Here is a 57,093-nt window from a genome sequence, read left to right as displayed (position 1 = left end):
GCCAAGTCGGCGCGGCCATTTCGCCTGTTTGTGGATCAACTCGTGCGCGTTGGCATTGCTGACCTGTCCAAAGAACAAGCCAAATGCAAAGAAGCACGCGACGCGCTCGGTCCAGCTCAAACCACTGGGGCCTGCCAGCGCATAAAGAGCAATGCACAGTAAAACCAGATGGGACAGGCCCAGAAAAATGGCGAGCTCCTCGCCGACAGGAAATTCACCCGACGCAGCCCGACGTGCCACGGTCCCGTGCACGATGCGATCCATGAAATAGGTAAACCCGGTTAGATAGATCAACGCCACAGCACACCAGAGGCCCCCAACGGTGCCAGCCATCGCTAGAAAAAGAACAGGTGATATGGTGGCAATGGAAAACCAGAGCATTGTAGCGCCTCGTGACACGTTCCAGTGATCCATAGTTTGCTCACAGGTTGCGCATGGATACAATGAGGGGTGAGGTTCAAAGGAAACAGAATTCCTAACGCATACGGGCGTATGCATGTCGCTTTTGACCACGTCGCCCCCCCGTCCAAAAGGGTAGTGTTTCGGAAATAGCAGATCACGGGAGGCCGCAATGGCACTGGATGAAGCCAAAAAGGGCATCTGGAAATCGGGCAAAGGCAAAGGGCGCAAAACGCCCAAAGGCCGCCAGTTAGACGATGTCGCGCACGCCGAAGTGGTTGAGTTGCTTGAGCACGGTCCTCGCAAACGCGATATGTTGATCGAGTATCTGCATCTTATTCAGGATACCTTTGGTCATCTGTCGACGGCGCATATTCGCGCCCTTGCTGAAGAACTGCGTCTTGGGCAGGCTGAAATTTTCGAAGTCGCCAGCTTTTATGCGCATTTCGACGTGGTCAAAGATGGTGAAACACCCCCGCCCGCTCTGACAATCCGAGTATGCGATTCGTTGTCTTGCGAACTGGCGGGCGCCGAGCAATTGCAGGCCGCACTCGAAGACGGCCTTGATCCGGCTCAGGTGCGGGTCTTGCGCGCACCTTGCATGGGGCGGTGTGATACGGCGCCCGTTCTAGAGATTGGGCACAACCACATCGACCATGCGACACCGGAAAAGGTGCTGGCGGCAATCTCTGCGGATGATACGCACGCGCATATCCCCGACTATGAAACCTTTGCCGACTATGTGGCCCAAGGTGGATACGAGACCCTGAAAGATCTGCGTGCCAATGGCGACTGGGAAGCTGTTCAAGACAAGGTTCTTGAGGCCGGTCTGCGCGGTTTGGGCGGGGCGGGTTTCCCGTCTGGCAAAAAATGGGGCTTTGTTCGCATGAACGAAGGCACCCGATATTTGGCCGTAAACGGTGACGAAGGCGAGCCAGGGACCTTTAAAGACCGCTATTATCTTGAACGCACGCCGCACCTGTTCCTTGAGGGCATGCTGGTGGCGGCTTGGGCTGTCGAAGCCGAAAAAGCGTTTATCTATATGCGAGACGAGTATCCGGCAGTTTTGGCGATCTTGCGTCGCGAAATTGCAGCCTTGGAAGATGCTGGAATTGTTGAGCAAGGGTATATTGATCTGCGGCGCGGGGCAGGAGCCTATATTTGCGGCGAAGAAAGCGCGATGATCGAGTCCATTGAGGGCAAGCGTGGAGAACCGCGCCATCGCCCGCCGTTTGTGGCGCAAGTCGGCATCTTTGGCCGTCCGACCTTGGTGCACAACGTGGAAACCCTGTTGTGGGTGGCCAAGATTTGCCGCGAAGGACCCGAATGCCTGAACTCTGTTGAACTGAACGGACGCAAAGGCCTTCGGTCGTACTCTGTGTCTGGGCGTGTCAAAAATCCGGGCGTGCATTTGCTGCCTGCTGGATCGACCATTACCGATGTGATCGCGGCGTGTGGTGGGATGGCCGAGGGACACAGCTTTAAGGCCTATCAGCCGGGGGGGCCGTCTTCTGGGCTCTTGCCAGCAAGCATGCACGATATCCCGTTGGATTTCGATACGCTGCAACCACATGGCACGTTTATCGGGTCTGCGGCGGTTGTGGTTTTGGGTGACCAAGACAGCGCACGTGACGCCGCGCTAAATATGTTGCGGTTCTTTGAAGACGAAAGCTGTGGCCAATGTACGCCGTGTCGTGTTGGCTGTGAAAAAGCTGTGAAGTTGATGCAATCTGACACATGGGACACAGGGCTTTTGGAAGAGCTGTCGCAGGCGATGGTGGATACGTCCATCTGTGGCTTGGGGCAGGCGGCACCAAACCCCATCCGGTTGACAATGAAGCATTTCGCCAACGAAATCTGATCGCGTTCAAATATTTGAAGACATGTAAACGCCCTGCCAGTTTTGGCGGGGCGTTTTCGTCACGGCACCCAAGACAAGCAGCCCGAATTGAGGCAGGATCACAAGACACGCTCATCTCGGAGGCCCTATGTCCATACTTGAAGAAATTGCGCTACGGCAGTCGTTTAGACTCGGCTTTCTATTGGTCGGGGTGTCGTTTGCTTTGGTCTATGTGGTGGGGTTTTGTTACCGTGGGCCGTCGATGGTCAAAACACTTGTCAAAGCGGTGCCTTTGCTATCATTCGCTGCGGCGGTTGGGGTGACCTTTGGGCATCCTCTGATCATTCTAGCACTGGTGAGTTCTGCGATTGGTGACATTGCGTTGTCGCGATCGAGCGACAAACCTTTTTTGGTCGGCTTGATCAGCTTTGCTATCGCACATGTGTTTTACATTGTGCATTTTTGGGGGCTGTCCGGCGGGCTTGATGGGGCGTTGGCATTGCCAGTGGCGGCGGCTGCGCTGGTTATTTTTGCGCTGTCTACCGAGGTGTGGCTTGGCCCGTTCACGGACGAGATGCGTTGGCCAGTGCGCGTTTATGTGGTCTTGATTACGGTCATGGGACTTACGGCGCTAGGGCTTAACGGTATGCCGCTGGCGATGTTTGGCGCGTTTGCGTTTTTGATGTCCGACACGCTGTTGTCTATTCAGTTGTTTCGCATGTCCGACCATTCAGTCTGGCAGGTGCCGACCTCGGTCGTATTGTGGCTATTATACGCGGGGGGACAATTTGCCATCCTTGCAGGCGCTGGATGGTCAACGCCGCTCTTCCAAATCTGGTAAACTCGCATTAGGTGGGTAGGAAGGTTCTGCCGGAGGCTAATATGGCGTTTTTTTCCAAACTTAAGGATAAACTGTTCAAATCTTCTTCAAAGTTGGAAGAAGGGTTGGATGCCATTGTCGAGGATGGCGGTGACCAAAGTGTCGACGCTGCGGTTGAAATCGACCCTGTGCAGACGTCCGAGCCTGATCTTGTGCAAGATGTGTTGCCCACGGATGCTGGTGAAGGCGCCGCGCCAAGTGATGCCGCCGCTGCCATGCCCGAACCCATTGCTGCGCAGCCGGCGGCCCCAGTGACTCCCCCCCATGCCGAGAGCGAAAAGCCGGGCCTTTTGGCACGACTAACCGGACGCGGTGCGGGACAACCCGTTGTAAAGCGTGTGCTTGATGATGACATGCTCGAGCAGCTCGAAGAGCTGTTGATTGCGTCGGATATGGGTGTCGATACTGCATTGCGCGTGTCCGCCAACATTGCCGAAGGGCGTTTTGGCAAGCGGGTTTCAACACAGGAAATCAAATCGCTTCTGGCCAAAGAAGTCTCGCGGATCATGGAACCAGTGGCCAAACCTCTGCCAATTTACCCCAACAAGCCCCAAGTTGTGCTTGTTGTCGGTGTGAATGGATCAGGGAAAACCACCACAATCGGCAAGCTGGCCAGTCAATTCAAGGCCGCGGGCAAATCGGTTGTTATTGCTGCGGGTGATACGTTTCGCGCCGCAGCTGTGGAACAACTTCAGGTCTGGGGAGATCGCGCAGGCGTACCCGTATTGACCGCGCCCGAGGGGTCCGACCCTGCGAGCCTTGCGTTTGATGCCATGACCCGTGCCGAGGCAGACGGAGCGGACCTGTTGATGATCGACACGGCGGGTCGCTTGCAGAACCGGGCGGATTTGATGGAAGAGCTTGCCAAAATTGTGCGGGTAATCCGCAAAAAGGACGAAACCGCGCCGCATAATACGTTGCTGGTGCTGGATGCCACCACGGGACAAAACGCGGTCAATCAGGTGGATACGTTCCAGAAACTGGCCGATGTGTCCGGGTTGGTCATGACCAAGCTGGACGGCACGGCCAAAGGGGGGGTGCTGGTTGCGCTTGCTGACAAATTCGGCCTGCCGATCCACGCCATCGGTGTCGGCGAACAAATTGATGATCTTGCCCCCTTTGACCCAGAAGAGTTTGCGGCGGCCCTGATCGGGCTGGACAAGGCCTGATCCTGTGGGGCGCCGGCTAAGTCCGCTACACCATCATGATGAGTGACTGGATTGTCTCTTTAGAAGGGACCGAGGCGGGTGAACAGGTCGCGCTGATGCTGGCGCTGACGGCGGCATTTCTTCACGCCGTCTTCGGGGCATTGCAAAAGGGGCGGGTCGATCCGTGGCTGTCACGTGGTGTGATCGATCTGTGGTTGTTGATTTTTTCTTTCCCGATTGCCTTGTTTCTTGTGCCATGGCCACAGGGCAACGTGTGGTGGCTCCTGTTGGGGGCGTTGAGTATCCATTTTGTCTATAAGCTCGGGATGGCGCTGGCCTATTCGCGTGGCGCCTTTACGGTGGTTTATCCGGTGGTGCGTGGCACGGGGCCATTGTTTACGGTTCTTGGGGCTTGGATCATCTTTGACGAGAGCTTTTCCGGCACACAGTGGTTGGGCGTTGCGGTGCTGGTCGCGGGGATTTTTGGGCTTGCGGTCTATAACCTGATCCATGTGAAGACAGGGCGCGATACTCTTATTCCGGCATTGTGGCTGGCTGTTGGAACAGGGGCCATTGTGGCGCTTTATACGACTTATGATGCCTATGGTATTCGCGCGACGCCCAATCCGTTTACATTTTTGGCGTGGTTTTTTCTGATCACCTCTGTCGATTTCCCCATCATTGCCGCCCTGCGGTGGCGCAGCATGACACATCATCCTGAAATCAAACCGTTGATGTGGCGTGGGATGGCCGGGGCACTGGTGGCATTCGGCAGCTTTGGGTCGGTGATGTTGGCGACCCGTTTGGGCAAGGTGGGCGAGGCCGCCGTCTTGCGCGAAACATCCCCTGTGTTTGCCGCAATCATTGGCTGGCTGGTGTTGCGTGAAACCGTCGGACCACGCCGGATTGCATTGATGACCTTGATTGCGGCGGGCGCAGTCATAGTTGAACTGGGCGGCTGATTGCGCCAGATAGAGTTTGAGAAAAAAGGAAAACAGGCCATGGATCGCAAAAAGATCAACCCGACGCTCAAACTTGTGCTTGAAATGGGGCCGATCGTTGTATTCTTCGTGGCGTATCTCAAACTGCGCGAAAAGCTGTTTGTGATTGGTGGTACCGAATACGAAGGTTTCATTTTGGTGACTGCGGGGTTTATCCCGCTGATGATCCTGTCCAGCGCGATCTTGTATAAACTCACCGGTCACCTTTCCAAGATGCAGGTCGCCACCTTGGTGTTGGTGGTTATCTTTGGCGGGCTGTCGGTGTGGCTGAATGATGATCGTTTTTTCAAGATGAAGCCGACCATGATTTATCTGCTGTTTGCAGGGGCCTTGGGTGTCGGGCTTTTGCGAGGGCAATCGTACCTTAAATACGTGATGGAAGAAATGCTGCCCCTGCAGGACGAAGGGTGGCTTGTGTTGACCCGCCGTCTGACGGCGTTCTTTTTTATTCTGGCCGTCCTAAATGAACTGATCTGGCGGACGCAAACCACGGATACTTGGGTGTATTTCAAGACATTTGGTTTGAGCGCTGCAATATTCGTGTTCTTTATGACCCAAGGCAAAGTTTTTCAGACCTATGCCATTCCCGAAGATCATCCCGCCGAAGCGGAAGACCTTTAGCAGGCTGTTTCAGGAGACTTTCCCTTGGCTCAAGATCATGACATCAATCCCGTGCTCAAACAGGTTCTCGAACTGGGGCCTACGTTGGCATTTTTTGCGATTTATCTGAACATTCGCGATGACATGTTCGAATTTCGCGGCGAGCAGTACACAGGGTTCGTTGTGTCGACTGTGGTGTTTATTCCCATTCTGATGGCGGCGATGGCTGTGCTTTGGGGCATGACGCGCGAACTTAGCAAAATACAAATCTTCACGGCTGTTATGGTGGTGTTCTTTGGCGGGTTGACGGCGTGGTTCAATGACGAGCGGTTTTTCAAAATGAAAACAACGCTGGTGTACGCGGTGTTCTCGGCCATTCTTGGGGTCGGTCTGTTGCGCGGCCGTAGCTATTTGGCGCTTGTGCTGTCCGAGGCTATTCCACTGGCGCCTGCCGGATGGATGCAATTGACCAAACGATTGACGTGGTTTTTCGCGGTGTTGGCAATTGGCAACGAAATTGTCTGGCGCACGATGTCCACCGATGCATGGGTCAAAATCGAAACCTTTGGCTTTACGATCGTGATCGTCGCATTCTTGTGGTGGAACATCATGGATTTGCAAAAACCGGATCGCAAGGCGGCCGCCCGCCGCAAGTAATGCCCAAGCGCCTAGCGTTTGAACAGGACGCCATGGGCCTTTTTATCCGTGCTGATATCCCCGCGCAGCTCTGCATGTAGTGCGCGCCCACGTTGCACACCGGGGCGTGCTGCCATCAGATCAAGCCAGCGCGCTAGATGCGGCTTGTCGTCCAGTGTTTGTTGTTGACCTTCCCACAAGGACGCCCAAGGCCAAATCGCAATATCCGCAATAGAGATGAAATCACCGGCGACATATTCGTGATGTGCAAGCTGTCTGTCGAGCACGCCGTACAGACGGGCGACTTCGTTGCGGTATCGATCTTTTGCATAAGGCAGATCATTTGGGGGATCCATGGCAGGCGCGTATTTCAAAAAGTGGTGGGCTTGGCCTGCCATCGGGCCGACGCCCCCCATTTGCCACATCAGCCATTGCGTAACCGCTATTTTCTCGCGTGCAGTGCGCCCCCCGAATTGATCGGTTTTCTGGGCAAGATATTGCAAAATTGCGCCGCTTTCAAAGATGGATATGGCCGCGTTTTCAGGCCCTTGGTGATCGACAATTGCAGGCATGCGGTTGTTCGGAGAAATGGCAAGGAATGCGGGCTTGAACTGGTCGCCGGCGCTGATGTTGACCAGATGGGGTTCATACTTCAGGCCCATTTCTTCGAGCGCAATCGATACTTTCCATCCGTTCGGAGTTGGCCAAAAATACAGATCAATCATGCCACAATCCTTAGTGGTTCTCGGGGTGGGGTGTTGTGACTCCTAGCCTAGTGGACAAACGCATGCCGCGCCAGTTCATTGGCTGCTTGGGCGGCGTTCTGGGTGCAGATGGGGCCGATAGGGCCTGAAGGTATTGTAAAGGTAGCCGCTCAGGTGTTCGGATCAGAGCCCGATAAAACGGAAATGTACCGTCCCTAAGGTAGGTCGACCAATGGCATGGCCAGCGCCGTGACGGGTGAATTTGGAATCCCTCCTGCGCCAAGCTGTCCAAGACGGACGGCATATCGATACGCAGATTGACTGCGTTGTGTGCGTCTATCCCTTGGCCGATGGATTTGTCGTCCCGCGATAGGGCCGGGATCGCCCATTCGAACAGCTTGTCGTATAATCTATTTTCGGCGCTGATCACATTAATGACGTCGCTTGCACGGCCTGCGGGGGTCTGAAGCATGCGCTTGGCGTATTGTTGATAGGTCGCCCCGTTGAGCAAAAGAATCCGCCCCAGATCACCTTGGCGCAGCAGGGGCAGGGCACTCAGCGCAAGATGAGTGCCCATCGAATGTCCCACAAGATGTACAGGCCTGTCGGGCGCAAGGGTGCGCAATATTCCAATCAGCGTGGCCAGCGCGCGCGTGGCCGTCTGGGATGTTTGCAGCGCTTGCCAAACGGTTCCGCGCGACATCCATCCAAACGCAATGGCAATGCCCTCGTCAGGGTCACCGCTGCCATACCCAAGCCCGAGCGGCCAACTTGTTGCTGTGCTCGCTGACGTGGGCGGATCAAGTGAAAAAATGTGCGCATGGGGGCAGTGGCGAGGATCGTAGGGGGCAAAACTATAGCCGTGGATCATCACTGTAATCGGGCCTGTGTGGTCCAAGGCTCTGTGCAATACGGGAGAGAGGGCACGGGATGTGCCATGTAAAACGGGGTTGGGACCATCTGCATTGATCCTGATGATGGACATCGCGGTTCTCCCACTACATCTAGTGTGCGGTATCCTGAATGTTTGCGTATTCTTGATGAAGTTGGGGTTACAGCTGCGTGACGGTGTTGACCGTGGCGCATGCGCCAAGTACAGGGGGGATGTGGCGATTTGTTACCGGATTGCGGGCCACGTTAAATATTTCCGCTAAAAGGTCAGGACGAAGGACCCCCCTTTTGGCTTGGCCGATCGGGGGTTTTTTTATGGGTTGATGACCCAAGGAGGACGCGATGAGCGACTGGAATACGCGCACAAAGTTGGTGCATGGCGGCACAAGACGCAGCCAATACAATGAAGTAAGCGAAGCCATTTTTCTGACGCAGGGCTTTGTCTATGACACCGCAGAGCAAGCCCAAGAGAGGTTTCTTAAGGCGGGCGATGATGAATTCATTTATGCGCGTTATGGCAATCCGACTGTGGCCATGTTCGAGGAGCGTATTGCCCTGCTTGAGGGTGCCGAAGATGCATTTGCGACGGCCTCTGGAATGGCGGCGGTCAATGGCGCGCTGACGTCCATGTTGAAGGCCGGCGATCATGTTGTGGCTGCTCGGGCGTTGTTCGGGTCGTGTTTGTATATTCTCGAGGACATTCTTGCGCGCTTTGGGGTCGAGGTCACCTTGGTGGACGGCACTGATTTACAGGCCTGGCAAGATGCTGTCCGTGCTGACACGCGGGCTGTCTTTTTTGAGTCGATGTCCAATCCCACGCTTGAGGTGATCGACATTGCGGCGGTGGCCGAGATCGCCCACAAAGTTGGCGCGACAGTGGTCGTGGACAATGTGTTTTCAACGCCGGTCTTTTCAAATGCCATCGCTCAAGGTGCTGACGTTGTGATTTATTCCGCGACCAAACACATTGATGGTCAGGGGCGCGCCTTGGGGGGCGTGATTTTGGGCACCAAAGAGTTCATTCGTGGCACTGTCGAGCCGTATATGAAACATACCGGAGGCAGCCTCTCACCATTTAACGCTTGGGTGATGTTGAAGGGACTTGAAACCATCGATCTGCGTGTGCGCGCCCAAGCTGAAACCGCGCTTAAGGTTGCTCAGGCTCTTGATGGGCATTCCAAGCTGTCCCGCACGATTTATCCAGGGTTAAAGGCGCATGCCCAAAATGATCTGGTACAACGGCAATTGGGCGGCAAAGGTGGTACCGTGTTGTCGCTTGACTTGGCGGGGGGGCAGGACGCTGCATTTCGATTCCTGAACGGTCTGAACATCGCCGTCATTTCCAACAATCTGGGGGATGCAAAATCGATCGCGACACATCCGGCAACCACAACACATCAACGGCTGCCCGATGCCCAGAAAGCAGAACTCGGGATCACACCGGGATTGATCCGCTTTTCCGTCGGCCTTGAAGATTCCGATGATCTGATTGCTGATATTACCGCGTCGCTTGATGCCGTGTAGGCGGGCAGGGACGTGACGCCATGTCATCGTACGTGCGAGGTCGGTACAGAAAATTGTGCCGACCCCACGCACACGATTTACGGCCGTGATGTCGCTCGGATGGCACGTTTTGGCGGTTGTTGGGGGTGCAACGGTGTTGGTTTCGGGCAAAAGGGCGTAAAGAGCCGACGAAAGGTCGAAGTTTGCAATCCGGTTCTGAAGTATTAAGTTAATTTGGCGATAGGAACAAAAGGCTGCTCTTTATGAATATCCAAACGAACAAGCCGCAAACCCAACCCAGTAAGGACGATGCTATCGAAGCACTGGCCAAATTACGGGCTTGGGCCGTGCAAGCCACTCCAGAGGAAATTGCTGCTCTGGAACCGGCGGTGGCGCGGTTGCTTCCTGATCAACCACTGGGCAACTATCCGGCCCTCACGCGTACCTATCCTGATGATTTTGTGGCGGATGAGGCATATCGCGCGTCGCTGCCTGATCTTCAGAACGGCCCGGCCAGTCTGATCCGGGGGGAAAAACAGCAGATTCAGCATGTGGGTATTTCCAATTTCCGCCTGCCCATTCGCTTTCATGCGCGGGATGGCGCGGACATGACGCTTGAAACCAGCGTCACCGGGACTGTGAGTTTGGATGCAGAGAAAAAGGGCATCAACATGTCCCGGATCATGCGCTCGTTTTATAAACATGCGGAAAAAACCTTTAGTTTTGAGGTCATGGAGGCCGCCCTTGCGGATTACGTGACGGATTTGGAAAGCCTTGATGCGCGCATTCAGATGCGATTTTCCTATCCCATGCGCATCCCGTCGCTGCGGTCCGGTTTGGCCGGATATCAGTATTATGACATCGCGCTGGAAAAAGTGCAGGTGAACGGCGAACTGCACAAAGTGATGCACTTGGATTATGTGTATTCTTCGACGTGCCCGTGTTCCCTGGAGCTAAGCGAGCACGCCCGACAGTCCCGAGGCCAGCTGGCGACACCGCACTCTCAACGATCTGTTGCGCGTATTTCGGTACAGGTGCGCCAAGATGAACTTTTGTGGTTTGAAGACCTCATAGATATGGCACGCAAGGCGGTTCCGACCGAGACGCAGGTGATGGTTAAGCGCGAGGATGAGCAGGCCTTTGCAGAGCTGAATGCCGCCAACCCAATCTTTGTAGAAGACGCGGCACGCCTGTTTTGCGAGCAACTCAAGGCCAACCCACGCGTTGGCGATTTCCGTGTGATTGCGAGCCACCAAGAAAGCCTGCACAGCCATGATGCCGTGTCGATCCTGACAGATGGCCCATTCTTTGCCGCGTCAAGCCTTGACCCCAAGCTGTTCAACACTCTGTTTCACATCGGCTAAGGTTGATGTGCGGGATGCAAAAACGAATGCTGTTCTGTGACGGCTTGGAATTTTCTCATCCCGACGGGCGCCTTGACAGGCTTTTGAAACGGACTTGAATTTCATTCTGGAAAATGGCGATTTACCTCTCGGTGATCTGGGGGCTTCAGGCCGCAACATGGCTTGACACTGGCACAATCAGACGCCAACGCTTTGCGCATGTTAGATCTTCGCCCTGTTGGATATGTCATCGGCCTTTTGGTTGCGATGTTGGGACTGACCATGATCTTGCCTATGGGGCTGGATTTGGTGGAGGGTCGTGAAAACTGGTCTGCCTTTCTGGAAAGCGCCATTCTGACAGTCTTGGTCGGCGGGCTCGTCGCGTTGTCCTGCCAAACTGGCAAGGGCAAAGGGCTGACCATTCAACAAACCTTTTTGCTGACGACCGGTGTTTGGCTCGCGTTGCCGATTTTTGGGGCGCTGCCGTTTGTGGTCGGCGCGACAGAGGCCCGGTTTGTGGACGCCTTTTTTGAGGCCATGTCGGGTCTGACGACCACGGGATCAACGGTGTTGTCCGGGCTGGATGAATTGCCACGCGGGCTTTTGCTGTGGCGGGGGTTGCTGCAATGGCTTGGCGGGATCGGGATTATCGTGGTGGCCATGGTGTTTCTGCCAGAGTTGCGTGTCGGCGGAATGCAGATTTTTCGCTCCGAAGCATTTGATACCATGGGGAAAATCCTGCCAAGGGCCACCCAGATTTCTGGCCAAATTTCGGTTGTGTATGTGGCACTCACGGTGGCATGTGCCTCGACATATCTAGTGCTGGGGATGCAGCCGTTTGATGCTATCGTGCATGCGCTCACAACAGTGTCGACAGGTGGGTTTTCGAACTATGATGCATCGTTTGGAACCTTTGGTGGCCCTATGGAGTATGCGGCATCGTTGTTCATGATCTTGGCCGCGCTTCCGTTTGTGCGATATGTGCAGATGTTGAATGGACACTCGATGCCGTTGTTGCAAGACACGCAAGTGCGCGCCTTCCTGATGACCATTCTGATCTTGGTCATTGTGTTCACAATCGTGTTGACCGCGATCTTTCCGCATCACTGGGAAAAATCTTTCCGCGAAGCCCTGTTCAATATCACCTCGATCATTTCGGGGACCGGATATGCCAGTGTCGATTACATGACTTGGGGCAGCTTTATCGTGTCTGTGTTCTTTTTCATTGGCCTGATCGGGGGCTGCGCTGGGTCGACAGCGTGTTCAGTTAAGATTTTTCGGTACCAGCTTCTTGTGTCTGCCATCAAAGCGCAAATTCGCCAAATTCAGCAGCCTCGGGGCATTTTCACACCTCGGTACGATGGACGGCGTGTCAGCGATGATGTGTTGAGTTCGGTCATGTCGTTCTTTGTCTTCTTTACGGTGACTTTGGGGGTTTTGGCTGTTCTGCTGAGTATGACAGGTCTGGATTTCACCACGGCGGTTTCTGGAGCAGCGACCGCAGTTGCGAATATTGGTCCGGGTCTTGGAGATATCATCGGTCCGGCTGGTAACTTTGCGCCTTTGAATGACACGGCCAAGTGGCTGTTGATCGCGGGGATGTTGATCGGGCGCCTCGAGCTATTGGCGGTTTACGCCATTCTGACAACGCGGTTCTGGAGAGCATAAATGACACATAGACCTTTGGGTGCACAAATCTCGCATATGCTGAAAGCGCGGGGTGTAGATACGATTTTCGGAATACCCGGCGTGCATAACGTTGAAATGTATCGTGGCATTGAAGAAGCGGGCATTACGCATGTCTTGGCGCGGCATGAACAGGGGGCCGGCTTTATGGCCGATGGGTATGCGCGGGCCACGGGCCGCGTGGGCGTGGCCTATGTTATTACGGGACCGGGTCTTTGCAATATCATGACAGCTCTGGGTCAGGCGTATTCCGATTCTGTATCGGTGTTGACCTTGTCATCCTGTCTGGATGAAACCGCAGCCCGCAAGGGGCAGTTGCACCAGATGTTGGATCAGAGTGGCGCGGCAGATACCGTGTGCGACTGGAGTCAGGAAGCCCGATCGCCAGAAGCGGCGTATGAACTGGTTGACCGCGCATTGACCGAGTTTGCGACCATGCGCCCAAGGCCGAAACACATTCAGGTTGGAATTGACGTCTTGGGCGGGGTGGCACCAGCGCCCAAGCGCGTGCCCGCACATCCGGTGCAACGCACCCGTGCGCAGTTGGATATGTCGCAGGTGGCGGATATCCTGAACGCTGCCACACAGCCGATGGTCGTCGTTGGGGGTGGGGCCATCCAAGCCATGGATGGCTTGCGCCAGCTGACGCGGACCCTCAAAGCGGCCTCGTTTGCGACCTATGCAGGGCGAGGCGTCATTTCCTCCGAGGACCCATTACATTTCGGGACCTACCTTGCGCGGCCAAGTTCGGCCGAGGTCATTGCGCAAGCTGATGTGGTTTTGGCGGTGGGAACAGAGTTGAGCGAGGTCGATCTATGGCGGACCGACCTTGGTCACACTGGTACGATGATCCGGATTGATATCGACCCGTCTGTTCTGTCCAATTGCGTTCAAACAACGTTGGGCGTCCATGCGGATGCACAAAACGCAATCGACTCTCTTGTGCCACTGCTCGCTGCCAAATCCACAAGCGCTTGGCGACCGGAAACCGTGGCACAGACACGGGCGCATTGGAAAGCCGAAGTTGACGCGGAGCGTCCGGGAATCGTGCCCATCGTGGATGCGCTGCGGGCGGTGATGCCTGCTGATACCATGATCTATAGCGACATGACCCAGTTTGCCTATGCCGCAACGGAGGTCTGGGATTTGCCACACCCAGGCCATTGGCATCACCCTTACGGGTTTGGCACACTTGGGTATGGCCTTCCTGCGGCCATTGGAGGAGCGGTTGCGCGTGGCAAGGCTCCTACCGTTTGTATCGCAGGGGACTATGGGTTTCAGTATACCATTCAGGAACTCGGCACAGCGGTGGAGCTGGGTCTCTCCCTGCCAATATTGCTGTGGGATAACGGGAAGCTGAAAGAAATCGAAGACAGCATGGTCAACAGCCAGATCGCACCAAATGCGGTCGTTGCGATGAATCCTGATTTTTGCAAGCTTGCAGAGGCGTATGGGGCGTTGGCATGCGAACCCGAGACACTTGCAGAGTTACAGCAGGCGGTCCTTGATGCACTTCAGGCAGATCGACCAACTCTGATCCGTATGACGCCTGCCTTAACCGCCTAGTGCGGACTGTGACGGCTGGCACCAATAGCAAAGGCCGGGGCTCGATGCCCCGGCCTTTGCTGTATTTGTCAAACTAAGGTTTTAGTTCCAGCAACTTACCAAGACTGTCATGTCGGCCGCAAGCCGTGTGATATTCTCAGCCGCCAGCGTGCCGTTCCCAGTTCCCGAGGTCGCACTTACACCGGACTGATCCAGCAGGGTGCGCAATGTGTCTGCGCCCACCGCAAAGCTGACGTCCGATGGAAGCTGCTGACCGTTGGCTTGGGTTTTGGGCAACAACAAACCCAATACGGTGCCTTCGCTATCAAATACTGGTCCTCCCACATCGCCTGGCAACGCAGTTAGGGCCAAGCGTTTGAATGCGGTGTCTCCTGCAAGGCCTTTTACGTCTGCAAGCGTCCCAAAGGTCAACGTTGGTGCCCCGAGGATACCCTCGTAAGAATATCCTGATACAGCCACATCGGATTGCAGGCGAGCATCGCCATCACGCAAGGTTGCGACTGCCATCGGTGAGAGACCGTCAACCGGACGCAGCACAGCGACGCCAAGCCGATCATCGATCCCGACCACCGTCGCTTCATAGTCATTGTCCAGTGTGACCTTGGTGCAGCTCTGTACGGCTTGCGCGGTTGTCACAACGACGCCGTTGTTATCCACAAAAAATCCGGAACGCGACATCTTGGGTTTGCGCAGGTTCAGACCTGCAAGCAGATCAATGCTTTGGGCGTCATTGCTGCCGGCCGCAGGATCAAGAACGCCGTCAACGCGCGAGAACGTTGCCTGCATTTCACCAAGGATGCGTGTGCGGCGTTCTTCGTCGCCGATCGGCCATACAAGTGTAAACCCTTTGATCTCGCCGTTTTTCAAGGAGACCTCGGTATGGGAAATGATCTTGCCATTGCGCCCGGTAAGCACAAAGCTGTCTTTCTTGCGTGACCGTTCGCCTTCAAGCGGGACGATTTCCAGCGTCTGCATGATGTCGTATAATCCAAAGAGCGTGCTTTGGTCCCCGCCCTGAGAAATCATCAAGACTTTGGCAGGATTGTCACCGGATGCTTCAAATCGGACAAATGGAAACTCGGTTGCTGTTTCGCGGACCACACCCATCGGGATTTGCATTTCAATGCCGGCGTCGGCATTGGTGACAGTGCGCAAATCCATGCCCTTGAGAACCGCGAAATACTGATCGCGCAATTCTTCGCGTTGAAGCGTTGTCATCACGCCCGTGGCGTCCCATCCATTATCGGCTTGCCAACGTGACATTGACGCCCGCGTTCCACGGCCGAATGCACCGTCAATTGCCGAGGTGTAATACCCAGCCCATTTTAACCAGCTTTGCAGCTCTTTGCGTTCTGCTTTGGTTAGGGCTGCTTCGCTGGCGCGGGCTTGGCGTGGCGTCTCGTCAACCTGTTTGATCTCTGGTTCAGGGGCAGGAACGACCGAGGCTGACGCCGTGTCTTGCGGTGTCGCGGTTTCGGTTGTGCCCAGAACATTTGCACCGACGGGCCAGAACTGGCGGCGAAATGCCGATGTTTGCGCGACAAAAGCATCCCGTGGAATCAGACCTTCGTTGCGATACACGTTCAGCACTTCTTCGGCGTCGACGCGCCGGTATGGCCCAAGCGCAATGGCGTACCATCCGCTGCCCAGATCAAAACCATTCACATCCTGAAGGTCTTGTGCATAGAGCTGAGCACGCTGTGTCGCAATTGTCAGGCTTGGCTGCGCCTCGACCTGCACCCACGCAATGTCGGTGTCTGAAGTTTGCGAGAACGCGGCTTGCACAGCCACGAAGAAAGAGAAACAAATTGAAAGAAGTACGCGGAGCATAGCAGAATAGGCCTCAAAAGGTCTGGAATTGGCATTATTGGCCATCTTTAACAAATCCGTCGGCACATGCACCCTTATTTTGCGCTTTGGTGCAATTGACCCCGTGCTGTGTTGCGCATAGGTAAAAAACGCGTTTTCCAAGGGGCAGGACCATGGCAAGTACCGACAGCAAACCACGCAGTTTTCAAGAAATCATCTTGCGACTCCAGAATTACTGGGCCGAGAAGGGCTGTGCAGTGCTTCAGCCGTATGACATGGAAGTCGGTGCAGGCACGTTCCATCCGGCGACCACTTTGCGAAGCCTTGGCACAAACTCGTGGGCCGCGGCCTATGTTCAGCCATCGCGCCGCCCGACTGATGGTCGCTATGGCGAGAACCCCAACCGGTTGCAGCATTATTATCAATATCAGGTGCTGATCAAACCCAGCCCGCCAAACTTGCAGGAATTGTATCTGGGATCGCTCGAGGCCATTGGCATCGATATGGATCTGCATGACATCCGTTTCGTCGAAGACGATTGGGAATCGCCAACTTTGGGCGCATGGGGCTTGGGCTGGGAGGTCTGGTGCGACGGCATGGAAGTCAGCCAGTTTACCTATTTCCAACAGGTCGGCGGCCATGATTGCCATCCAGTTTCGGGCGAGCTGACCTATGGCTTGGAGCGTCTGGCGATGTATGTGCTGGGCGTCGATCACGTGATGGACATGCCCTACAATGATCCACAGACACCTATTGCATTGACGTATGGGGATGTTTTCAAACAGACCGAGCAAGAATATTCGCGCTGGAACTTTGACGTTGCCAACACCGATGTGTTGCTCAAACAATTCGAAGAGGCCGAGGCCGAATGCGGCAAGATACTGGCCCAAGATCACATCGACCCAAAGACGGGCAAGCGCATCATCATGGTGCATCCGGCCTATGATCAATGCATCAAGGCGTCTCATCTGTTCAACCTGTTGGATGCGCGCGGGGTGATTTCTGTCACGGAACGTCAGGCGTATATCGGGCGCGTACGGGCGCTGGCCAAGCAATGCGCGGATGCGTTTGTGCTGACGTCGGCGGGTGGATATGCAGCATGAGTAAGTTGACCGCAGAAGAACAGCTCGAGAAATTCAAGCGTCGCCATGACCGCAATATGCGCGTGAGCGAAGCTTACGGCATGCTGACCGGCATTACCGCCATGCTGCGCCCCGGTGACTTTGTGATCGATTGCGGGGCAAATGTGGGTGTTGTGACGGAGCCGTTGGCTGCGACAGGTGCCACAGTGCATTGTTTTGAGCCTGATCCATATGCGTTTGGTAAGCTCACCAAGAAATTTGCCGATACGCCAAATGTCACGCTGCATAATGCGGCAGTGGGCGTGAAAAAAGGCACGGTTCAACTCATGAGAGCCGACAATTTTGACGATAATCCGAATTTCGGGTCTGTCAAAAGTACGGTGGTTTCCGGTGGCCGTTCGATCAATGAAGACACGACCATTGATGTCGAGCAGATCAACTTTATTTCCTATTTGCAGGACATGATCGACCAACACGGTGAAATCGCGTTTCTCAAGATGGATATCGAAGGCGCCGAGCTAGAGATTTTGGAAGAAATGGAAACCGAAAATCTGTTTGATCCGATCCGTTGTACCGTTGTGGAAACCCACGAGCGTAAGTTCAAAGCGCTGCGTCCGCGCTTCAAGGCGCTCAAAGCTCGGATCGCCAAAGCTTATCCGATGCGCAAGGTAAATTTGAATTGGATTTGATCCAACGCTCTAAGGAGAAGTCTCATGGTTGGTAAAATCCTTGCGGGGGTCATTGTCTTGTCTGCTCTTATTGCCGGTGTGGCGATTTATTATCTTCAGGTGTACGCGTTTTATGAACCCGTCAAAGTCAGTGGCACCAATGACGTTGAAATGACGTTGATGGTGACAGGCGCACCTGATCCAATTTTGTACAATGATTTTGAGGCGATCGACGCCTCATCGTCGCCTATCCGCTATCGTGCGTGTTTTACGACGACGATGTCTCAGCCCATGCTGACCGAAACCTACGAAGCCTATGATCGCGCCGAGCCGCTGAATGCACCGGGCTGGTTCGATTGTTTTGACTCCAAAGAAATTGGTGCAGCGCTTGAAAACGGGTCTGCCTTGGCTTTCTTGGGCACCAAAAATATCGAATACGGGATTGATCGTGTGGTGGCCGTGATGGAAGATGGTCGCGGCTTTGTCTGGCATCAAATCAACAAATGCGGTGAACAGGTATTTGATGGAAAACCTGTACCAGATTTCTGCCCGCCGCTGCCTCAGGAGTAACCCTGTGCCGACTCAGGTTCTTATACCCGACTTTTTGACAGCGACGCTTGGGTTTGCAGTGTTTTTGTTGGGGGCACGCCTGACGCGCAGGATCGCAATTTTGCGCGAGTTCAATATCCCCGAACCGGTGACCGGCGGTTTGTTGGCAGCGGCCTTTTTTGGGCTGTACGGCATGGTGATGAACGTTCAGCTCGAATTCTCGATGGCGTCACGTGATATGTTTCTTGTGTTGTTTTTCGCGTCGATTGGATTGAATGCGCGCTTGTCTGATCTTGTTGCAGGGGGAAAACCTCTTGTCATTCTGCTGGTTCTGACATTGATCACCATTGTCTGCCAGAACGTGATTGGCGTCGCTGCCGCGATGGCCTTTGATTTTCCGATGCAAACCGGTGTTCTGTTTGGATCTGCGGCCCTCATCGGAGGGCACGGTACCGCCATCGCTTGGGCGCCGGATGTGGCAGAGGTCTCTGGCTTGACGGGTGCACCTGAACTCGGCATCGCCGTGGCGACGATTGGTTTGATTGTAGCGGCGCTGATCGGGGGGCCTGTGGCCAAGTTTCTGATCGAACGGGACGGCTTGAGTCCCAGCCGCCCTGACGAAGCCCATTCGGTTGGCCTGCCTTTTGAAAAAGAAGGGCACCAAAGCCCCATCACGCACATCAGCCTGATGAAGGTGATGTTGGCGCTAAATTTCTCGGTGATTTTTGGATATATCCTGCACGATGTGATTTCGGACGCGGGTCTCAAGCTGCCTCTGTTTGTGCCATGTTTGTTGGTGGGGATCGTTTTGGGGAATCTTCAGCCTTTGCTGTTTCCCAAGGCGTCACAAATCTCACGCACTCCGTCGTTGGCCGTGATCTCGGATTTCACTTTGGGGGCGTTCTTGGCCATTTCTTTGATGACACTTGATTTCACGACATTGAGCGGGCTTGGCTTGCCAATCGTGGCCACACTGGCGGCGCAAACTCTTTTTGCGGTGCTGTTTGTCGTGTATGTGCTGTTTCCCATGTTGGGGCGCGGGTATCGTGCTGCGGTTCTGGCTGCTGGTTTCGGGGGATTTGCACTTGGCGCGACGCCGACGGCCATCGCAAACATGACGGCTGTCACCAAAAGATACGGCCCGTCGCCCATCGCTTTTGTCGTTTTGCCCTTGGTTTCGGCCTTTTTTGTCGATATCGCCAACGCGATTGTTATCCAGGCAATCGTGAACTTCTAAGGACCTCTCATGCCAGATCTTTTGATTGAACTGTTTTCCGAAGAAATCCCTGCTCGTATGCAAGTGCGCGCGGCAGAGGATCTGAAAAAACGCATGACGGATGGTCTGGTCGAGGCCGGTCTGACGTATGCACATGCGCATGCCTTTTCGACCCCGCGTCGTTTGACGTTAGCGCTTGAGGGGCTGCTGGGTGAAAGCCCGACAATTCGCGAAGAACGCAAGGGCCCCAAGGTAGGGGCACCGGACAAAGCCATCGACGGATTTTTGCGCGGGGCAGGGCTGACGCGGGATCAACTGGAAGAGCGCGAGACGCCCAAGGGGGCAGTCTATTTTGCATCAATCGAAAAACCGGGGCGCCCGGCGGCCGCCATCATTGCCGAAGTTCTAGAAGACACCATTCGGAATTTCCCTTGGCCCAAGGCGATGCGCTGGGGCACTGGCAGCTTGCGTTGGGTGCGCCCATTGCATTCAATTCTGTGCATCCTGTCTGATGAAGCTGGCACCGAGATTGTGCCATTTTCGGTTGATGGCATCAAAGCGGGCGACACGACCGAAGGTCACCGTTTTATGGGCGGTGGTCGGTTCGCCGTCACTGGGTTTGAAGATTATCAAATCAAGCTCAAGCGCGATCATGTGATTCTGGAAAGTGACGAGCGCGCAGAACATATTTGGAATGACGCAACCAATGTGGCGTTTGCACAGGGCTTAGAGGTTGTTCAAGACAAAGGTCTATTGTCCGAGGTTGCGGGTTTGGTCGAATGGCCCGTCGTTTTGATGGGCGACATTGCCGAAGATTTCCTTGGACTGCCGCCCGAGGTGCTTCAGACCTCGATGAAAGAACATCAAAAATTCTTTTCGGTGCGCAATCCCAAAACGGATCGTATCGAAAAATTCATCACGGTCGCCAACCGTGAAACATCGGATCATGGAGCCACTATTCTGGCAGGCAACCAAAAAGTTTTGTTCGCTCGTTTGTCGGATGCCAAGTTCTTTTGGGAAAATGATATTCGCGTCGCAGAAGCTGGAGCGCAGGATTGGGTCGACAGCCTGAACAACGTGACATTCCATAACAAGCTTGGAAGCCAAGGCGACCGTATTGGCCGGATTGCGGCGTTGTCGCGAGAGTTGGCAGGGGTCGTGGAGGCCGACGCCGATGTGACCGAGGCCGCCGCACGCTTTGCCAAGGCGGATCTGTCGTCCGAAATGGTCTATGAATTCCCCGAACTGCAGGGCCTGATGGGGCGTTATTATGCAGGGGCCGCTGGATTGCCGGTCGAGGTCGCCAATGCGGCACAGGAGCATTACTCGCCGTTGGGCCCATCCGATGATGTCCCCTCTGCGCCGGTGTCTGTCGCAGTGGCATTGGCGGACAAGCTGGACACATTGACGGGTTTTTGGGCCATCGATGAAAAACCTACGGGATCGAAAGACCCCTTTGCCCTGCGCCGCGCTGCCTTGGGTGTGATCCGTTTGGTGCTGGAGAATGATCTGCGTCTAGGGCTGGATACCTATTTTGACTGGCAATTGTTGCGCCACGAAGCCCATCAGGGTGAAGATGCGCTTTTGGCTCAGGCATTACTTGCAGATGTCAGCGCGCAGATTGCGCAGCATGGTGTTCTCGGTTCTGTGGTGCGAACCGTGCAGGATGCCGTCGACGGTGATTTGCCCAAATACATTTCGGATTTGCGCGACAGTTTGCCGGACACGTCAAAGGATTTGCTTGGGTTCTTCCATGATCGTTTGAAGGTTTATTTGCGCGAGCAAGGTGTACGCCATGATGTGATCGACGCGTGTATTGCGATGCCGGGCAATGATGACCTGACGTTGTTGGTGAAACGTGCACGGGCGTTGGGCGGTTTTCTGGGCACAGAGGACGGTGTCAATTTGTTGCAAGGCTTTAAACGGGCCAACAACATCCTGACCCAAGCCGAAGAAAAAGATGGCGTCGAATACAGCTTTGGCGCGGATGTGAAATTTGCAGAAGATGACGCGGAAAAGGCGCTGTTTGCTGCGTTGGATGCACAAGAGGGTGCAATTTCTTCGGCCATCGAAGCCGAAGATTTTGCGGCCGCCATGGGCGGCATGGCCGCACTGCGTGCGCCCATCGACGCGTTCTTTGAGGCTGTGCAGGTCAACAGCGACAACGAGGTTGTGCGCCGCAATCGTTTGAACCTGTTGTCGCGCATCCGCGTGGCGTGTCTGGGCGTGGCCGATCTGACCCGGGTGGAAGGCTAACCTGTCTCTGATCCGGGGCATGTGACCTCGGGTCGGAAAACCTTTTCCTTGCCTCGCAAGGCTTTGGGTTTATGCTGCACCTCAAAGAAGGGTGCCGCAGTGCAGCAAAATGATCCGAATATGACATTCATAACCGCGACGGCCCCCGTCGCGACCAACAGTCATGGCGGGCGTGCAAAGTGCTTGCAACGCCTTGTGCGGCTGGAGTTGCCGGTTCCCAAAACTGTTGCGTTATCTTTTGCAGAAGTGCATCGCATTGCTGGCGGAGAGATGCCGGATATGGATGCGCTGCTGGCTCCTTTTGAATCGGATGCGATTGTGTGCGTACGCCCGTCCTCCGAAGATCCTGACTGGGGTGGCCCCGGAGCGATCCTGAATATTGGTATGAATGATGCACGCCACGCATCGTTGTCTGACCAGATTGGCGCGCGCGCCGCAAATGGGCTTTATGCGCGATTTATTCAATCTTATTCGGTCAACGTGGCGCGGCTTGATCCTGATACATTTGATGACATGGATTATCAGGCTGCAGACATTTGCCGTCAGCTTCTGGATGCTTATGAAGATGAGGCAGAAGAGCCGTTTCCACAAAGCCGTGCAGATCAGTTGGCTGGCGTTTTGCGGTCGATGGCGCGCGCTTGGGAAGGGACGTCGGCCCGCCTGTTACGTCAGGCAAAAGGCGCGCCTGCCGATGCGGGACTCGGACTTGTGGTGCAGGAAATGGTGCTGGGTTTGGGGCATGGGGAATGCGGATCCGGTGTCTTGCAGCTTGTGAATTCAACAACGGGTTTGCCCCAAATTACAGGACGGTACCTAAGCCAGTCGCAGGGTCGAGAAGCTTTGGAAACGGGGGCAGCGCTGTTTCTAGAGCGTGACTCGCGCGGGCCGTCGCTTCAAGAAACGGTGCCGGAAGCGTTTGAAGAGCTAAAGGCGCATGCGGCGTTGATGCGGATTCGCTTGCGCGCCGAAATGCAAATCGAGTTCACGATTGAAAGTGGCAACGTCCATATTCTGGATGGGGTGCGCGTGCAGCGGTCATCACGGGCAGCTGTGCGCATTGCGGTGCGCTTGGCCAAAGATGGCATTATCCCAAAACAAGAAGCCCTGATCCGTGTCGAGCCGCGCGCCCTGAGCGAACTTTTGCATCGTCAGGTCGACCCCGAGGCGCAACGGGATGTGATCGCAACAGGAATTGCCGCGAGCCCAGGGGCCGCGACTGGCAAGATTGTCTTTTCTGCGGCCGAAGCACAAGCGAGCGCGGCGCGCGGTGAGGCCTGCGTTCTGGTGCGTCGGGAAACAAACCCCGAAGATATTCGCGGGATGCATGATGCAAGTGCTCTGCTGACAGAGCGCGGTGGAATTACAAGCCATGCGGCCGTGATCGGCCGTGGGCTGGGAGTGCCCTGTGTCGTGGGTGCATCGTCGCTCCGGTTTCAGCTGCGCAAGCGTGCCTTGATCGCACCCGACGGGCGGGTGTTCCGCGAGGGGGAAACCATTACCATTGATGGCACCGAGGGCCAGATACTGGCTGGGGAACCTGCCATGCTCGAGGCAACTCTGGATGACTCGTTTCAAACCCTGATGGCTTGGGCTGACGAAGAACGCGACATTGATGTGCGGGCCAATGCGGATACCCCTGCGGATGCGCAAACGGCCCGAAACTTTAATGCCAATGGCATCGGTCTGTGTCGCACCGAGCATATGTTTTTTGAGGCCGATCGCCTGACGGTAATGCGCGAAATGATTTTTGCGGATGCCAGCGATGACCGCCGCAGCGCAATTGAACAATTGCTCCCCATGCAACGGGATGATTTTACCAAGCTGTTTCGAATTATGCAGGGGCAACCTGTGTGTATTCGTTTGTTTGATCCGCCGTTGCATGAATTTTTGCCCACAGACCGTGCGGGGTTGCGCGATCTGGCCGAGGCTCTGAATCTTCCATTATCCGTTGTCACAAGACGCGCTGATGCATTGGGGGAATACAATCCGATGCTTGGCATGCGTGGCGTTCGACTGGGGATCACTGTGCCCGAAATCTATGACATGCAGGCACGTGCGATCTTTGAGGCGACGATCGCAGCCAGCCGCGACGGGGACCCGATCGTTCCCGAAATCATGATCCCGCTTGTGAGTGCCAAGCGCGAGGTCGAATTGGTGAAGACCCGCATTGATGCTGTGGCGGCGGCAGTCCGCACAGAACAGGGTACGGATTTTGACTATCGGTTGGGAGTCATGGTTGAAACACCGCGCGCAGCGCTGCGTGCGGAAGATATCGCGCCGCATTGCCACTTTTTCAGCTTTGGTACGAACGATTTGACCCAGATGACCTATGGGCTTTCTCGTGACGATGCCGGACGCTTTATGTCCACATATGTCCGCCAAGGCGTCTTTCCCGAAGACCCGTTTCACACGCTTGATGCCGATGGGGTTGGTGAGTTGCTTAAGTTAGGCGCGCAACGCGGGCGTGCGGCACAGCCGGATTTGACGTTGTCAGTGTGCGGAGAGCATGGCGGAAGCCCCGAATCAATCGCATTTTGTCGAAAAATCGGCATCGATTATGTTTCTTGTTCGCCCTTCCGGGTTCCAGTCGCACGGCTTGCCGCTGCTCAGCTCGCGATTTTGGACAAAATAGGGTAATTTTCAACAATATACTCACATCATCTTGACATTTTTGAATTCAAGGGTGTCGAAAATTCCCTTGGGTGGACTAAATCACAAAAGTGATGTAGGACGCCACGGATGTCGGACAGGGGAGGGTCCGCCAAAACAACGAGTGTGAGGCTAGAAATGCGTAAGACTCTTATTGCGGCAGTGACCTTGATGGTCGTCGGAAGCTTGGCGATTGCCGATGCGCCTGATGAGCGTGTTGTAAAGACGACAAAGGCGCGTCACGGACAGACTCTGTTTTCTGGCACCAAGCTCAAATCCTTGTTGACCAAGCAACGCATCGAGACGCCTGCTCAAGTAGAGTACAGTCGCGCATGGATCGATGCGCAGCCCAAGGCAATCAAAGGCGATGCCGAGTGGCAATGCCTGTCAGAGGCTTTGTACTTTGAAGCTCGCGGCGAAAGCGTCAAAGGTCAATTTGCAGTCGCCGAAGTTATCATGAACCGCGTTGATCACGATTATTATCCAAGTAGCCTGTGTGGTGTGATTAAGCAGGGGACTGGTCGTAAGTATCAGTGCCAGTTTACCTTTACCTGTGATGGGGTTTCCGAGAAAATCAATGAGCCCGCAGCCTATGATCGCGTGGGGAAAGTCGCACGCTTGATCATTGATGGGGCCCCTCGTGAATTGACATCGGGTGCCACGCATTATCACACCAAGGCCGTTAATCCGAGCTGGGCGCGCAAGTTCAAACGCACAGCAACGATCGGTGTGCATCATTTTTACCGCCAACCCACACGTGTTTCCCAAAATTAGCGTGTCCTAACGTCCGTTGCGATTGTCCCGCCGAGGTGTGAGGGCAATTGCGATATGATGGACCCGACGACACAAATTTCGCCACACTCAATTGGTTGAATTGACGTGTTTCGCCTCTGGTTTGCCGCGTGATGCCCTGATAGAGCGTGGCCCAAAGCGTAAAATGCCATGGCATGACACAGGAGTGGCCAACATGTCCAAAGAAGTCCGTCTGGCATTTGCCCACCCCGAAGAGCGTGCGGGCGCGACATCTGGTGCGCAGATGCGGGATCGCATTTCGTTGCGTGATCACATTGTTGACGTTGAAATCGGGGCCTTTCAGGCCGAACGAGGCAACACGCAGCGCATTAGTTTTAACGTTGTCGTCGAGGTACAGCCGATTGCCGAGCCTGTGGCGGATGATGTGGACCGAATTCTGTCCTATGACAAAGTGACCGAGGCCATTGCACATGAACTTGCAGCAGAGCGCCTGAACCTTCTGGAAACCCTTGCTGAACGCGTGGCAGATCGAATCTTGTTAGAACCACAGGCTGTGCGTACGTTTGTTCGGATCGAAAAACTTGATCGCGGCCCCGGTGCGCTTGGTGTCGAGGTCGTGCGTGCACGTGCGGACACACCGCTTGAGATACTGCAAGAAGAAGAGAAACCGCATCCACGTATCGTGTTCTTGTCGAACGAAGCGCTGGAGTCGCCAAATCTCGACGGATGGATTGCGCAGCTTGGTCAACAGGAGGCGCCGCTCATTTTCTGTGTCGGACCACATGATTTGGCCGCTCCACAAACAGGCCACAAGATGACCCAGCGCCGTATTGATCTTTTGGCAATAGAGCAAAATGCATGGATGCTGGCGGCCAGAGATTCCCGCTGTGTGGTTGTCGAAACCCGTACCGAGTTGGATTGGGCCATGAAAAATGGCCAGATCTGTGTCTGGGCCCCTTCCAAGATCGTATTGGACGCGGTTGACGGACCTGACATCGATCCTCGGGATGCGGTGACACTTGCGCTGTGGTTCGCCCAAACGGTGGTTGCGTCTGACATCATCTTGATCGGAGCAGATACAATGCCGCGAAGTGACATTCCTCTACGGGGTGTTCAACTGGCGGATGTGTCTCTCTGAGTTCTTGCCAACTACCTCGTTTTAGGCATTAGTTTAACAACGATTTCACGATCAATGGATTGAAATGAAAACTTACTATCGCGCGATTGCGCAATCGGATGCGGCGCAGCCGGAAGACGCCTATGTGCTCGCCGGTGGGTGGACTTGGTTTTCCCATGTGGAATGCCTGCGTCGGGATGGAACGCGCAGTGTTGTGCCGGCCAGTACAGTACCCGATCACATCCTTGAGGCTTTGACCAAACGGCGTGCGCCGCTTGGGTATTTGCCGATGACCAAACCGCAAATTATGGGGATATTGAACGTCACCCCTGACAGTTTTTCAGACGGTGGGCATTTTGATGCGCCTGAACAGGCGCTGGCGCATGCACGTATGATGGCCTCTCAAGGGGCAACCTTGATTGATGTTGGAGGCGAATCCACCCGTCCGGGCGCGGCAGAAGTGGCCGTGTCAGACGAAATTTCTCGGACAATCCCTGCCATTCGTGCCATTTCGGATGCTCTTGATGTCCCGATCAGCATTGATACGCGCAAAGCGCCCGTTGCGCGAGCTGCGCTTGCAGCAGGGGCTATGCTGGTCAATGACGTCGCCGGTTTTACGTTTGATCCTGAATTAGCGCCACTTTGTGCAGAACTGCGTGCTCCTGTGTGTGTGATGCACGCTCAGGGTGACCCGCAGACCATGCAGCAAAACCCGCAATATGATGATGTGTTGCTGGATGTGTATGATTTTCTCGAATCGCAGATTGCGATGCTGGTTGGCATCGGCATTCCACAAGATCAGATTTGCGTGGACCCAGGGATTGGGTTTGGGAAAACTCTGGCGCATAATCTGGCATTGCTGTCACGCATCAGCCTGTTCCATACCTTGGGGTGCCCGGTTTTATTGGGAGCGTCCCGCAAAGGGTTTATCAAAACCATCGGAAATGCACCAAACCCCGAACGACGTGTTGGCGGATCAGTCGCAGTCGCGTTAGAAGGGGTCGCACAGGGTGTCCAAATATTACGAGTCCACGATGTGGACGACACACGACAAGCCCTGCAATTATGGCAGGCAGTAACGATAGGAGAGTTTAATGGGGCGTAAGTTTTTTGGTACGGATGGCGTGCGTGGCACGGCCAATATCCACCCCATGACTGCCGAGATGGCGCTGCGTATTGGGGCAGCTGTCGGTCGGTATTTTCGAAATGACGGGAAAAACAACCACCGGGTGGTGATTGGAAAAGACACCCGCAGATCAGGGTATATGTTTGAAAACGCACTAACGGCGGGGCTGACATCGACTGGGATGAATGTGTTGCTGTTGGGGCCTGTCCCAACCCCCGCAGTGGGGCTACTGACAAATTCTATGCGGGCGGATCTTGGCGTGATGATTTCCGCCAGCCATAACCCCGCGGTGGACAACGGGATCAAGTTTTTTGGTCCTGATGGGTTTAAGCTGTCTGATCAGGCAGAATTGGAACTTGAAGAACTGATTATCAAGGGGGTCGAGCCCGCACAGGCGATGAACATCGGTCGCGCCAAACGTATCGACTCGGGCCGTTTCCGGTATATCGAGAGAATTAAGTCGTCGCTGCCGTCGTCGGTGCCATTGCGCGGCATGAAGGTTGTGATCGATTGCGCCAATGGCGCGGCACATAAAACCGCACCAGAGGCTCTTTGGGAGCTGGGTGCAGAGGTGATCCCGATTGGTGTGTCGCCCAATGGGTCGAATATCAACTCGGGGTGCGGATCAACGCATACGCAAGCGGCCGCTGATGCGGTGGTCGCGCATGGCGCAGATGTGGGTATTTCTTTGGATGGGGATGCCGATCGCGTCATGATCATTGATGAAACGGGTCACGTTGCGGATGGCGACCAAATTATGGGGTTGTTGGCGCATCGGTGGGCGTTGCAGGATCGTTTGCGTGGTGGCGCATTGGTGGCAACCGTGATGTCAAATCTGGGTTTGGAGCGCTTTTTGGCCAGCAAAGGTTTGAATCTCGAGCGCACCTCTGTGGGAGACCGCTATGTCGTCGAAGCCATGCGCAAGGGCGGCTTCAATCTGGGCGGTGAGCAATCGGGCCATATCGTGATGACGGATTATGCCACCACCGGCGACGGCCTGTTGGCGGGTTTGCAATTCCTTGAGGCGATGGCCGAAACGGGGAAACCGGCGTCTGATTTGACCAAGAGCTTTGAAACGGTACCGCAGTTGTTGAAAAACGTGCGCTATGAACTGGGTCAAACGCCTCTGGAAACGGCTGGCGTCAAATCCGCGATCGCGTCCGCAGAAGCGGCTCTGGTTGGCAAAGGGCGCTTGCTTATTCGCAAGTCCGGCACAGAACCCTTGGTTCGGGTCATGGCGGAATGTGAAGACGCAGCGCTTCTTGAGCGTACAGTTGACTCGGTTGTTGATGCCGTGGCCAGCGCGCTCTGAACCAAAACTTCAAGAGGAATGTCGATCCCACGGGTCGGCATTCCCAAAGAGATCAGGTCAAAAACAGTCTTTTGATTGCGCCGAACTGGCTTAGGCCAACACCTGCCAATATCAGGACAAGCGCGAACAACAGGCTTGCTGGTAATGGCTCTCCCAAAATGACATACCCCAGCAGGACTGACCAAATCGGCACTTGGTAATTTGTCAGGCTCATAAATGTCGGACCTGCGCTTCTGATTACAAATATACGTAACAAGTTTGCCGCAGCCGTGGGAAGCAATCCCAATACGGCTAGAATGGCCAAGGTTTTGCCAGACGGCAATGGCGGCGGTCCCTCGATGATCCACGCGGATGGTATGACAATTGCGGCACCCACGATCAGCAAAACTGTCGCGAGACCAATCGGATCAATCGCGGGCAGACGCCGCACCAATACAGAGCTCAGAGCGTAACAACTTGCTGCCGTGATACAGGCGAAACGACCTGCCGTTTCCAAGGATGCACCTGTGCTTTGAAAAGCCTGTCCGCCGATCAGAACTACCACCCCCGCAAACCCCATGCCAAAGCCCAGGGCCTTGCGCAGCGTCAGCTGTTCACCGGGCACCATAAAATGCGCCAAAGGCAACACCAAAAGAGCCACGGCGGCCATGCTGACCCCTGCAAATCCGGATGTCACATATTGCTGCCCCCAACTCAGAAGCATAAACGGTACAGCCGAAGACAACGCTCCGATCGTTGCAAGCGTTCCCCACGCCTGTTTGTCCTGTTCAAGGAAAAGACGCCAACCGTATGCGGCCCATACGACAATCATGAGCAGGGAGGCGAAACCTATCCGCCCTGCGGCAAGCCAAAAGGGTGTGATACCTTCAAGCGCGACCTCGATGACCATGAACGTCGACCCCCACACAAGGCCAAGTGCTGCAACCATCAGCCAGCTTTTGCGGGTGATTTCGGGCGAGGTCATATTTGGATCATGAGAAAAGGGTTCGGGCAAATGACGCAAATAGCGCGGCAATGGCCAGTGTGACGATCACGCCAGCAACCCGCCAGCCCACCGGTGTCGGGACGCCAGGCTTGGCAATCAGAACTGCGCGCACCAGCGCCAGTTCAAAACATGCCAACAACACCGCCAACACTCCGGGAACAGCCGAGGGAAGGGGCAGCACCACCAGCAAGGCCAGCAAGGGCTGGTGAAACAACGCAGTGCCCCAGTTTCCGACCCAAAAGGTTTCCCCAAGCGGCAATTGACCTTTTAACAAGGCGCTGAACCAAGCCGGTCTGAACATCCCGGTTTTATCCTGTTCAATCTTATCCATCGTGACCCCTCACATATTTTCTGCAACATGGAACGAAAAAGGGCGCCCCGCAAGGCGCCCTTTTTGAACTCAAATCCGTGTGGATCAGTTCTTTTCTTTGTCGACCATTTTGCCAGCCGAAATCCACGGCATCATGCCGCGCAGTTTGGCGCCAGTTTCTTCGATGCCGTGCTCGTCGTTTGCACGACGTGAAGCTTTCAAAGTTGGCTGGCCAACAGCGTTTTCAAGCATAAAGTCGCGCACGAATTTGCCTTGCTGGATGTCTTCCAGAACGGCTTTCATGCGGGCTTTGGTTTCTTCGTATGGCAGGATGCGTGGGCCGGTGACGTACTGGCCGTATTCTGCTGTGTTCGAGATCGAATAGTCCATGTTGGCAATGCCGCCTTCATAGATCAGGTCAACGATCAGTTTTACTTCGTGCAGGCATTCGAAATAGGCCATTTCTGGTGCGTAACCAGCTTCGACCAAAGTTTCAAAACCACAGCGGATCAGTTCAACCAGACCGCCGCACAGAACAGCTTGTTCGCCGAACAGGTCGGTTTCGCACTCTTCGCGGAAGTTGGTTTCGATGATGCCGGAGCGACCGCCGCCGATTGCGGAACAGTAGGACAGACCGATTTCCAGCGCTTTGCCGGTTGCGTCGTGGTCAACGGCCACAAGGCACGGCACGCCGCCGCCTTTGGTGTATTCGCCGCGTACAGTGTGACCAGGGCCTTTTGGCGCCATCATGATCACGTCAACGCCTTCTTTGGGCTCGATCAGGCCAAAGTGTACGTTCAGGCCGTGAGCAAACGCGATGGCGGCACCCGGCTTGATGTTGTCGTGCACGTATTTTTTGTATGTTTCTGCCTGAAGTTCGTCGGGCATGGTGAACATGATGACGTCACACCAAGCGGCCGCTTCGGCGATACCCATAACCTGAAGGCCTTCGCCTTCGGCTTTCTTGGCAGAGGCAGAGCCTTCGCGCAGTGCCACAACAAGGTTTTTCGCGCCAGAGTCGCGCAGGTTGAGCGCGTGTGCGTGGCCTTGCGAGCCATAGCCCAAGATGGCGACTTTTTTGTCTTTGATCAGGTTAATGTCGCAATCGCGATCGTAGTAAACGCGCATGTGGGCGCTCCCTCTAATAAGTGTCTGAGCAGGAATATACGCGTCGACCCAAAAGATACGAGTCTGAATTGTTGTAATTATTGCTGATGATTGAATATAATCATTCTCGAAAATTGGAAATTTGGATAAAACTATGCTTGATGATCTGGATAGGCGCATACTGCGTCATCTACAGGCCGATCCCGCGCATTCTCTTCCCGAGCTTGCGGATCTGCTTAAGACGACGTCGTCCAGATTGTCGCGTCGACTTGACAAGCTTCATGCCAGCGGCATTCTCAAGGGGCAGCAGGCAATTATTGATTGGCGCGCGCTGGGTTATGCCGTGGAGGTGAGTCTGCGCGTGACGTTGGACAAAACACAGACCCGCGCCTTTGATGAATTTATTGCAGCAGCCCGCGACATACCCGAAGTCATCGAAATCCAGACCTTTCTTGGGCGGGTCGATGTGCGGCTGTCAGTGATCGCACGGGACATGCCGCATTATCAGACCATCTATCGCGCGCAAATTTTGACATTGCCCCATATCGCCGACATCGAGGCGCTGATGCATGTCGCGAGAATTAAGTCCGACGAAAGCTTGCCGCTATGACCGACCTTGATGACATCGACCGTAAACTTCTTAAGGCACTGGCCAATGACGCCACGCAAACAGCAGGGGCGTTGGGGCGACGGTTTGGGTTAAGCCAACCAGCCACGTGGCGGCGTATCAAGCGCCTTCAGGATAATGGGATTATCGTGGGCCGCAAACTTGATCTGGATGCGGAAAAACTCGGCTTTGGGGTGACTGTCTTTTTGGGGGTCAAGCTGGCGGCAAAGGGGCGTGTGTCACTGGATGATTTTGAACGCGCGGTGTCTGCGATCCCCGAGGTTCAGACCGTCGAGCATGTTCTAGGGATGTATGATTATCGTTTGCGTGTAACGGCGCGGGATATTTCGGATTTTGAACGTGTTTTGCGGCGACGCATCATGACCTTGCCGGGGGCAGGAGATGTCGAGGCCAACGTCTTATTGTCCGAAGAGCGCCGGCCGGGGCCACTTTGAAACGGCATTCAAACTAGGCTTTGCGTTCCTTTCTGATCCGCGCTAGCCGTATTGAGATGATGTAATAGGAGAGCCGCAAATGGCGAGTGCAGTAGATCCAGAGGGCCTTGATGAGTTTTCGGTGGTATTTACCGATCGGTCGTTGAACCACATGTCGCAAACCTTTCAACAGGTCATGCGCGACATTTCAGCGATGCTGAAACAGGTCTATCATGCAGACGCAGTTGCGTTGGTTCCCGGTGGTGGCACCTATGGTATGGAAGCCGTCGCCCGGCAATTTGGACGTGATGCCAAAACGCTTGTGGTGCGCAACGGCTGGTTTTCCTATCGTTGGTCGCAGATTTTTGAAGCGGGCGCATTTGTGGCTGAATCGACCGTGCTTAAGGCGCGGCAATCTGGAAATGGCGTGACCGCCCCGTTTGCGCCAGCCCCGATTGAAGAGGTGGTTGCGCGTATTCATGCTGAAAAACCTGATATCGTGTTTGCGCCGCATGTAGAGACATCGGCTGGGGTGATCTTGCCCGATGATTACGTTACGCAAATGGCCCGTGCCGCGCATGATGTAGGGGCGTTGATGGTGCTGGATTGCATTGCGTCCGGCTGTGTCTGGGTCGACATGCAAGCGACAGGTGTGGATGTCTTGATCTCGGCGCCGCAAAAAGGGTGGTCCGCCTCGCCATCTGCCGGATTGGTCATGATGTCCGAGCGTGCGTTGGCGCGCATGCAGGACACAACCTCGGACAGCTTTGCGCTGGATCTGAAAAAGTGGCACGACATCATGATGGCCTATGAAAACGGCGGGCATGCATATCATGCCACGATGCCAACAGATGCCTTGCGCGCTTTCCGTGATACGATGCTTGAGACCAAAGAGTATGGCTTTGAACGCCTGCGCGAAGCTCAGTGGGCGTTGGGAAGTGGCGTGCGCGGTATGTTGGCGGAAAAGGGCATCAAATCTGTGGCCGAAGACGGGTTCGGCGCACCGGGTGTGGTTGTCAGTTACACCACAGACCCAAATGTTCAGAACGGCAGTAAATTTGCGGCAGAAGGCATGCAGATTGCAGCCGGTGTGCCATTGGCTTGCGATGAACCCGACGGGTTTATGACCTTCCGGTTGGGCCTTTTCGGGCTGGACAAGCTCTATGCGGTTGAAGCAACTCTGGCGCGTTTGCAAGCGACGCTGGACAAAGTGCTGTGAGCGCCAGCTGAACCATCAATGACATACGCGGCGTCCAAGGTTACCTTTTGGACGCCGTTTATTTATTTATTTGGCGAAACAGCAGATGTTTAGCGGACGCCAAGCCCCATTTGCATAAGGGTTTTGCGCACTGGCGCGAGAGAATACAGCGCATTCAATCCGGCTGCGCGGGCGTCTCGTAACACGGGGGCCTCGAACATGGATGCGCGATTCAACAGGTCAATGCCGCGAACGCGCAGCTTGACCTCTGTCTGGCGTTTGCGATGATACGTCGCCAACATATTCGCATCCCCAAGGTCGGTTGGATTGGCCTTGGCCAAGTTCAGCAGAACCCGCATGTCACCCAAGCTCATGTTTAGACCCTGAGCACCTATGGGCGGGACAACATGGGCCGCTTCGGCGACAAGGGCGAGGCGCTCGGAAAACAGGCGTTCGGCGGATTGGCTGATGATGGGCCAGATCGTCCGGCGCGAGGCAAGGGTCAACGGGCCATACAAAGAACAGCTGCGCGCGGTCATTTCTTTTTCAAAGGCAGCGACGTCCATTTCAAAAAGCTGTTTTGCCCGCGGGCCGCGCTCCATCCAGACCAATGCAGACGATGGCTTGCCCTGATAGTCCGGCAGCGGCACCAACGTGAAAGGCCCGCCTGAACGGTGAATTTCAGTCGACACATTGTCGTGTGGAATGGGGTGCGTGACGGCAAATGCCAGTGCTTTTTGGCCATATCGGGTTGTGTGAACCGGAATATTGGCGGCCTGACGCATTGCGGAATTGCGGCCATCTGCTGCAATGACCAAACGCACGTTTGATCGTGTTCCGTCGCTCAAGCCTACGCGCGCTTGGTCGGTACGGGTGAACAGAGATGTGGTCGCGGTGCCCAAACGCAGGTCGACATTATCCATCTCAGACAATCGTGCCAGCATTTCACGCCGCAACAACCAGTTTGGCAAGTTCCAGCCAAAAGGCTGATCAGAAATATCGGCCGCTTTGAAGTCTTTGACAATGCGTGGCTCGGGGATGTCGCCACCTGCGTCGACGATGCGCATGATTTGCAACGGCGCAGCGTGGGGAGCCAGCCGGTCCCAAAGCCCAGCTTCTTCGAGCAAGCCTTTGGCGGGTTGCAGAAATGCGGTTGTCCGCAGGTCCGACCCTTCGGCGTCTCGCTCTGTGATGGGGGGGGTTGGGTCAACACATTGAACCGTGAAACCCGCGCTTCCAAAGGCAGCTGCAGCAGTCAAGCCTGCGATGCCGCCTCCGGAAATTAGTATGTCATAATCTGAAAGGGTGGTCATGTCTGCCTCCTGACGGCACCCTATCCCTGTGTGGCGGATGATCCAAGAGGCACAATTGTCATCCTTTCGCGCCGATGATCAAAAACAGATATACGACCGGTACAAGCGCCAAGGCCGGCAAATACAAGCCAGGTACGCCAAAGACATAAATGGCCCCACCCCAAGCGGCCATAAACACGGCCAAGAAAGCGAAAACCATCTTGAGACCTGCTGGGCTGATGTGTTCTTCGGCGTGATCGTTCGAGGTTTCTGTGGGACTCATCTGAGGGCTCCTTTGTCCAGTTAAGGAGCAAATATACATTCCAAATACAGAATTAAACGTCTGGATTGTCGCAGTTCGGTGATTTAGCGCAGTTTGGCCAGAAACCCGGCAAGGTCCGATGTCTGGTGGTGGATGTGGTCCGCGTCAATTGCAGTGTCGGCCACATGTACGGTGCGCATGCCCATATCGTGAGGCGCTTTTAGGTTGCGCGGGTCATCTTCGAACATTGCGGCCGTGTGTGTTGTGGTGCCATCCAACTCGAACACAGTCTCGAATGCAGCGCGTTCCGGTTTTGGTAAAAAGTTGGCGTGTTCGACACCGTAGACAGCATCGAAAAGCCCATTCAGGCCTCTGGCTGCTAATACCTGTTCTGCATATGGGGCAGTGCCATTGGTATAGACGATACATCGACCGGGCAGGGCAGCAATCTGTGCCGCCAGCGCAGGATCAGGATCCAATACATCAAACGAAATGTCGTGAACGTCAACAAGATAGGGTGTGGGGTCTACATCGTGTTCTCGCATCAATCCGGCCAAGGTGGTCCCGTAGTGACGCCAATAATGCTGGCGCAAGTGATCCGCTCTTGCACGATCTACGCCCAAGGCATCCATGACATATTGGGTCATCCTGACTTCGATTTGGTCAAACAGCCGCGCTTGGGGCGGGTACAAGGTGTTGTCCAGATCGAACACCCAAGTCGCGACATGAGAAAATGAGTCTTTGGGCATAGGGTGAACCTTGGTTGAGATGCACCACGGTGCAATGGTGGGGTTGAAAAGATAGGGCCTGCAGGCATAGTCTCGACGCTAGCGCGATATGTGCAGAAAGAAAGATAAATCATGTCTCAGGTGCGGTCACCACACAAAGATGCTTACACGCTTATTCTCGAGGCGATTGACGTCGGCGTCTATAAGCCCGGCGATCGCCTTGTCGAGAGCGATCTGGCCGAACGGTTCGGCGTTTCGAGAACGCCCATTCGAGAGGCGCTTCAGCGTCTGGAAACCCAGTCATTGCTGGCGCGAGACGGCCGAAGCCTGATTGTGTCATCCTTGGATCACAACCAGATGGCCGAGCTGTATGTTGTACGGACCGAACTTGAAGGGTTGGCGGCACGGTTGGCGGCCCGCCACGCCACCGAAGAAGAGGTACGTGTTTTGCGGGATATGGTTTCGGATGATCATCGATTGGTAAATGATCCTTCCGCACTTGCGCGGGCCAATCGTCGATTTCATAAACAAATCCACCTTGCGTCGCACAACCGGTATCTGGTTCAGCAACTTGACTTGGTACATCGGTCTATGGCGTTGATGGCGACAACGTCAATTGCTGTGGAAGGGCGCGGAGAAGACACGCTTGTTGAACATGCCGCAATTGTCGATGCGATTGAGGCACGTCAAGAATTGGCGGCTTACGAAGCGCTCCGTGATCATATCTCCAAAGCGTTTGTCACGCGTCTCAAACAGGAATCTGATTCCTGATCAGGTGGTCGCGGTGGCTTCTGTGGTTTTTCCGTGTGCAGTTTTGTCCCAATAGAACGGACGAAAGGCTAGCTCGAACAGAGCTTTGTAAGCGGCAAGCGTGGCCAGCGTGAAATAGATTGGCATCGTCAATATCCAGCCAAACAGAGCGATGCGATTTTGACCCGAGATCGCCCTTGCTGCGATCGTTGCGTTGATCAAGCCGATACACAACAGCGCCACAGCGACGAGTTTCATGGCAGGTGGTGGCAGCCAGCCTATGATAGGATGCCCCCCCCCCAAGCAGTGTGCCCCAGAACATCCAGATCAACGGCGCAAGAATGAACTGAGACAGGGTGGCGACAAAAATGAGTTGGACACCCAAAAATTGACGGGGGCCGATTTCTGACCAAAGCCGGAGCGGGCTGCGCATATGGACCAGATAGGTGGTCATGTATCCCTTGAGCCAGCGTGATCGCTGACGGACCCAAGCCAAGGGACGACAGTTGGCCTCTTCTTGGGTGACCGTCGTCAGAAGCTCTGTACGATATCCAAAGCGTGCCAACCGAATCCCCAAATCGGCATCTTCAGTGACATTATGCGCGTCCCATCCTCCGACGGCCTCGATGACGTCGCGGCGCAAAAACAGGGTTGTTCCCCCAAGCGGGATCGGGAAGCCCATGCGAGCCAAACCCGGAAGCACCACGCGAAACCACGTAGAATATTCTATTGTAAAACAACGTGATAACCAGTTTGTCCAAGGGTTGTAATAGTCCAGTACACCTTGCAGGCAGGCCACATCAGGATCAGCACTGGCGAAATGTTTGGCAACGTGTTCCAGTTGCGCAGGTGCGGGGGCATCTTCGGCGTCCCAGATGCCGACAATGTTTCCTTTGCAAAAATCCAATGCGTAGTTAAGTGCGCGTGGTTTCGTCGTCAGCCCGCTTCCAGCGGGGACTTCGACGACTCTTAGCCATCGTGGCAAAGCTGTACGAGATATGGTTGCGCGGGTGAGGTCATCCTTTTCTTCAAGAACCAACAGCACATCAAGCAGCGCTTTGGGATACGAGAGTTTTGCGAGGCGTGCGATTAATGCGTGCGCAATCTCAGTCTCTTTGTACAACGGGACCATAATGGATATGCGTGGAAGCGGTGCGCGCGGCGCACTTTGGGTCTGCGCAAGCGGAGCGCGCTTGTGTGCCACAGTGGCCAACGTCTTCATGGTTGCAACTGCGAAGAGGGAAAACAATGCCCACAGGGTAAGAAGCACAAGAACCGAATTGGCAAAAATCGCACAGGTGATCAGGCTTGCGCCGATGAGCCCCCATACTTTTGCGGCATGTGTCGACTGGGTGATATTCCAGTTCCGACAGCTATAGATGGGATCGGTCCGGGTCTCAGCTTGGCGGGTCAGAGCGCGCCGGTGCAACGTCGCCAGACAGGTTTCGACATCCGTCTCTGTGGATACTGCAATCAATGCGCGCCGTACTTCCAGTGGCAGATTTGGCCTCTGGGTCTCTAGGTGCTCGGGGCGTCCGGTCACCAGAATAAGCAAGCCTCCGACCGACATCCACGGTACGATGTTGTATTTTAAACATAAATCTGGGGGCAGGATATTGGTCAGACGTGGGTCGGGCGGTTGTATTCTCAGGTTCACGCTTTGTGCAGTCAGGTGTCTGGCCAGAGCGTCGCGCCAGTCCTCAGGAGTGATCCACCCATTTGACAGTAAGATATCCCCCAAAGGGGCATCCCATTGTTTTTGCTTGTCCAAAGCATAAAACAACTGCCAAGGGGCAATCAGGTCAGTTTCAAGGAGATGGCGCCCAAGAGAAATCTGCCCCAAATGGTGCGGGGCCGCTGCGGCCTCGCGCATTTGTAGTCTTGGTTCGCTCATGCCCCCGCCCTCGCTTATCTTGGAGCAAGATCGTGCGCGAGGATGGGTTAATAAGGTATTAATAAAGGTGAAGGTTTCACCTTTTCAACGCGTTAAGCTTTGCGCTCTGCCATGTAGGCCGCAAATTTCTCAAACAGATAGAAGCTGTCCTGCGGTCCGGGGCTTGCTTCGGGGTGATGTTGGACCGAATACACTGGGCGGTCCGTCATGCGAATCCCACAATTTGACCCATCAAACAAAGAGCGATGTGTTTCCGCGATGCCCTCCGGCAACGATTGTGCATCGACTGCAAACCCGTGGTTCATGGATGTGATCTCAACCTTGTTGGTTTCCAGATCCTTAACAGGGTGGTTTGCGCCGTGGTGGCCGTGGTTCATCTTGACGGTTTTTGCGCCAAGCGCCAAGGCCAGCATCTGATGCCCAAGACAAATGCCAAACACCGGCAGATCTGTTTTGAGAATATCTTTGATCATTGGCACGGCATACGCACCGGTCGCCGCAGGATCACCGGGGCCGTTGGACAAAAAGACACCATCGGGGTTATGGGCTAGGATGTCGTCGGCGGTGGCAGAGGCAGGCAATACCGTGACATCACAGCCAGCAGACGCCAAGCAGCGCAGGATGTTGCGTTTTGCACCGTAATCAATTGCCACAACTTTGTGCTTTGGGGCTTCTTGACGGCTATAGCCCTCGGGCCACGCCCAGCGCATTTCATCCCAGCGATATGACTGTGCACAGGTCACGGTCTTGGCAAGATCAAGCCCCTCGAGGCCCGAGAACCCACGTGCTTTGGCGATCAGGGCATCCGTGTCAAAAATTCCATCCGGGTTATGGGCCAAGGCGGCGTGTGGCGCGCCTTGCTGACGAATGGCGCGCGTCAGACTGCGGGTATCAATGCCGCCAATCGCGATGCGTCCGCGCGACGCGAGCCAGTTTGACAGTGTGTCGGTCGAGCGCCAGTTCGAGGGCTCGGTCGGATCCCATTTAACCACCATGCCTGCGGCGGCTGGATCGGCTGTTTCGTCATCTTCTGGCGTGACGCCCGTGTTGCCGATGTGGGGGAAGGTAAAGGTCACAATCTGGCCCGCATAGGACGGATCGGTCATGATTTCCTGATATCCGGTCATCGCTGTGTTAAAACAAAGCTCTGCCACAGTCTCGCCGGTGGCACCAAATCCACGTCCATAAAACAAGGTGCCATCTGCAAGGGCAAGGCAGGCGGTCGGGGTAGTTTTCGTCTCGTGGGGCATGGTGCGACTCTCTGGCTGGCAAATTGTCGGGAAACTATGTCGGCACGCGCGCAGCGTCAAGGGATGGGGTAAATTCAGATATTGTTGAAAAACAGTATCTTAGCTGAATTGACACAAGGTTGCCACGCGATGCCGCATTATATATGGTCCGAGCCTTGTGATTATTAGCAATTGGCGAACCGAATGACACTGCGAGACGAAATCAATTCTGCGATGAAACAGGCGATGCGTGATCGAGCCGCTGATCGGCTTTCGACGCTGCGGCTGATCATTGCTGCGATCAAGGACCGTGACATTGCTGCGCGCGGCGATGGAGCTGAAGAGGGCGTTGGTGACGCTGAGGTGCTGTCCATTTTGTCCAAAATGGTCAAACAGCGTCAGGAAAGTGCGCGGACCTACGAAGAAGGTGGGCGTCTTGATCTGGCCGAGCGCGAGCTTTCGGAAATTACGGTCATCGAAGATTTCCTGCCAAAGCAACTGAGTGACGCGGAAATTGTAGCTGCTATCGAAGCCGCTGTTGCGGACACAGGTGCCAGTTCTATTCGTGATATGGGCAAAATCATGGGTGCGCTCAAATCCAAATACACCGGTCAAATGGATTTTGGCAAAGTCGGACCAATGGTTAAGAACCAACTGAGCTAGCCGAACTGACTGGTTAGGGCAGATATGAGATGCCAAGAACACGATAAAGCCGCCCTCGGGCGGCTTTATGCGTTGTTGTCTTACTTTGGCCAGATGGTTGGGAACCAATCTTGGCGCAGCTTTTCGCCTGCTCGCATACCATGGTTGGGAAAGGGCGGTGATGTTGGGCCGGGGCGCTCGACATAGTGTGCATCATCCCCCAGAAGGCGGAGAGAAAAGGCCCGTCGGCGGGTTGTTGACGTATTGCCTCGCGCCCCGTGCAGAACATCAAAGTTGAAGGCCACCGCGTCGCCGGGTTCCATCGTCCATTCGAGCACGCGCATGCCTTCTGCATCGGGATCAGGAATTGGCATATAATCGTCTTCGTTGGCAAAAAAGCTTTCTTCGCTGACCCACCGTGTCGGCAATACGGGTTTTTCCCAGGTGTGCGATCCAGCCACCATGCGCAATGTGGCCTCTTGCACGGGATCAACCGGCGACCAAAAGCTGACGGTTTGTTTGCCTCGCACAAAATAGTAAGGCCCATCCGTGTGCCATGGCGTGGCCATAGAGGTTCCGGGTTCTTTGACAAGCACATGATCATGAAACACCTGAACGGTGTTTGATTTCATCAGATCGGAAGCCACCTGCGCTGCGGCAGAGTTTCGAATGACGTCCTCGAACTCTGGAATGGATTGCCAATTGCAATAATCGTCAAAAAACCGCCCCGTCTGGCCGGATTTCTCGTTATTTGACGCATACGGTCCAGGGTTTTCCATATTGCGTTCAATACCAGCCCGCAGCGTTTGCACATGATCGGCAAACAGGCCCCGCACCAATACCACGCCGTCCTTTTGAAACGCGTCAATGTCCTGCTCGCTCAATAGCGGATGTGTCATGTTGATACCTTACTTAGAGTTTGGCAGATGCTGATCCGATCGGAAGGTCAGGTCAAGATACCAAACGCCTCGTGGGATCAATTGAGATGGCATTTGAAACAACTAAGCTTTTGTCGACAAGGGGTTATTTGGTGAATAGCTGGCCAAATTCCGGGTGTATGTCCGGCACGTTGGCCAAGCGCAACATATGCCAGGCGAGGGCTTGATTGCTGGATAGAACTGGAACGCCCGTGCGCTGCTCGATCTCTGGGATGATCCGCAAACACCGCAGATTGGTGCACGAAATGACGATGGCGTCACACGGCGACATCTCGGCCACTGCAAGGGCGGCTTGGACAATCGACTGTTCGCAAATGCGCGCGACAACACGATCGTCGCCTTCTTCGAACGAGCCAAAGCCGGCAATGCTAAATCCTGCATCCTCCAGTCTGGATCGCATCTTTTGAGAGACGTCGGCCACATACGGTGTCACAAACCCGAGTCGTTTTGCATCCAACGCGTGTCCTGCTGCCACAATTGCCGCGAGCGGGTCGGTCACTTGGGCGTTGGGGCGTTCAGATTTGATGGCCTGCGCAACCCCATCCGATCCAATGACCGAAGACGCAGAGGTGCATCCGTAGCCGATCACGTCAAATTCCAAAGATGACGGGAACAGCCCAACCGATTTCGGAAGATCTGTTTCCATACGCGCCAACGTGTCAGGGCGGATTTCGGCAACCATCGGGATGCGGCTGTGATACAGAGCGACACCGGTGATATCGGTCATGGTTGCGAACTCGCTCTCGAGCGTTTCGTCAGTTTCCAGCACGATGATGCCCAAATTGGCGCGTGTGCCAATGCCGCCGTCTGTGGTGAATTCCAGTTTCATCCGAGGCTCCTGTGCCTTAGCCAAGCGTTGTGCCGGTCATGATAGCATCAAAAATGTCAGGGTCCGTGACCCCTTCGGAGCCAATCAACAAGATGCGTGATGTGTCATCCAGCCCAAGCTGTTCGGATAGGCTCAGCGATTGACGTGCCGCAATCAGGGCCGCAAGTCCGGCCACGGCGCTTTCTCCAGCGTCGAGCGCGGGATCACCGTCCAGAGGTCTGGCCAAAAGACGCACAGTGGGGGCCACAATGCTGTCGGGAATGGTCACATAGTCGTTGGCTTCTTCTGCCAGAATGTCCCACGCCATTTCAGACGGCTCCCCACAAGACAATCCCGCCATAATGGTCTCTTCTGCGATATCGACCGATGTGGCGACGCCTGTGCGCGCGCTCTCGTACAAACACGCGGCCAGTTCGGGTTCGACAATCACAACCCGAGGGCACGCATCCCCCCAGTATTGTTTCAGGCTTGCCGTGACCGATGCCGCCAGACCGCCGACGCCCCCTTGCAGGAATACATGTGTCGGGGCACTGGTGAGGGCTTCGCAGGCCTCGCGGGTCATGACGCCATATCCGGTCATTACGTCTCGAGGAGGTTCAGAATACCCCTCCCAACTGGTGTCCGACACGACAAACCAGCCATTCTCATCGGCTTCGGCGCGGGCAAGGGCGACCGAGGCATCATAATCCCCGTCGATTCGAATGACCTCGGCGCCCAAATCCCGCATGGCTTGGGCACGCCCTTCGCTGACCTCTGCGTGGATATAGATACGACAAGGTGCGCCAAAACGTTGACAGCCCCACGCCAATGACCGGCCATGGTTGCCATCTGTTGCCGACACCAAGGTAATCTGCGTGCATACTTCCGCATAGCGGCCATCGCGAATGTCTTGCAAGCTGACCGGATGGCCCACACGGCGCGAGACCTCTTGCGCCAAGACCCGCAGCGCCGCATAGGCCGCGCCAAGCGCCTTAAAACTGCCCAGACCAAAGCGGGGGCCCTCGTGTTTATAGTCAATGCGCGCGACATTCACGCGTTTGGCGAGATGCGCCAGCGACACCATAGGGGTTGGCGCATAGCCGTCCCATGCGGTGATCTCGGTCCACGCGGCCTCAAACCCCGATCTGGGCAACACGTGGTCGACGGCTGTCCCAGCTTTGGGCGTGGCCGCAATGTGGTGCAATTCGGCGTGTGCAAAAATATCAATCATAGTCTGTCCTTTTCGACTGGCAGGCGATCCTTGACCAACTGCACCCAGAAGTTTGCGCCAATCGGCAGCAACGCATCATTAAAATCATAATCCGAGGCATGAAGTGGCTGTCCATTTGGGCCGTCCATGCCATTGCCCAACAGCAAAAAACATGCCGGAACCGCAGTGGCAAAATGTGCGAAATCTTCGGAAAAACTCATCGGGGTGCGATCCTGAATGACGCTCAACCCTGCGGCACCCCCAGCGCGATAGACGGCCTCGGTCGGGGTTCGGGCATTGATCGTTTCGACAAACTCGGTGCGAAATTCCACATCAATGGTCACACCATGGGCCGCGGCAACTCCTGCCGATATCTGTCGCATCAAATGTTCAATGCGTGCGCGATCTTCGGGGGCTCGCGCGCGGGCATCCCCCTTGAGCACCGCCTGACCGGGTAAAACGTTGCGCTGACCATCCGTCGAGAACTCTGTCACGGAGACCACAGCACCCGCGCCGGGGGCGAGTTTACGTGCAACAATGGTTTGCAACGCGAGAACGAGCTCTGCTCCGACGGTGATGGCGTCGACCCCAACTTGGGGCATTGAAGCATGTCCCCCTTGGCCAGTGATTGTGATTTCGAACAGGCTCTCGCTGCTGCAAATCAATCCGGCACGCGTCGAGATTTCCCCAACGGGTGCGCCGGGCAGATTGTGAATGGCATAGATTTCATCCAGTGGAATGCGCTCCAGCACGCCTTCTTGGATCATGGCCTGTGCCCCAAGCCCAAGTTCTTCGTTTGGCTGGAATATGAATGCGACGGTTCCATCAAACCCGCCGTCCTCGACCAGACGTTCGGCTGCTCCCAAAAGCATGGTCATATGCCCGTCATGGCCGCAGGCATGCATCACACCCTTGGTTTGGGACGTATAGGAGTGGCGTGAGGTTTCAGTGATCGGAAGCGCGTCCATGTCTGCACGCAATCCAATCGCCCGGTTTCCCGACCCGGCGCGTAAAATGCCCACGACCCCAACACCCGTTTGAACTTCGATACCAAGATTTTCGAGGTGTGCGGCGATGGCCTGCTTGGTGCGCTCTTCTTGAAAGCCAACTTCGGGATTTCGATGAAAATCCTGCCTTAAGGCGGTCAGTTTGTCATGAAACGCGCTCATTTGATCCCTCGTACTCAGTGTTACGGAGATAATATGAGACTTGAGGAATTTATTTCTTTTGATTTTCCCAATATTCGAGGAAATTAGTCGTGAAGCGAGAGTTTTGAGAGGAAATGCAGAAGTGGATGAACGAGATTTAGATATTCTGAGACTTGTGCAATCGAATGCGCGACTCACAGCGGAAGCTATTGGTCATGACGTCGGGTTGTCGCCGGCCGCCGTGCAAAAACGATTGCAAAAGATGCGGGCATCAGGGGTCATCGAGCGTGAAATTGCAGTGATCAACCCGTCTAAGCTTGGGCGGGAGATGACGATCATTGTCGAGGTTCTTTTGGAGCGCGAGAGCCGCGCCCAACTTGAGGCCTTTAAACGTCGGATGCGTGCAGCACCTTGTGTTCAGCAATGTTACTATACCACTGGCGAGGGTGACTTTGTCCTGATCCTGAACGTGCGCGATATCAACGAATACGAAGAGTTCACTCAAACGCATTTCTTTGATGAATCGAACCTCAGCCGCTTTAAGACCGCCGTGGTGATGGATCGGGTCAAAGTGTCTTTGGATGTGCTTTGAGCGTTAGGATTTGCGCAAAAGATATATATCCATGATCCAGCCATGTGCCTCGCGGGCTTTTGTGCGGGTGTCCTGAATGACGGGGCCTATGTCTGAAAGGGGGCCCTGTAACAGGATTTGTTCGGGCATCCCGACATAGCCACCCCACCATATGTGCACGCCCTCGGTGTCAATATGCTGGAACGAACACTGCCCATCCAACATCACCGCAACCGTGTCTACGTCGGCGGGCCAACCATGATCGCGCAAGCGTCGTCCTGTGGTTATCTGTACCGGAGCGCCGAGCGTATTCAGCGGAATGGCATGCGCGGCAGTCAGCATTTGCAGGCTTGTGATGCCGGGCACGACATGGACGTCAATGGCCATACCTTTGGCCAAGACGCGATCTGCAATCCGCAGCGTGCTGTCATAAAGCGATGGATCGCCCCATACCATCAAGGCCACAGACCCAGTGGGGGGGACGTGGGTTTCGATCAAACCAGACCAAATCGTTGCCAATGCATCATGCCACGTGTTCACACCGTCAAGGTATTCTGGCGTATTTGCATCCCGCACGGGATAATCAAACTCTACGACTTTTGGAGATGTCGTAAGAACATCTCGGGCAATCATGCGCCGAAGATCAGCCAGCTCGGATTTTTCGGCCCCTTTGCGCGGGAGCAAAATGACATCGGCTGTTTCCAGCATGCGAATGGCTTGCAATGTCAGGTGCTCGGGGTTTCCCGATCCGATGCCGACAAGAGACAGAGTGATCATGGTAGGTCTTTCGTTAAGGATGCGGCCCCATCGATAGGGGCCGCAGATGGTCAGTTTAGCTTAAGACACAGAGCCTTTATAGACGCGCTCTGCGACCAAGTTGGTGTGTTCCAAGCGATGAAGCGCTTTGGCGGCGGCCAGCACGGCGAGATCCGCAATTGGTTCGACAATTACGACCAACATATAGGATGCGCCAAAGGCCCCAATTGCAGCAAAGTTTTCCGCGCCAAAGCCTTGGCCGTATACCGCCCAAAAGGCGACCCACGCCACAACGCCGCCTTGATACGCAGTCGAAAGGGCAAGCGCCTGACGGTACTTCAGATCGACATAGGCCGTTTGGGGCGCAATGATACGCTTGGCCAAGGCCGCAATTGCGAACAGGGGCACCAGCAAGGTTGTCACGTTCATGAAATATTGCGGCAAATCTGCGGGGGCAAAAAGAAGACCTTGAATGGCCAAGCCAGCCATCAGGCCAACCGCGGCCGGGGCCGCCCCGAACATGAGAAAGATGGTCGATCCCAGAATAAAGTGCACTTCCGAAACCCCGACCGGATACTTCGGCAAGACTTCGAAAAAGACAAACACGGCCAGAGTTGCCAGAAGGCTGCGCAAGAGGAATGCGGCAATGCCGTTTTCCTTGCAGGTCTGCGCGATCAGTTTCACGCCGTATGTGGCTGCGCCAGCTGCAGTTGCATAAGACAACACGAGTTTAGCGCCGGTTACGACACCGGGTTCAATATGCATGGTTTTGGTTTCCTTTTCATTGCGCAATCCCCGCGCAACAGGATGAGAAAAAACAGGCAAAATGCCTGCGGTTGCATGCTATTGGCCGGTCTCCGGGCTTGCGAGTGGGAGTCCCTTCCCATCAATGACCACCTTCCCGCGGATTCGAACGCAGTGGCATTTGACCATTGATTGTCTCGCTTACCGTTGCGGGGGCAGCGCCGGACTGGACCAGATAAATGGTCGTCACCGTCTTCCCGTTTCATCTCAGGCTCAAATCAGAGCCTGAAACACCAGTAGCACCTCTTTCTAAGAACGACAGTCATCTCAGGTCAACAGGCAAAATGACATCGACGTTTAATCTGCCAAATCTCCGAACATGATCAGCCCCGGCGCACTGGAAATGTTGTGCGCCAACTGGGTTGCAAGCTCTGACATCGTGGCCCGCTGCAAGGTTTGGTCGGCGTGACTTACGTTTTCGGCCAACAAGGCCGGGCACGTGCGTGGCAATCCGGTTTGAAACAGCTTTTCTGCCAAAGCTGGAAACGTCCGCTTGGGCATAAACAGTACCGTTGTGGCCCCCGGGTCTGCAAGCGCCTGAAGATTGAGGTCACCGGGCAAAGCGCCAGCGATGTCATGGCCCGTCACAAACTGGACGCGGCGCGAGACAAGCCGTCGCGTCAAGGGAATTTGTGCCGCGGCCGCAGCAGCGCAGGCCGATGTCACGCCGGGGATGATTTCGAAATCAATTCCGGCCGCCCGCAGTTCGGTAATTTCTTCTTCAAGGCGGCCAAAAATACCAGAGTCACCAGATTTAAGCCGGACAACACGGGCACCGGATTGGGCATATTCTACCAACAATCTGCTGACATGGTCCTGTTTGGGCGAAGGACGGCCCGCACGTTTACCTACGCCCACCAGATCGGCGTCTTTGCCGGCGTGCTCAAGGATCGGACCCGATGATAGGTCATCAAAAAGAACGGCATCTGCGTGTTTCAGGCGGTCCACAGCCTTGAGTGTCAATAATTCGGGGTCGCCGGGGCCTGATCCGACAAAGCTAACAAATCCGCTCATGCGCTTGCCTCTGCAATCAAATGGAAAAACGTGCCGGTGACATGTCCGCGGATAGACCCGGTTTCTGGAACAGGGTTGCCATCCGCATCCCCGACCTGCGCCAGCGGCGCGTCAGGTTCATCCAAAATAGTTGAATAGTGAAACTCGTGTCCACGCAGGCGCGCCCCTTGTGCGAACCCGGGCATGGATGCCTGTAATGTGGCCTGTCTGTACCCCAAGTGGAATTTGCGTTTTTCATACGAGGTGACCAACCCAAGCAAGCCAGCCATCTGATGGTGTGTGCCGTCCTTGTCAATCAGGGTCTCGCCCAATGCCATGTACCCGCCGCATTCGCCATGCACAGGCTTGGTTTTTGCGTGCTCTCTGAGGCCAGTCAAATATGTCGAGGCCGCCGCCAGTCGCCCCGCGTGCAACTCGGGATAGCCACCTGGCAACCAGACCAGATCGGCGCTGGGATCGGGGGCCTGATCCGCGAGCGGTGAAAACGGCATGATTTCGGCACCCGCATTCCGCCAGCCGGTCAATAGATGCGGATAGGTGAAGCTAAAGGCGGCATCTTGGGCAAGGGCAATGCGCTGGGCCGGTGGCTTGGGCAGGTCCCCCACGTCGGCATTGCCCGCGCGCGCGGCCGCTTTGATCGCCTCAAGGTCGACGTGATCGCGCAGGAACGTGGCATAGCCTTTGATGGCTTCTTCCAGATCAGGGTGTTCTACGGCTTGGATCAGACCAAGGTGACGCTCTGGCAATGCCAGATCTCCGCGACGTGGCAGTACCCCGAGCACATTGATTCCGGCCTTATCCATTCCCAAACGGGCAAGACGCTCATGCCGTGGGCTGGCACAGCGATTGAGAATGACACCGGCAAATGGCAACTCTGGCGCATAAGATTTGAACCCCAATGCCGTTGCTGCTGCGGATTGGGCTTGGCCGCCCACATCAATCACCAGAACAACAGGCCATCCCATGCGCAGGGCGGTTTCCGCGCTCGAGCCAAATCCTGCCTCGCCCTTGGTTGCCACACCGTCATACAGGCCCATTGACCCCTCTGACACGATGATGTCAGCCCCAGCGGATTGTTGGGAAATTCCCCCAAGCAACCCTGTAGGCATGGCCCATGTGTCGATGTTGAACGATGGGCGACCCGCCGCAGCGCGATGGAATGCGGGGTCGATGTAATCAGGCCCCGATTTAAAAGGCTGCACGTTCAACCCGTCTTCGGCCAGTGCGCGCAACAGACCCAACATTACGGTGGTCTTGCCTGTGCCGGATGATGGCGCAGAAATTAACAGTCCAGGGGCATTAGTCATCGCCATGGCTCCAGCTTGACCAAGGGCTATCGGCTGTTTGTGGACGATAGCGCCGGTCGTATTCGGTTGCGTAAAGGCAGCTTTCTTCAAAGCCTTCGCCCGCAAGTGCGGGGCCGACAAGAATAAGTGCCGTGCGGGTAATGTTTTCTGTCACAGAGGTTTTCAAATCGCCCAGCGTGGTGCGGATCACTTGTTGATCTGGCCAAGACGCCCGATACACCACCGCAACAGGGCATGAGGACCCATAACCAGGGGTCAAATCAGCAATCACCTGATCCAGATTTCCAATTGATAAATGGATTGCCAGCGTCGCGCCTGTGGCGGCAAAGTTGCGCAGGGTTTCGCCTTTGGGCATCGAAGACGCGCGCCCCGGCGTGCGTGTCAGGATCACAGATTGCGCCAAACCGGGTAGCGTTAGCTCGGTTTCAAGTGCCGCGGCTGCCGCGGCAAAGCTGGGCACACCCGGTGTCACGCTAAAGGGAATGTCTTCGGCGCGAAGGCGGCGCAATTGCTCGCCCAGAGCCGACCAAACCGAAAGATCGCCCGAATGCAAACGCGCGACATCCAACCCGGCGACATGGGCCGACTTGCACTCGGCTATGATGGCATCCAAATCCATCGGTGCCGTGTTGATGATGCGGGCATCCGTGGGGCAGTGCGCAAGGATTTCTTCGGGCACCAGCGATCCTGCATATAGGCACACAGGGCTGGATGCGATCAGATCACGCCCCCGAAGGGTGATCAAATCAGGCGCGCCCGGGCCTGCGCCGATGAAATGAACTGTCATTGGGGGTCTCCTTTGAGGGACTGGGCAAGCGCGCAGGTCGCCATGCGATCCGAGGACACATGACGCTGGGCAATAAGGGTGGCATTTGGCCCAGACGCTGCAAGGGCGCAGGCTTCGGCGACACTTCCTGTGCCGCGTTTTTCAAGCACGCGGTTGGATTGCGTCGGTGTGGAAATGGCCGTCATGGCGTCTGATGATACCGCATGAATCGTCAGGCCCAAGGTGGTCGCCAGTGTCTTAAGACATGTGTCTGCGGCCTTGTCTTTTGGCGCACTGAGCGCATCCACCTTTTGGCCGCGACTGGCCTGCAGCAGCGCGTCGCGCAGACTCTCTGATGTGGCGGCCCCGCGAAATCCAAAACCGGCCACAATCATTTGGTCACGCTCCATTGCACAATGGGATAGCTGGATTTCCATCCGCGTTTACGTCCCAGAGGTTTGCTCTGGGCAAGCTCGATCCGCATCAATGATCCCCCTTTCTCGGCGTGCCACTCTGCCAGCAAAACTTCGGCTTCAAGTGTGACGCCATTGGCGACCAGTCGACCGCGATCTGGCAGCCGGTCCCAGACAGTGTCCAACATCTGATGGCTGATACCGCCGCCGATGAACACAGCGTCAGGCGTATCTAGCCAGGTAAGCGCATCAGGTGCGTCCCCCGTGACCACATTCAGCCGCTCAAGCCCAAGGCGTCTTGCGTTGTCGCGAATACGCTCGGCCCGTGTCGCGTCTATTTCAACAGAGGTGGCGCGCATGGTCGGGTGTGCCCATAACCACTCCAGCCCAATAGAGCCTGATCCACCACCGATATCCCACAGATATTCGTGGGGACGCGGAGCCAACGCCGAAAGCGTGAGCGCACGTATCGGGCGTTTGGTGATCTGGCCGTCGTTTTCAAAAATGTCATCCGGGCGTCCCGACGCCAGAGGTATTACAGCGCCGTCCCCTGCGACCTCAATCGCCAACACCACGGGGTGCTGGATGTCGGTCAGGGCCATATCGGACAGCATGTCTGCGGCCATGATGTGACGGATGCGTTCGCGCGGGCCGCCCAGTGCTTCGAGCACATGCAGGTTGGACGCCCCAAAACCTTCGGAGACGAGCCAGTCAGCGCATTGCGCGACGGCGTCCCCGTCGCGCAATGTGATAATAATACGGGATTTTGGGAACAGGTGCGGTTTGAGTTGAGAAAACCGCGCAGCATGCAGACCAAACGTCAGCGTGGTCTCGAGGGGCCATCCCAAGCTGGCCGCGGCCAGAGACATGCACGATGGCGCGGGCAGGGCGCGCCATTCTGACGGGGGAATATGGCGTGCCAATACAGCCCCCGCGCCGTGCCAAAACGGATCGCCAGACGCCAACATGACAACCGGTTCACCGCGCAGGTCCAGCAATTGCGCAATGCCCTCTGAAAAGGGTACAGGCCATGTGATGATCTCTGCATCCAAATCAGGCAAAAGCGCCACGTGGCGGGCGGCGCCCATAATGAATTTGGCATCGGCAAGGGCTTGACGGCTTGCGGGGGGCAGGCCATCCAGTGCATCTTCGCCAAGCCCGACAATGGTCAGCCAAGGAGTGTCAGACATGTCCGTGAATCTCCTGATCTTGGGAGGCACCACCGAAGCCAGCGCCTTGGCGCGCGCCGTTGCCGAGCGGGGCCTCAAAGCCACGTTTTCTTACGCCGGTCGGGTTAACACCCCACGTACGCAACCGATTCCGCACCGTATCGGCGGTTTTGGCGGTGTCGAGGGCCTGATGACGTATCTGCGCGACCATAACATCACGCATGTGATTGATGCCACGCATCCTTTTGCTGCGCAAATGAGTTGGAACGCGTTTCACGCCTGTGAGCGCGCGCGCGTGCCCTTGGTGGCGTTGACGCGACCGGCTTGGGTCGCCCAAGACGGGGATACTTGGCGCAATGTGCCGGATGTCGACGGCGCCGTGGCCGCACTGAGCGGCGCCCGTTTGCGCGTCATGCTGGCCTTGGGGCGGCTGCATATGGATGCCTTTGGAGCACAACCGCAGCACCATTATGTGCTGCGTCTGGTGGATGCGCCGGAGACACCGCCGTGCTTGCCCGATCACAGCATTGTGGTTGCGCGCGGGCCTTTTGACCTGACCGGAGATCTGGCCCTGTTTCGCAGTCATAATATCGAAGTTGTCGTGTGCAAAAACGCAGGGGGCAGTGGTGCGCAAGCCAAGTTGCTTGCCGCACGCGCGCTGGGCCTGCCGGTCATCATGATCGACCGGCCCATTTTGCCCGAGCGCGCGGAAACCGCCACACCCGAGGGCGTTTTGCAGTGGCTCGGGTCTCATTCCGGTATGGAACGCGGCGTATAGACCAAAGGTGCGCCTGCGCGCGCAATGATACGTGTCCGTGATGATCCCAAAATTACCACAGTGCGCATATCCGCCATATCAGGCGTGGCTTCATTCAGGGGGACAATCTTGATCGTTTGGTCTGGCCGCGACACGTTGCGGGCAAAAATAATCGGGCGGGCATCGTTGCATTCACGCTGCAACAGCGCCAGCGCCTTTTCAAACCCCTCGGGGCGGGATTTTGAACGCGGATTATAGAATGCCATGGCGAAATCAGCTTGCGCTGCCAGTTGCAGCCGCTTTTCGATGATTGCCCAAGGTTTCATATTATCGGACAGGTTGATGGTGCAGAAATCATGCCCCAATGGCGCGCCGCATGCCGCCGACGCGGCAAGCATGGCGGTGATGCCCGGCAGAATGCGGATATCCAGATCGCGCCATTTTGGATCGCCATGTTCAACGGCTTCCAAGACGGCCGCGGCCATGGCAAAAACGCCCGGATCGCCAGACGACACCACAACCACGCGCTTGCCTTGGCTGGCCATTTCAAGGGCGTGACGCGACCGATCCAGTTCAACGCGATTGTCACTGGGGTGCAATGTCAAACCGTCTCGGGGCTGGACACGTTCGACATAGGGGATGTAGCCGACAATATCGGTGGCCTGATCCAAGGCGTCTTGGGCTTCTGGCGTGACAAGGGCATCATTCCCCGGCCCAAGTCCTGCAATGACGATCCAACCGGTCATGGGCGTCGCCCCTGACCATGTACGATCACGATCGAGAAATACGGCGTGACTTTGTCCGTCATTTCCGAGAGCTTGGTCACTGTCTGGTTCGGCATCGTGGCAAATTGCACGATCCATGCGTCGTCAAACTTGCCAGATGCCTTGAGCGCGCGGACCACCTTGTCAAAGTTGCGGCCAATTTTCATGACCACCAAGGCGTCGGTGTCTTGCATGTGACGAGTCAGCTTGTCCTCGTCCAAGGTGCCCATCAACACGGTCAGCACATCGTCGCCCCACGTGATGGGCGCCCCCGTTGCGGTCCATGATCCGGACATACCTGTGATTGCAGGCACAACTTCGACTGGCACCACGTCTTTGAGGCGCGTAAACAAATGCATGAATGAGCCGTAAAAGAACGGATCCCCTTCGCACAGCACGATCACATCTTCGCCGCTTTCAGCCAGCGCGCGCACATGGGCCGCGACCTCGGTGTAAAACGCCGAGAGAATTTCGTTGTACCTTGGGTCAGACACCGGAATTTCCGTGGTCACAGGATATTCCATGGGGAATTCGATGGCATTCTCGGCCAGCAGGCCTTGTACCATTTGTCGAGCCTGGCCTTTGCGGCCGGCTTTGCGGAAAAAGGCAACATGTTTGGCGTTGCGCAGCAGGCGGTCAGACTTGACGCTCATCAATTCCTGATCGCCGGGGCCAAGGCCCAGACCATAAACGGTGCCGATCTTTGTCATCTGTGTCATTCCTTGCGGCTGGCGATGGCGTTGATGGCCGCGACGGTGATCGCGGATCCGCCAAGACGGCCTTTGACGATACAGTTTGGCACGGGGTTTGCCTCCCAGAGGGCGTCTTTGGATTCCTGCGCCCCAATAAACCCAACAGGGCAGCCGATGATGGCTGCTGGGCGCGGACAGCTTGGGTCTTCGAGCATGTTCAACAGATGGAACAGCGCGGTCGGGGCATTACCGATCGCGACAATCGCGCCACCAAGTTTGTCCCGCCAAAGCTCGAGGGCCGCGGCCGAGCGGGTGTTGCCCATCTTGGCCGCCATGTCATAGATACCTTCGGCGTGTAGCGTGCATATGATTTCATTGTCTGCAGGAAGACGCGGGCGCGTGACACCTTCTGATACCATGCGCGCATCGCAAAAAATCGGTGCACCGCCTTCCAGTGCTGCGCGTGCGGTGGCCACCATGCCAGGCGAAAAATGCACGTATTCTTCAAGGCCAATCATGCCAGACGCGTGGATCATGCGCACGGCGACCTGTTCTTCGTCTTTTTCAAACCGTGCCAGATTGGCTTCGCGTCGGATGGTGGCAAAGCTCTCGTCATAGATCGCTTGGCCGTTTTTTTCGTATTCATACGGCATCATAAGTCTCCGATGCGGTCAGGCAGGGTGTCTGGGTCAAGATTGAATTGGTCGGGCTCATCCCATGGCAGGCCGTTGCGGACAAGATCAAACTTGCCATCGCGGCCCACAAGGGTGGTTTCACAAATGCGCGGGCGCGCACATCCTTTGGCACACCCAGAGACATGAACCGGACCGCTAGCGGCGCGGGCCAGCTTGCGGGCAAGGCTACGTGTATCGACCGAAGCGCTCTCACAAAAGGGGGCACCGGGGCAGGCGTCCATTCGCAGCAATGGGTCTGCGTCATGGGAGATAAAGCCGGTTGTCGCGGGATGCGTAGCGTTTTCCAGAATAAACAACCGCCACGGTGTGACGCGCAGGGCTGTGGCCTGTGATGCCAGAAAAAGGGACGTGAGGGCCTGTGCCTCGATTTGTCCAAATGCAACGCCATATGCGTGACCTTGGGCCATCAGGCCTGGTGTTGGTTTCTTAGCTGCGCTTGCGGGTTCAAGGTTTTGCCAGGTGTCGGGAAGGGGCACCTTGGTGACATGTTTGGCCATACGTCGGTTTTGTGCCCCGCCGGTGTCACAAAACCACTGGGCCATTTCAATAAGGGCGAGAATTGCTGTATCTTGCGTGATCTTGCGACCGGCCGTTGCACCATCGGCCCGCAGTATCAGGTTGCCGGTTGCTGCGCGCTCAATCCGGAAATCCGCCGAGTCCCCTTGAAGGATCGGCGTTGGACCTGCGTCAATGGCAAACCCCATTTTCGCCGGTAGCTGAGGAAAGTCGGCCAATCTTTGGATCAGATCATGCGCAATGTGTGCGTTGACGTCGCCGTGGTGCCAAAGCGGGGTCACCAAAATATTGCGACGGCCTTCAAGATCGGGATCGTCGTTGAGCAGCCCAAGTTCCAAAAGCCCTGCAAGCAACGCCTCGTGATCACTTGGGCGCACGCCACGGATCTGCAGGTTTGCACGGCTGGTCAAATCAATCAGACCAGACCCATAGGTTGTCGCCAAATCGCAAAGCCCAAGGGCCTGCGTCTGTGTAAGACGCATCATCTGCGGGCGCACGCGCACAATCAAACCATCGCCCGAGATCATGGGATGATACGCCCCAGGGCACCAGCCTTTTGCAGCAGGGCGCGTCATTGGTATGTATCCAGATCGGCCAAAATCGAATTCCGGCGGGTTTGCCAAAGACCCGCTTGGTACAGCGCGGTAAACCGCTCTTTCATCGCGGCCAAGGCTTGCGGATTCTCCTGTTCCAGAAAGGCGACGATGGTGTCATTTCCCAGTGTCGCCTCGTGATAGGCGTCAAACAATTGCGGGGATACGACGTCGGCCAAATGGGCAAAGCTTGCCATGTGATCCAGTGTTGCGGCAATTTCGGCCCCGCCGCGAAACCCGTGGCGCATCATGCCCTCGAGCCAATCCGTGTTGGTCGCGCGGGCATGCACGACCCGTGCAATTTCTTCGCGCAGCGCACGTGCGCGCGGTTGCTGAGGGTCGGTGTTGTCGACGTGATACAGGGCGGCATTGCCCCCCACTCTTGCTTGGGCCGCTGCGAACCCGGCCTCGTGCGAGGCGTAATCGCTGGCCATCAACACATCCGTTTCGGGCATGTCCTGAAGATGTACAAAACCTTCTGCCTGAGAGATCCGCTCGGAAATGGCGGCAAGATTTTGTGTGGCTGTGTCGCCATCCAATGACCACGAACTGGCCTGTAACCAGGCCTGTCCTGCGTCTTGGCGCCCGTCCTCGGAATAGGTTTCCACGCTTGCGCCCATCCCGATGCCATAGCTTCCCGGAGCAGGGCCGAAAACGCGCGCGGCGTCTTGCGCCTGTACAAAGGGGTTCCAATCGGGGGCTTCGTCGCGCTCAGACAACGCGCGAACGGCTTGCGAAAACAACGTCGACAGCGTCGGAAAGACATCGCGGAACAATCCAGATACCCGAAGTGTCACGTCAATGCGGGGGCGATCCAGTAAGGTAATAGGCAAAATTTCGACACCCGACACGCGTTCGCTGCCTTCGTCCCAGACGGGTTTGGCCCCCAACATATGCAGGGCCATGGCAAATTCCTCGCCAGCCGTGCGCATGGTCGCGGACCCCCAAAGATCCACCACCAAGGTTTTGGGGTAATCGCCTTCGTCCTGAAGATGACGGCGCACCAGCTCTTCGGCAAGTTTCACGCCTTGGGCATATGCGGCGCGTGACGGAACCGACCGAGGATCGGTCGTGAACAAATTGCGCCCCGTCGGCAGAACATCTTGCCGTCCGCGATACGGTGAGCCGGATGGTCCTGCCGGAATGCGATGGCCATTCAGCGCAGCAATCAACGCCTGCTTTTCATTTGCGGCAGACGGGCCAATATCAAAACTTCCAGCGATGTCTGGAACGCGCCCATAAACATGCAGGCCGTCGCCAAACTGGCTTTCTTTGATGTCACACACAAAGGTGTCGATGCGCGTCAAAGTTTCAGCGAGCGACGTGGCCTCATTAAGCCCCAGTTCCGCATGAAGCCCCAAAGCCTCGGCTTCGTCGCGAATGTTGTCTTGCAGCCGATCACGACGTTTGGGGTCAAGGCCATCCGCGTTGCTAAACTCATCCAGCAAGGTTTCCAGCCGCGCAAACCTTTGGGGTGTGGCGCTGGCTTTCATTGGGGGCGGCACGTGGCCAAGGGTCAACGCACCGATGCGGCGCTTGGCTTGGGCTGCCTCGCCGGGGTCGTTGACAATAAACGGATAAATGACAGGAAGCGCTGCGGTCAGGGCCTCGGGCCAGCAGGCGTCAGACAGGGCCACCGATTTGCCCGGCAGCCATTCAAGCGTGCCATGCGCGCCCACATGGACAAGCGCATGTGCGCGGTGGGCATGGCGCAACCACAGATAAAACGCGACATAGGCGTGACGCGGTGTGCGCGCCAGATCGTGATATTCTTCGTCGCGTGTTTCCAGCATGCCGCGTTCTGGCTGCAGGGCCACAAGCGCATTGCCGCGCCGTGTTGCGACGAATTGAAAATGCCCGTCCAAAACATCTGGGTCGTCCTGTGGGGCGCCCCATGCTGCGGTCAGGGCATCTTGTAACGCTTGGGGCAAGGTTTTCAGGGCGACGCGATAGGCCTCCAAGGACCATTCCAGCCGATCCGTTTCCAAAGCGTCCGCCAA

The 57,093-nt window shown here is 55.8% G+C and carries 55 protein-coding genes and 2 riboswitches (2 of these 57 only partly in view); of the genes, 27 read left to right on the top strand and 28 right to left on the bottom strand.

Annotated elements, in window-relative coordinates; all coding sequences use genetic code 11:
- Positions 1-381, bottom strand: partial view of an alkane 1-monooxygenase gene (locus FAP39_RS05765; RefSeq protein ID WP_138015438.1) — the 5' end (the start) only. 660 nt of this gene lie to the left of the window's left edge; 381 of the gene's 1,041 nt are visible here — the first part of the coding sequence; its start codon is at positions 379-381; the stop codon falls past the left edge of the window.
- Positions 382-571: 190 nt separating this feature from the next.
- On the opposite strand from FAP39_RS05765, the gene FAP39_RS05760 reads away from it, so the two are divergent.
- The 6 genes from FAP39_RS05760 to FAP39_RS05735 all read left to right on the top strand — a co-directional run bounded on the left by FAP39_RS05760 (position 572) and on the right by FAP39_RS05735 (position 6,525).
- Complete coding sequence (locus FAP39_RS05760; RefSeq protein WP_138015437.1) at positions 572-2,260, top strand: NAD(P)H-dependent oxidoreductase subunit E; 1,689 nt, start codon at positions 572-574, stop codon at positions 2,258-2,260.
- Positions 2,261-2,387: 127 nt separating this feature from the next.
- Positions 2,388-3,080 (top strand): lysoplasmalogenase, encoded by a 693-nt coding sequence (locus FAP39_RS05755; protein ID WP_138015436.1) that lies wholly within the window; start codon positions 2,388-2,390, stop codon positions 3,078-3,080.
- A gap of 41 nt (positions 3,081-3,121) precedes the next feature.
- Positions 3,122-4,288, top strand: coding sequence for a signal recognition particle-docking protein FtsY (gene ftsY / locus FAP39_RS05750; RefSeq protein ID WP_138015435.1), 1,167 nt, complete (start codon positions 3,122-3,124; stop codon positions 4,286-4,288).
- Positions 4,289-4,326: 38 nt separating this feature from the next.
- Positions 4,327-5,229, top strand: coding sequence for an EamA family transporter (locus FAP39_RS05745; RefSeq protein ID WP_138015434.1), 903 nt, complete (start codon positions 4,327-4,329; stop codon positions 5,227-5,229).
- Between the two features lie 39 nt (positions 5,230-5,268).
- The gene (locus tag FAP39_RS05740) at positions 5,269-5,889 is read left to right on the top strand and encodes an inner membrane-spanning protein YciB (RefSeq protein ID WP_138015433.1); all 621 of its coding nucleotides are present in this window, start codon (positions 5,269-5,271) and stop codon (positions 5,887-5,889) included.
- A gap of 24 nt (positions 5,890-5,913) precedes the next feature.
- Positions 5,914-6,525, top strand: coding sequence for an inner membrane-spanning protein YciB (locus tag FAP39_RS05735; RefSeq protein WP_138015432.1), 612 nt, complete (start codon positions 5,914-5,916; stop codon positions 6,523-6,525).
- Between the two features lie 11 nt (positions 6,526-6,536).
- Here FAP39_RS05735 and FAP39_RS05730 read toward each other — a convergent pair whose 3' ends face one another.
- Complete coding sequence (locus tag FAP39_RS05730) at positions 6,537-7,229, bottom strand: glutathione S-transferase N-terminal domain-containing protein (RefSeq protein WP_138015431.1); 693 nt, start codon at positions 7,227-7,229, stop codon at positions 6,537-6,539.
- Between the two features lie 10 nt (positions 7,230-7,239).
- Positions 7,240-8,193 (bottom strand): alpha/beta hydrolase, encoded by a 954-nt coding sequence (locus FAP39_RS05725; protein WP_138015430.1) that lies wholly within the window; start codon positions 8,191-8,193, stop codon positions 7,240-7,242.
- Positions 8,194-8,304: 111 nt separating this feature from the next.
- A riboswitch (SAM riboswitch) is annotated at positions 8,305-8,382 on the top strand.
- A gap of 59 nt (positions 8,383-8,441) precedes the next feature.
- Here FAP39_RS05725 and metZ point away from each other — a divergent pair.
- From metZ to FAP39_RS05705, 4 genes are all read left to right on the top strand, one after another.
- Positions 8,442-9,623: an O-succinylhomoserine sulfhydrylase gene (metZ, locus tag FAP39_RS05720; protein WP_138015429.1), complete on the top strand. Its 1,182-nt coding sequence runs from the start codon at positions 8,442-8,444 to the stop codon at positions 9,621-9,623.
- Positions 9,624-9,865: 242 nt separating this feature from the next.
- Positions 9,866-10,966 (top strand): GTP cyclohydrolase FolE2, encoded by a 1,101-nt coding sequence (folE2, locus tag FAP39_RS05715; protein ID WP_138015428.1) that lies wholly within the window; start codon positions 9,866-9,868, stop codon positions 10,964-10,966.
- Positions 10,967-11,164: 198 nt separating this feature from the next.
- Positions 11,165-12,613: a TrkH family potassium uptake protein gene (locus FAP39_RS05710; RefSeq protein WP_138015427.1), complete on the top strand. Its 1,449-nt coding sequence runs from the start codon at positions 11,165-11,167 to the stop codon at positions 12,611-12,613.
- Complete coding sequence (locus tag FAP39_RS05705; RefSeq protein WP_138015426.1) at positions 12,614-14,197, top strand: 5-guanidino-2-oxopentanoate decarboxylase; 1,584 nt, start codon at positions 12,614-12,616, stop codon at positions 14,195-14,197.
- A gap of 81 nt (positions 14,198-14,278) precedes the next feature.
- On the opposite strand, the gene FAP39_RS05700 is transcribed toward FAP39_RS05705, so the two are convergent.
- Entirely contained in the window at positions 14,279-16,027 is a 1,749-nt protein-coding gene (locus FAP39_RS05700; RefSeq protein ID WP_138015425.1) for a serine protease, read from the bottom strand.
- 152 nt (positions 16,028-16,179) lie between these two features.
- Here FAP39_RS05700 and FAP39_RS05695 point away from each other — a divergent pair, with 152 nt between their 5' ends.
- The 10 genes from FAP39_RS05695 to glmM all read left to right on the top strand — a co-directional run bounded on the left by FAP39_RS05695 (position 16,180) and on the right by glmM (position 28,734).
- Entirely contained in the window at positions 16,180-17,109 is a 930-nt protein-coding gene (locus FAP39_RS05695) for a glycine--tRNA ligase subunit alpha (protein ID WP_138015424.1), read from the top strand.
- Positions 17,106-17,777, top strand: coding sequence for an FkbM family methyltransferase (locus FAP39_RS05690; protein WP_246058955.1), 672 nt, complete (start codon positions 17,106-17,108; stop codon positions 17,775-17,777). Before FAP39_RS05695 ends, FAP39_RS05690 begins: the two co-directional genes overlap by 4 nt.
- A gap of 24 nt (positions 17,778-17,801) precedes the next feature.
- Positions 17,802-18,326, top strand: coding sequence for a DUF6446 family protein (locus FAP39_RS05685; RefSeq protein WP_138015422.1), 525 nt, complete (start codon positions 17,802-17,804; stop codon positions 18,324-18,326).
- Between the two features lie 4 nt (positions 18,327-18,330).
- Positions 18,331-19,542, top strand: coding sequence for a sodium/glutamate symporter (gene gltS / locus FAP39_RS05680; protein WP_138015421.1), 1,212 nt, complete (start codon positions 18,331-18,333; stop codon positions 19,540-19,542).
- Between the two features lie 9 nt (positions 19,543-19,551).
- On the top strand, positions 19,552-21,777 hold the full coding sequence (glyS, locus tag FAP39_RS05675) for a glycine--tRNA ligase subunit beta (protein ID WP_138015420.1): 2,226 nt from the start codon (positions 19,552-19,554) through the stop codon (positions 21,775-21,777).
- Positions 21,778-21,897: 120 nt separating this feature from the next.
- Entirely contained in the window at positions 21,898-24,414 is a 2,517-nt protein-coding gene (locus tag FAP39_RS05670; RefSeq protein WP_138015419.1) for a putative PEP-binding protein, read from the top strand.
- A 150-nt stretch (positions 24,415-24,564) separates the two neighbouring features.
- On the top strand, positions 24,565-25,200 hold the full coding sequence (locus FAP39_RS05665; RefSeq protein WP_171006783.1) for a cell wall hydrolase: 636 nt from the start codon (positions 24,565-24,567) through the stop codon (positions 25,198-25,200).
- Between the two features lie 193 nt (positions 25,201-25,393).
- Positions 25,394-26,317: a dihydroneopterin aldolase gene (locus FAP39_RS05660; protein WP_138015418.1), complete on the top strand. Its 924-nt coding sequence runs from the start codon at positions 25,394-25,396 to the stop codon at positions 26,315-26,317.
- Positions 26,318-26,381: 64 nt separating this feature from the next.
- The gene (gene folP, locus FAP39_RS05655) at positions 26,382-27,401 is read left to right on the top strand and encodes a dihydropteroate synthase (protein ID WP_138015417.1); all 1,020 of its coding nucleotides are present in this window, start codon (positions 26,382-26,384) and stop codon (positions 27,399-27,401) included.
- Positions 27,391-28,734, top strand: coding sequence for a phosphoglucosamine mutase (glmM, locus tag FAP39_RS05650; protein WP_138015416.1), 1,344 nt, complete (start codon positions 27,391-27,393; stop codon positions 28,732-28,734). Before folP ends, glmM begins: the two co-directional genes overlap by 11 nt.
- A 52-nt stretch (positions 28,735-28,786) precedes the next feature.
- Here the strand turns inward: glmM and FAP39_RS05645 are convergent, their stop codons facing one another.
- From FAP39_RS05645 to ilvC, 3 genes are all read right to left on the bottom strand, one after another.
- On the bottom strand, positions 28,787-29,698 hold the full coding sequence (locus FAP39_RS05645; protein ID WP_138015415.1) for a DMT family transporter: 912 nt from the start codon (positions 29,696-29,698) through the stop codon (positions 28,787-28,789).
- A gap of 7 nt (positions 29,699-29,705) precedes the next feature.
- Complete coding sequence (locus FAP39_RS05640; RefSeq protein WP_138015414.1) at positions 29,706-30,050, bottom strand: hypothetical protein; 345 nt, start codon at positions 30,048-30,050, stop codon at positions 29,706-29,708.
- Between the two features lie 84 nt (positions 30,051-30,134).
- Positions 30,135-31,157: a ketol-acid reductoisomerase gene (gene ilvC, locus FAP39_RS05635; protein WP_138015413.1), complete on the bottom strand. Its 1,023-nt coding sequence runs from the start codon at positions 31,155-31,157 to the stop codon at positions 30,135-30,137.
- Between the two features lie 133 nt (positions 31,158-31,290).
- Between ilvC and FAP39_RS05630 the strand changes: the two genes are divergently transcribed.
- The 3 genes from FAP39_RS05630 (at position 31,291) to FAP39_RS05620 (ending at position 33,396) form a co-directional block, all read left to right on the top strand.
- A complete protein-coding gene (locus FAP39_RS05630; RefSeq protein WP_138015412.1) occupies positions 31,291-31,746 on the top strand; it encodes an Lrp/AsnC family transcriptional regulator in 456 nt (151 codons plus the stop codon).
- Entirely contained in the window at positions 31,743-32,198 is a 456-nt protein-coding gene (locus FAP39_RS05625) for an Lrp/AsnC family transcriptional regulator (RefSeq protein WP_138015411.1), read from the top strand. Before FAP39_RS05630 ends, FAP39_RS05625 begins: the two co-directional genes overlap by 4 nt.
- 79 nt (positions 32,199-32,277) lie before the next feature.
- Positions 32,278-33,396 carry an aminotransferase class V-fold PLP-dependent enzyme gene (locus FAP39_RS05620; protein WP_138015410.1) on the top strand — a complete coding sequence of 373 codons (1,119 nt, stop codon included), beginning with the start codon at positions 32,278-32,280 and terminating at the stop codon, positions 33,394-33,396.
- A gap of 89 nt (positions 33,397-33,485) precedes the next feature.
- On the opposite strand, the gene FAP39_RS05615 is transcribed toward FAP39_RS05620, so the two are convergent.
- From FAP39_RS05615 to FAP39_RS05605, 3 genes are all read right to left on the bottom strand, one after another.
- Positions 33,486-34,688 (bottom strand): UbiH/UbiF family hydroxylase, encoded by a 1,203-nt coding sequence (locus FAP39_RS05615; RefSeq protein WP_138015409.1) that lies wholly within the window; start codon positions 34,686-34,688, stop codon positions 33,486-33,488.
- Positions 34,689-34,746: 58 nt separating this feature from the next.
- Positions 34,747-34,950, bottom strand: coding sequence for a hypothetical protein (locus FAP39_RS05610; RefSeq protein WP_138015408.1), 204 nt, complete (start codon positions 34,948-34,950; stop codon positions 34,747-34,749).
- A gap of 83 nt (positions 34,951-35,033) precedes the next feature.
- The gene (locus tag FAP39_RS05605; protein WP_138015407.1) at positions 35,034-35,678 is read right to left on the bottom strand and encodes a pyrimidine 5'-nucleotidase; all 645 of its coding nucleotides are present in this window, start codon (positions 35,676-35,678) and stop codon (positions 35,034-35,036) included.
- Positions 35,679-35,789: 111 nt separating this feature from the next.
- Between FAP39_RS05605 and FAP39_RS05600 the strand changes: the two genes are divergently transcribed.
- Positions 35,790-36,428 carry a GntR family transcriptional regulator gene (locus FAP39_RS05600; protein ID WP_138015406.1) on the top strand — a complete coding sequence of 213 codons (639 nt, stop codon included), beginning with the start codon at positions 35,790-35,792 and terminating at the stop codon, positions 36,426-36,428.
- On the opposite strand, the gene FAP39_RS05595 is transcribed toward FAP39_RS05600, so the two are convergent.
- Positions 36,406-38,301: a glycosyltransferase family 2 protein gene (locus FAP39_RS05595; RefSeq protein ID WP_138015405.1), complete on the bottom strand. Its 1,896-nt coding sequence runs from the start codon at positions 38,299-38,301 to the stop codon at positions 36,406-36,408. The two genes, FAP39_RS05600 and FAP39_RS05595, sit on opposite strands and share 23 nt — an antisense overlap.
- 92 nt (positions 38,302-38,393) lie before the next feature.
- The gene (gene carA, locus FAP39_RS05590) at positions 38,394-39,551 is read right to left on the bottom strand and encodes a glutamine-hydrolyzing carbamoyl-phosphate synthase small subunit (RefSeq protein ID WP_138015404.1); all 1,158 of its coding nucleotides are present in this window, start codon (positions 39,549-39,551) and stop codon (positions 38,394-38,396) included.
- 183 nt (positions 39,552-39,734) lie between these two features.
- On the opposite strand from carA, the gene FAP39_RS05585 reads away from it, so the two are divergent.
- Positions 39,735-40,193: a GatB/YqeY domain-containing protein gene (locus FAP39_RS05585; protein ID WP_138015403.1), complete on the top strand. Its 459-nt coding sequence runs from the start codon at positions 39,735-39,737 to the stop codon at positions 40,191-40,193.
- Positions 40,194-40,273: 80 nt separating this feature from the next.
- Here FAP39_RS05585 and FAP39_RS05580 read toward each other — a convergent pair whose 3' ends face one another.
- From FAP39_RS05580 to FAP39_RS05565, 4 genes are all read right to left on the bottom strand, one after another.
- On the bottom strand, positions 40,274-41,071 hold the full coding sequence (locus FAP39_RS05580; protein ID WP_138015402.1) for a phytanoyl-CoA dioxygenase family protein: 798 nt from the start codon (positions 41,069-41,071) through the stop codon (positions 40,274-40,276).
- A 124-nt stretch (positions 41,072-41,195) separates the two neighbouring features.
- Positions 41,196-41,939, bottom strand: coding sequence for a maleate cis-trans isomerase family protein (locus FAP39_RS05575; protein ID WP_138015401.1), 744 nt, complete (start codon positions 41,937-41,939; stop codon positions 41,196-41,198).
- Positions 41,940-41,955: 16 nt separating this feature from the next.
- A complete protein-coding gene (locus tag FAP39_RS05570) occupies positions 41,956-43,149 on the bottom strand; it encodes a diaminopropionate ammonia-lyase (protein WP_138015400.1) in 1,194 nt (397 codons plus the stop codon).
- Positions 43,146-44,297 (bottom strand): amidohydrolase, encoded by a 1,152-nt coding sequence (locus FAP39_RS05565; RefSeq protein ID WP_138015399.1) that lies wholly within the window; start codon positions 44,295-44,297, stop codon positions 43,146-43,148. The genes FAP39_RS05570 and FAP39_RS05565 overlap by 4 nt, the downstream gene beginning before the upstream one ends.
- 121 nt (positions 44,298-44,418) lie before the next feature.
- Here FAP39_RS05565 and FAP39_RS05560 point away from each other — a divergent pair, with 121 nt between their 5' ends.
- Entirely contained in the window at positions 44,419-44,868 is a 450-nt protein-coding gene (locus FAP39_RS05560; RefSeq protein ID WP_138015398.1) for an Lrp/AsnC family transcriptional regulator, read from the top strand.
- A 3-nt stretch (positions 44,869-44,871) separates the two neighbouring features.
- On the opposite strand, the gene cobF is transcribed toward FAP39_RS05560, so the two are convergent.
- The 7 genes from cobF to cbiE form a co-directional block, all read right to left on the bottom strand.
- Positions 44,872-45,624 carry a precorrin-6A synthase (deacetylating) gene (gene cobF / locus FAP39_RS05555; RefSeq protein ID WP_138015397.1) on the bottom strand — a complete coding sequence of 251 codons (753 nt, stop codon included), beginning with the start codon at positions 45,622-45,624 and terminating at the stop codon, positions 44,872-44,874.
- Between the two features lie 60 nt (positions 45,625-45,684).
- A complete protein-coding gene (locus FAP39_RS05550; RefSeq protein WP_138015396.1) occupies positions 45,685-46,368 on the bottom strand; it encodes an energy-coupling factor ABC transporter permease in 684 nt (227 codons plus the stop codon).
- A gap of 66 nt (positions 46,369-46,434) precedes the next feature.
- Positions 46,435-46,660, bottom strand: a riboswitch (cobalamin riboswitch).
- A 44-nt stretch (positions 46,661-46,704) separates the two neighbouring features.
- On the bottom strand, positions 46,705-47,421 hold the full coding sequence (cobA, locus tag FAP39_RS05545) for a uroporphyrinogen-III C-methyltransferase (protein ID WP_138015395.1): 717 nt from the start codon (positions 47,419-47,421) through the stop codon (positions 46,705-46,707).
- Positions 47,418-48,734 (bottom strand): cobyrinic acid a,c-diamide synthase CobB, encoded by a 1,317-nt coding sequence (locus FAP39_RS05540; RefSeq protein WP_425471400.1) that lies wholly within the window; start codon positions 48,732-48,734, stop codon positions 47,418-47,420. The genes cobA and FAP39_RS05540 overlap by 4 nt, the downstream gene beginning before the upstream one ends.
- Positions 48,721-49,515, bottom strand: a complete 795-nt coding sequence (gene cobM, locus FAP39_RS05535; RefSeq protein ID WP_138015393.1) for a precorrin-4 C(11)-methyltransferase — start codon at positions 49,513-49,515, stop codon at positions 48,721-48,723. Before cobM ends, FAP39_RS05540 begins: the two co-directional genes overlap by 14 nt.
- A complete protein-coding gene (locus FAP39_RS05530) occupies positions 49,512-49,889 on the bottom strand; it encodes a cobalamin biosynthesis protein (protein WP_138015392.1) in 378 nt (125 codons plus the stop codon). The genes cobM and FAP39_RS05530 overlap by 4 nt, the downstream gene beginning before the upstream one ends.
- A complete protein-coding gene (gene cbiE, locus FAP39_RS05525; protein ID WP_138015391.1) occupies positions 49,886-51,097 on the bottom strand; it encodes a precorrin-6y C5,15-methyltransferase (decarboxylating) subunit CbiE in 1,212 nt (403 codons plus the stop codon). Before cbiE ends, FAP39_RS05530 begins: the two co-directional genes overlap by 4 nt.
- On the opposite strand from cbiE, the gene FAP39_RS05520 reads away from it, so the two are divergent.
- Entirely contained in the window at positions 51,096-51,854 is a 759-nt protein-coding gene (locus tag FAP39_RS05520) for a cobalt-precorrin-6A reductase (protein WP_138015390.1), read from the top strand. The genes cbiE and FAP39_RS05520 overlap by 2 nt on opposite strands.
- On the opposite strand, the gene cobJ is transcribed toward FAP39_RS05520, so the two are convergent.
- The 5 genes in view from cobJ to cobN are tightly spaced (at most 5 nt apart) and all read right to left on the bottom strand, a layout consistent with a single transcriptional unit that may run on beyond the window.
- Positions 51,827-52,579: a precorrin-3B C(17)-methyltransferase gene (cobJ, locus tag FAP39_RS05515; RefSeq protein ID WP_138015389.1), complete on the bottom strand. Its 753-nt coding sequence runs from the start codon at positions 52,577-52,579 to the stop codon at positions 51,827-51,829. The genes FAP39_RS05520 and cobJ overlap by 28 nt on opposite strands.
- Positions 52,576-53,307 (bottom strand): precorrin-2 C(20)-methyltransferase, encoded by a 732-nt coding sequence (locus tag FAP39_RS05510; RefSeq protein WP_138015388.1) that lies wholly within the window; start codon positions 53,305-53,307, stop codon positions 52,576-52,578. Before FAP39_RS05510 ends, cobJ begins: the two co-directional genes overlap by 4 nt.
- Before the next feature lie 5 nt (positions 53,308-53,312).
- Positions 53,313-53,942, bottom strand: coding sequence for a precorrin-8X methylmutase (locus tag FAP39_RS05505; protein ID WP_138015387.1), 630 nt, complete (start codon positions 53,940-53,942; stop codon positions 53,313-53,315).
- Positions 53,942-55,075, bottom strand: a complete 1,134-nt coding sequence (gene cobG, locus FAP39_RS05500) for a precorrin-3B synthase (RefSeq protein WP_138015386.1) — start codon at positions 55,073-55,075, stop codon at positions 53,942-53,944. Before cobG ends, FAP39_RS05505 begins: the two co-directional genes overlap by 1 nt.
- Positions 55,072-57,093 carry the 3' portion of a cobaltochelatase subunit CobN gene (gene cobN, locus FAP39_RS05495; RefSeq protein WP_138015385.1) on the bottom strand. The gene runs 1,275 nt beyond the window's last position, so 2,022 of the gene's 3,297 nt are visible here — the last part of the coding sequence; its start codon lies off the right edge, out of view; the stop codon is at positions 55,072-55,074. The genes cobG and cobN overlap by 4 nt, the downstream gene beginning before the upstream one ends.

The sequence above is a fragment of the Shimia litoralis genome (assembly GCF_005518135.1).
Classification (GTDB): domain Bacteria; phylum Pseudomonadota; class Alphaproteobacteria; order Rhodobacterales; family Rhodobacteraceae; genus Shimia_E; species Shimia_E litoralis.
This window is presented reverse-complemented; position numbering and strand designations above follow the sequence as displayed.

Bases quoted from the DNA above. Each gene is read 5' to 3' on its own strand.
- FAP39_RS05630 (WP_138015412.1), top strand. From the start codon at position 31,291: ATGCTTGATGATCTGGATAGGCGCATACTGCGTCATCTACAGGCCGAT.
- FAP39_RS05585 (WP_138015403.1), top strand. From the start codon at position 39,735: ATGACACTGCGAGACGAAATCAATTCTGCGATGAAACAGGCGATGCGT.
- cobG (WP_138015386.1), bottom strand. From the start codon at position 55,075: ATGACGCGCCCTGCTGCAAAAGGCTGGTGCCCTGGGGCGTATCATCCC.
- FAP39_RS05595 (WP_138015405.1), bottom strand. From the start codon at position 38,301: ATGAGCGAACCAAGACTACAAATGCGCGAGGCCGCAGCGGCCCCGCAC.
- FAP39_RS05615 (WP_138015409.1), bottom strand. From the start codon at position 34,688: ATGACCACCCTTTCAGATTATGACATACTAATTTCCGGAGGCGGCATC.
- FAP39_RS05610 (WP_138015408.1), bottom strand. From the start codon at position 34,950: ATGAGTCCCACAGAAACCTCGAACGATCACGCCGAAGAACACATCAGC.
- FAP39_RS05730 (WP_138015431.1), bottom strand. From the start codon at position 7,229: ATGATTGATCTGTATTTTTGGCCAACTCCGAACGGATGGAAAGTATCG.
- carA (WP_138015404.1), bottom strand. From the start codon at position 39,551: ATGCCCCACGAGACGAAAACTACCCCGACCGCCTGCCTTGCCCTTGCA.
- cbiE (WP_138015391.1), bottom strand. From the start codon at position 51,097: ATGTCTGACACTCCTTGGCTGACCATTGTCGGGCTTGGCGAAGATGCA.
- FAP39_RS05520 (WP_138015390.1), top strand. From the start codon at position 51,096: ATGTCCGTGAATCTCCTGATCTTGGGAGGCACCACCGAAGCCAGCGCC.
- FAP39_RS05575 (WP_138015401.1), bottom strand. From the start codon at position 41,939: ATGAAACTGGAATTCACCACAGACGGCGGCATTGGCACACGCGCCAAT.
- folE2 (WP_138015428.1), top strand. From the start codon at position 9,866: ATGAATATCCAAACGAACAAGCCGCAAACCCAACCCAGTAAGGACGAT.
- FAP39_RS05600 (WP_138015406.1), top strand. From the start codon at position 35,790: ATGTCTCAGGTGCGGTCACCACACAAAGATGCTTACACGCTTATTCTC.
- FAP39_RS05640 (WP_138015414.1), bottom strand. From the start codon at position 30,050: ATGGATAAGATTGAACAGGATAAAACCGGGATGTTCAGACCGGCTTGG.
- FAP39_RS05580 (WP_138015402.1), bottom strand. From the start codon at position 41,071: ATGACACATCCGCTATTGAGCGAGCAGGACATTGACGCGTTTCAAAAG.
- FAP39_RS05665 (WP_171006783.1), top strand. From the start codon at position 24,565: ATGCGTAAGACTCTTATTGCGGCAGTGACCTTGATGGTCGTCGGAAGC.
- FAP39_RS05745 (WP_138015434.1), top strand. From the start codon at position 4,327: ATGAGTGACTGGATTGTCTCTTTAGAAGGGACCGAGGCGGGTGAACAG.
- FAP39_RS05660 (WP_138015418.1), top strand. From the start codon at position 25,394: ATGTCCAAAGAAGTCCGTCTGGCATTTGCCCACCCCGAAGAGCGTGCG.
- FAP39_RS05740 (WP_138015433.1), top strand. From the start codon at position 5,269: ATGGATCGCAAAAAGATCAACCCGACGCTCAAACTTGTGCTTGAAATG.
- cobJ (WP_138015389.1), bottom strand. From the start codon at position 52,579: ATGACCGGTTGGATCGTCATTGCAGGACTTGGGCCGGGGAATGATGCC.
- cobF (WP_138015397.1), bottom strand. From the start codon at position 45,624: ATGATCACTCTGTCTCTTGTCGGCATCGGATCGGGAAACCCCGAGCAC.
- cobM (WP_138015393.1), bottom strand. From the start codon at position 49,515: ATGACAGTTCATTTCATCGGCGCAGGCCCGGGCGCGCCTGATTTGATC.
- FAP39_RS05695 (WP_138015424.1), top strand. From the start codon at position 16,180: ATGGCAAGTACCGACAGCAAACCACGCAGTTTTCAAGAAATCATCTTG.
- glmM (WP_138015416.1), top strand. From the start codon at position 27,391: ATGGGGCGTAAGTTTTTTGGTACGGATGGCGTGCGTGGCACGGCCAAT.
- metZ (WP_138015429.1), top strand. From the start codon at position 8,442: ATGAGCGACTGGAATACGCGCACAAAGTTGGTGCATGGCGGCACAAGA.
- FAP39_RS05725 (WP_138015430.1), bottom strand. From the start codon at position 8,193: ATGTCCATCATCAGGATCAATGCAGATGGTCCCAACCCCGTTTTACAT.
- FAP39_RS05685 (WP_138015422.1), top strand. From the start codon at position 17,802: ATGGTTGGTAAAATCCTTGCGGGGGTCATTGTCTTGTCTGCTCTTATT.
- FAP39_RS05705 (WP_138015426.1), top strand. From the start codon at position 12,614: ATGACACATAGACCTTTGGGTGCACAAATCTCGCATATGCTGAAAGCG.
- ftsY (WP_138015435.1), top strand. From the start codon at position 3,122: ATGGCGTTTTTTTCCAAACTTAAGGATAAACTGTTCAAATCTTCTTCA.
- folP (WP_138015417.1), top strand. From the start codon at position 26,382: ATGAAAACTTACTATCGCGCGATTGCGCAATCGGATGCGGCGCAGCCG.
- glyS (WP_138015420.1), top strand. From the start codon at position 19,552: ATGCCAGATCTTTTGATTGAACTGTTTTCCGAAGAAATCCCTGCTCGT.
- FAP39_RS05530 (WP_138015392.1), bottom strand. From the start codon at position 49,889: ATGATTGTGGCCGGTTTTGGATTTCGCGGGGCCGCCACATCAGAGAGT.
- FAP39_RS05570 (WP_138015400.1), bottom strand. From the start codon at position 43,149: ATGATTGATATTTTTGCACACGCCGAATTGCACCACATTGCGGCCACG.
- cobA (WP_138015395.1), bottom strand. From the start codon at position 47,421: ATGAGCGGATTTGTTAGCTTTGTCGGATCAGGCCCCGGCGACCCCGAA.
- FAP39_RS05540 (WP_425471400.1), bottom strand. From the start codon at position 48,734: ATGGCGATGACTAATGCCCCTGGACTGTTAATTTCTGCGCCATCATCC.
- FAP39_RS05645 (WP_138015415.1), bottom strand. From the start codon at position 29,698: ATGACCTCGCCCGAAATCACCCGCAAAAGCTGGCTGATGGTTGCAGCA.
- FAP39_RS05550 (WP_138015396.1), bottom strand. From the start codon at position 46,368: ATGCATATTGAACCCGGTGTCGTAACCGGCGCTAAACTCGTGTTGTCT.
- FAP39_RS05625 (WP_138015411.1), top strand. From the start codon at position 31,743: ATGACCGACCTTGATGACATCGACCGTAAACTTCTTAAGGCACTGGCC.
- FAP39_RS05700 (WP_138015425.1), bottom strand. From the start codon at position 16,027: ATGCTCCGCGTACTTCTTTCAATTTGTTTCTCTTTCTTCGTGGCTGTG.
- FAP39_RS05690 (WP_246058955.1), top strand. From the start codon at position 17,106: ATGAGTAAGTTGACCGCAGAAGAACAGCTCGAGAAATTCAAGCGTCGC.
- FAP39_RS05505 (WP_138015387.1), bottom strand. From the start codon at position 53,942: ATGCCGTATGAATACGAAAAAAACGGCCAAGCGATCTATGACGAGAGC.
- ilvC (WP_138015413.1), bottom strand. From the start codon at position 31,157: ATGCGCGTTTACTACGATCGCGATTGCGACATTAACCTGATCAAAGAC.
- FAP39_RS05620 (WP_138015410.1), top strand. From the start codon at position 32,278: ATGGCGAGTGCAGTAGATCCAGAGGGCCTTGATGAGTTTTCGGTGGTA.
- FAP39_RS05510 (WP_138015388.1), bottom strand. From the start codon at position 53,307: ATGACAAAGATCGGCACCGTTTATGGTCTGGGCCTTGGCCCCGGCGAT.
- FAP39_RS05670 (WP_138015419.1), top strand. From the start codon at position 21,898: ATGACATTCATAACCGCGACGGCCCCCGTCGCGACCAACAGTCATGGC.
- FAP39_RS05755 (WP_138015436.1), top strand. From the start codon at position 2,388: ATGTCCATACTTGAAGAAATTGCGCTACGGCAGTCGTTTAGACTCGGC.
- FAP39_RS05565 (WP_138015399.1), bottom strand. From the start codon at position 44,297: ATGAGCGCGTTTCATGACAAACTGACCGCCTTAAGGCAGGATTTTCAT.
- FAP39_RS05605 (WP_138015407.1), bottom strand. From the start codon at position 35,678: ATGCCCAAAGACTCATTTTCTCATGTCGCGACTTGGGTGTTCGATCTG.
- FAP39_RS05760 (WP_138015437.1), top strand. From the start codon at position 572: ATGGCACTGGATGAAGCCAAAAAGGGCATCTGGAAATCGGGCAAAGGC.
- FAP39_RS05710 (WP_138015427.1), top strand. From the start codon at position 11,165: ATGTTAGATCTTCGCCCTGTTGGATATGTCATCGGCCTTTTGGTTGCG.